Origin of the sequence: Streptomyces sp. NPDC008125 (assembly GCF_042957125.1) — a bacterium.
Taxonomy (GTDB): Bacteria; Actinomycetota; Actinomycetes; order Streptomycetales; family Streptomycetaceae; genus Streptomyces.
Genome location: NZ_JBIBHR010000010.1, coordinates 115,058 through 171,341 on the forward strand (window position 1 = coordinate 115,058; position 56,284 = coordinate 171,341).

General features: G+C 73.6%; 50 protein-coding genes and 1 riboswitch (2 of these 51 cut by a window edge). Of the genes, 20 read left to right on the plus strand and 30 right to left on the minus strand.

Annotation, left to right across the window (positions count from 1 at the left end):
- From ACFZAX_RS18695 to rsmH, 4 genes are all read right to left on the minus strand, one after another.
- Positions 1-1,032 carry the 5' portion of a UDP-N-acetylmuramoyl-L-alanyl-D-glutamate--2,6-diaminopimelate ligase gene (locus tag ACFZAX_RS18695; protein WP_390962729.1) on the minus strand. It extends 696 nt beyond the left edge of the window, so only the first 1,032 of its 1,728 coding nucleotides appear in the window; its start codon is at positions 1,030-1,032; its stop codon lies off the left edge, out of view.
- A 129-nt stretch (positions 1,033-1,161) separates the two neighbouring features.
- Positions 1,162-3,135: a penicillin-binding transpeptidase domain-containing protein gene (locus ACFZAX_RS18700; protein ID WP_390962732.1), complete on the minus strand. Its 1,974-nt coding sequence runs from the start codon at positions 3,133-3,135 to the stop codon at positions 1,162-1,164.
- A 4-nt stretch (positions 3,136-3,139) separates the two neighbouring features.
- A complete protein-coding gene (locus ACFZAX_RS18705; RefSeq protein WP_390962734.1) occupies positions 3,140-3,733 on the minus strand; it encodes a septum formation initiator family protein in 594 nt (197 codons plus the stop codon).
- Between the two features lie 55 nt (positions 3,734-3,788).
- A complete protein-coding gene (gene rsmH, locus ACFZAX_RS18710; RefSeq protein ID WP_390962736.1) occupies positions 3,789-4,754 on the minus strand; it encodes a 16S rRNA (cytosine(1402)-N(4))-methyltransferase RsmH in 966 nt (321 codons plus the stop codon).
- A 577-nt stretch (positions 4,755-5,331) separates the two neighbouring features.
- Here rsmH and ACFZAX_RS18715 point away from each other — a divergent pair.
- The 4 genes from ACFZAX_RS18715 to ACFZAX_RS18730 all read left to right on the plus strand — a co-directional run bounded on the left by ACFZAX_RS18715 (position 5,332) and on the right by ACFZAX_RS18730 (position 11,113).
- On the plus strand, positions 5,332-5,877 hold the full coding sequence (locus tag ACFZAX_RS18715) for a carbonic anhydrase (RefSeq protein ID WP_390962738.1): 546 nt from the start codon (positions 5,332-5,334) through the stop codon (positions 5,875-5,877).
- Positions 5,878-6,204: 327 nt separating this feature from the next.
- Positions 6,205-7,251: an AAA family ATPase gene (locus ACFZAX_RS18720; RefSeq protein ID WP_390962740.1), complete on the plus strand. Its 1,047-nt coding sequence runs from the start codon at positions 6,205-6,207 to the stop codon at positions 7,249-7,251.
- A complete protein-coding gene (locus ACFZAX_RS18725; protein ID WP_390962742.1) occupies positions 7,251-8,723 on the plus strand; it encodes a DUF58 domain-containing protein in 1,473 nt (490 codons plus the stop codon). Before ACFZAX_RS18720 ends, ACFZAX_RS18725 begins: the two co-directional genes overlap by 1 nt.
- Positions 8,720-11,113: a transglutaminaseTgpA domain-containing protein gene (locus ACFZAX_RS18730; protein WP_390962744.1), complete on the plus strand. Its 2,394-nt coding sequence runs from the start codon at positions 8,720-8,722 to the stop codon at positions 11,111-11,113. Before ACFZAX_RS18725 ends, ACFZAX_RS18730 begins: the two co-directional genes overlap by 4 nt.
- 496 nt (positions 11,114-11,609) lie before the next feature.
- Here the strand turns inward: ACFZAX_RS18730 and ACFZAX_RS18735 are convergent, their stop codons facing one another.
- The 3 genes from ACFZAX_RS18735 to ACFZAX_RS18745 form a co-directional block, all read right to left on the minus strand.
- On the minus strand, positions 11,610-12,002 hold the full coding sequence (locus tag ACFZAX_RS18735) for a DUF3040 domain-containing protein (protein WP_327175262.1): 393 nt from the start codon (positions 12,000-12,002) through the stop codon (positions 11,610-11,612).
- A 305-nt stretch (positions 12,003-12,307) separates the two neighbouring features.
- A complete protein-coding gene (locus ACFZAX_RS18740; RefSeq protein WP_390962746.1) occupies positions 12,308-13,066 on the minus strand; it encodes a methyltransferase in 759 nt (252 codons plus the stop codon).
- A gap of 148 nt (positions 13,067-13,214) precedes the next feature.
- The gene (locus ACFZAX_RS18745) at positions 13,215-13,742 is read right to left on the minus strand and encodes an SAV_6107 family HEPN domain-containing protein (protein ID WP_390962748.1); all 528 of its coding nucleotides are present in this window, start codon (positions 13,740-13,742) and stop codon (positions 13,215-13,217) included.
- Between the two features lie 220 nt (positions 13,743-13,962).
- Between ACFZAX_RS18745 and ACFZAX_RS18750 the strand changes: the two genes are divergently transcribed.
- From ACFZAX_RS18750 to ACFZAX_RS18770, 5 genes are all read left to right on the plus strand, one after another.
- The gene (locus tag ACFZAX_RS18750) at positions 13,963-14,808 is read left to right on the plus strand and encodes an ATP-binding cassette domain-containing protein (RefSeq protein ID WP_390962750.1); all 846 of its coding nucleotides are present in this window, start codon (positions 13,963-13,965) and stop codon (positions 14,806-14,808) included.
- On the plus strand, positions 14,780-16,903 hold the full coding sequence (locus ACFZAX_RS18755; protein ID WP_390962752.1) for a YhgE/Pip family protein: 2,124 nt from the start codon (positions 14,780-14,782) through the stop codon (positions 16,901-16,903). Before ACFZAX_RS18750 ends, ACFZAX_RS18755 begins: the two co-directional genes overlap by 29 nt.
- Before the next feature lie 55 nt (positions 16,904-16,958).
- Positions 16,959-17,570, plus strand: coding sequence for a TetR family transcriptional regulator (locus tag ACFZAX_RS18760; protein ID WP_390962754.1), 612 nt, complete (start codon positions 16,959-16,961; stop codon positions 17,568-17,570).
- A 403-nt stretch (positions 17,571-17,973) separates the two neighbouring features.
- Positions 17,974-18,591, plus strand: coding sequence for a DUF4126 family protein (locus ACFZAX_RS18765; protein WP_390962756.1), 618 nt, complete (start codon positions 17,974-17,976; stop codon positions 18,589-18,591).
- Positions 18,592-18,691: 100 nt separating this feature from the next.
- Entirely contained in the window at positions 18,692-20,203 is a 1,512-nt protein-coding gene (locus ACFZAX_RS18770) for an FAD-dependent oxidoreductase (protein WP_390962758.1), read from the plus strand.
- Positions 20,204-20,276: 73 nt separating this feature from the next.
- On the opposite strand, the gene ACFZAX_RS18775 is transcribed toward ACFZAX_RS18770, so the two are convergent.
- The 5 genes from ACFZAX_RS18775 to ACFZAX_RS18795 form a co-directional block, all read right to left on the minus strand.
- A complete protein-coding gene (locus ACFZAX_RS18775; RefSeq protein WP_390962759.1) occupies positions 20,277-21,206 on the minus strand; it encodes a hypothetical protein in 930 nt (309 codons plus the stop codon).
- Between the two features lie 51 nt (positions 21,207-21,257).
- Positions 21,258-22,175: a methylenetetrahydrofolate reductase [NAD(P)H] gene (gene metF / locus ACFZAX_RS18780; RefSeq protein WP_390962760.1), complete on the minus strand. Its 918-nt coding sequence runs from the start codon at positions 22,173-22,175 to the stop codon at positions 21,258-21,260.
- A gap of 155 nt (positions 22,176-22,330) precedes the next feature.
- Positions 22,331-22,975 carry a thiamine phosphate synthase gene (thiE, locus tag ACFZAX_RS18785; protein WP_390962761.1) on the minus strand — a complete coding sequence of 215 codons (645 nt, stop codon included), beginning with the start codon at positions 22,973-22,975 and terminating at the stop codon, positions 22,331-22,333.
- Between the two features lie 78 nt (positions 22,976-23,053).
- Positions 23,054-23,419 (minus strand): Rv2175c family DNA-binding protein, encoded by a 366-nt coding sequence (locus ACFZAX_RS18790; protein WP_327175273.1) that lies wholly within the window; start codon positions 23,417-23,419, stop codon positions 23,054-23,056.
- Positions 23,420-23,554: 135 nt separating this feature from the next.
- Positions 23,555-24,730 carry an FAD-dependent oxidoreductase gene (locus ACFZAX_RS18795; protein WP_390963012.1) on the minus strand — a complete coding sequence of 392 codons (1,176 nt, stop codon included), beginning with the start codon at positions 24,728-24,730 and terminating at the stop codon, positions 23,555-23,557.
- 164 nt (positions 24,731-24,894) lie between these two features.
- Positions 24,895-25,006: riboswitch (TPP riboswitch) on the plus strand.
- Here ACFZAX_RS18795 and thiO point away from each other — a divergent pair.
- From thiO to ACFZAX_RS18820, 5 genes are all read left to right on the plus strand, one after another.
- Positions 25,004-26,248 carry a glycine oxidase ThiO gene (gene thiO / locus ACFZAX_RS18800; RefSeq protein ID WP_390962762.1) on the plus strand — a complete coding sequence of 415 codons (1,245 nt, stop codon included), beginning with the start codon at positions 25,004-25,006 and terminating at the stop codon, positions 26,246-26,248. It overlaps the preceding riboswitch by 3 nt.
- Entirely contained in the window at positions 26,245-26,466 is a 222-nt protein-coding gene (gene thiS, locus ACFZAX_RS18805) for a sulfur carrier protein ThiS (protein WP_390962763.1), read from the plus strand. Before thiO ends, thiS begins: the two co-directional genes overlap by 4 nt.
- A 2-nt stretch (positions 26,467-26,468) precedes the next feature.
- Positions 26,469-27,263 carry a thiazole synthase gene (locus ACFZAX_RS18810; protein ID WP_390962764.1) on the plus strand — a complete coding sequence of 265 codons (795 nt, stop codon included), beginning with the start codon at positions 26,469-26,471 and terminating at the stop codon, positions 27,261-27,263.
- A gap of 133 nt (positions 27,264-27,396) precedes the next feature.
- Positions 27,397-29,343: a Stk1 family PASTA domain-containing Ser/Thr kinase gene (pknB, locus tag ACFZAX_RS18815; protein WP_390962766.1), complete on the plus strand. Its 1,947-nt coding sequence runs from the start codon at positions 27,397-27,399 to the stop codon at positions 29,341-29,343.
- 2 nt (positions 29,344-29,345) lie between these two features.
- Positions 29,346-30,209 (plus strand): deoxyribonuclease IV, encoded by an 864-nt coding sequence (locus ACFZAX_RS18820; protein WP_390962767.1) that lies wholly within the window; start codon positions 29,346-29,348, stop codon positions 30,207-30,209.
- Positions 30,210-30,237: 28 nt separating this feature from the next.
- Here ACFZAX_RS18820 and ACFZAX_RS18825 read toward each other — a convergent pair whose 3' ends face one another.
- Positions 30,238-30,870: a molybdopterin-dependent oxidoreductase gene (locus ACFZAX_RS18825; protein ID WP_390962768.1), complete on the minus strand. Its 633-nt coding sequence runs from the start codon at positions 30,868-30,870 to the stop codon at positions 30,238-30,240.
- A gap of 152 nt (positions 30,871-31,022) precedes the next feature.
- Between ACFZAX_RS18825 and bfr the strand changes: the two genes are divergently transcribed.
- A complete protein-coding gene (gene bfr, locus ACFZAX_RS18830) occupies positions 31,023-31,502 on the plus strand; it encodes a bacterioferritin (protein ID WP_390962770.1) in 480 nt (159 codons plus the stop codon).
- A 37-nt stretch (positions 31,503-31,539) separates the two neighbouring features.
- On the opposite strand, the gene ACFZAX_RS18835 is transcribed toward bfr, so the two are convergent.
- Together ACFZAX_RS18835 and ACFZAX_RS18840 are read right to left on the minus strand one after the other, a co-directional pair.
- Positions 31,540-31,788, minus strand: a complete 249-nt coding sequence (locus ACFZAX_RS18835; protein WP_390963014.1) for a (2Fe-2S)-binding protein — start codon at positions 31,786-31,788, stop codon at positions 31,540-31,542.
- A 170-nt stretch (positions 31,789-31,958) separates the two neighbouring features.
- The gene (locus tag ACFZAX_RS18840; protein WP_390963016.1) at positions 31,959-33,305 is read right to left on the minus strand and encodes a class II 3-deoxy-7-phosphoheptulonate synthase; all 1,347 of its coding nucleotides are present in this window, start codon (positions 33,303-33,305) and stop codon (positions 31,959-31,961) included.
- A 273-nt stretch (positions 33,306-33,578) separates the two neighbouring features.
- On the opposite strand from ACFZAX_RS18840, the gene ACFZAX_RS18845 reads away from it, so the two are divergent.
- Positions 33,579-35,474 carry a chorismate-binding protein gene (locus tag ACFZAX_RS18845; RefSeq protein ID WP_390962771.1) on the plus strand — a complete coding sequence of 632 codons (1,896 nt, stop codon included), beginning with the start codon at positions 33,579-33,581 and terminating at the stop codon, positions 35,472-35,474.
- 86 nt (positions 35,475-35,560) lie between these two features.
- Here ACFZAX_RS18845 and ACFZAX_RS18850 read toward each other — a convergent pair whose 3' ends face one another.
- The 4 genes from ACFZAX_RS18850 to ACFZAX_RS18865 all read right to left on the minus strand — a co-directional run bounded on the left by ACFZAX_RS18850 (position 35,561) and on the right by ACFZAX_RS18865 (position 39,664).
- On the minus strand, positions 35,561-36,562 hold the full coding sequence (locus ACFZAX_RS18850) for an NAD(P)-dependent oxidoreductase (RefSeq protein WP_390962772.1): 1,002 nt from the start codon (positions 36,560-36,562) through the stop codon (positions 35,561-35,563).
- A gap of 130 nt (positions 36,563-36,692) precedes the next feature.
- Complete coding sequence (locus ACFZAX_RS18855) at positions 36,693-37,337, minus strand: response regulator (protein ID WP_390963018.1); 645 nt, start codon at positions 37,335-37,337, stop codon at positions 36,693-36,695.
- Positions 37,338-37,462: 125 nt separating this feature from the next.
- On the minus strand, positions 37,463-38,686 hold the full coding sequence (gene macS, locus ACFZAX_RS18860; RefSeq protein ID WP_390962773.1) for a MacS family sensor histidine kinase: 1,224 nt from the start codon (positions 38,684-38,686) through the stop codon (positions 37,463-37,465).
- A 174-nt stretch (positions 38,687-38,860) separates the two neighbouring features.
- Entirely contained in the window at positions 38,861-39,664 is an 804-nt protein-coding gene (locus ACFZAX_RS18865) for a 1-acyl-sn-glycerol-3-phosphate acyltransferase (protein WP_390963020.1), read from the minus strand.
- Between the two features lie 222 nt (positions 39,665-39,886).
- On the opposite strand from ACFZAX_RS18865, the gene ACFZAX_RS18870 reads away from it, so the two are divergent.
- The gene (locus ACFZAX_RS18870; protein WP_390962774.1) at positions 39,887-40,666 is read left to right on the plus strand and encodes an alpha/beta fold hydrolase; all 780 of its coding nucleotides are present in this window, start codon (positions 39,887-39,889) and stop codon (positions 40,664-40,666) included.
- Positions 40,659-41,330 carry a hypothetical protein gene (locus tag ACFZAX_RS18875; RefSeq protein ID WP_390962776.1) on the plus strand — a complete coding sequence of 224 codons (672 nt, stop codon included), beginning with the start codon at positions 40,659-40,661 and terminating at the stop codon, positions 41,328-41,330. Before ACFZAX_RS18870 ends, ACFZAX_RS18875 begins: the two co-directional genes overlap by 8 nt.
- 4 nt (positions 41,331-41,334) lie before the next feature.
- Here the strand turns inward: ACFZAX_RS18875 and ACFZAX_RS18880 are convergent, their stop codons facing one another.
- From ACFZAX_RS18880 to ACFZAX_RS18905, 6 genes are all read right to left on the minus strand, one after another.
- Positions 41,335-42,108, minus strand: a complete 774-nt coding sequence (locus ACFZAX_RS18880) for an endonuclease/exonuclease/phosphatase family protein (protein WP_390962777.1) — start codon at positions 42,106-42,108, stop codon at positions 41,335-41,337.
- 90 nt (positions 42,109-42,198) lie between these two features.
- Positions 42,199-43,140 carry an ROK family glucokinase gene (locus ACFZAX_RS18885; protein WP_390962778.1) on the minus strand — a complete coding sequence of 314 codons (942 nt, stop codon included), beginning with the start codon at positions 43,138-43,140 and terminating at the stop codon, positions 42,199-42,201.
- Between the two features lie 74 nt (positions 43,141-43,214).
- Complete coding sequence (locus ACFZAX_RS18890; RefSeq protein WP_390962779.1) at positions 43,215-43,706, minus strand: DUF5304 family protein; 492 nt, start codon at positions 43,704-43,706, stop codon at positions 43,215-43,217.
- Between the two features lie 160 nt (positions 43,707-43,866).
- The gene (locus ACFZAX_RS18895) at positions 43,867-45,090 is read right to left on the minus strand and encodes an ArsA-related P-loop ATPase (protein ID WP_390962780.1); all 1,224 of its coding nucleotides are present in this window, start codon (positions 45,088-45,090) and stop codon (positions 43,867-43,869) included.
- Positions 45,091-45,094: 4 nt separating this feature from the next.
- Entirely contained in the window at positions 45,095-45,544 is a 450-nt protein-coding gene (locus ACFZAX_RS18900) for an SRPBCC family protein (RefSeq protein ID WP_327175292.1), read from the minus strand.
- Between the two features lie 188 nt (positions 45,545-45,732).
- Positions 45,733-46,548, minus strand: a complete 816-nt coding sequence (locus tag ACFZAX_RS18905) for a metallophosphoesterase (protein ID WP_390962781.1) — start codon at positions 46,546-46,548, stop codon at positions 45,733-45,735.
- 275 nt (positions 46,549-46,823) lie between these two features.
- Between ACFZAX_RS18905 and ACFZAX_RS18910 the strand changes: the two genes are divergently transcribed.
- Entirely contained in the window at positions 46,824-48,620 is a 1,797-nt protein-coding gene (locus ACFZAX_RS18910; RefSeq protein WP_390962783.1) for an AMP-binding protein, read from the plus strand.
- Positions 48,621-48,685: 65 nt separating this feature from the next.
- Here the strand turns inward: ACFZAX_RS18910 and ACFZAX_RS18915 are convergent, their stop codons facing one another.
- Positions 48,686-49,828: a glycosyltransferase gene (locus ACFZAX_RS18915; RefSeq protein WP_390962785.1), complete on the minus strand. Its 1,143-nt coding sequence runs from the start codon at positions 49,826-49,828 to the stop codon at positions 48,686-48,688.
- A 152-nt stretch (positions 49,829-49,980) separates the two neighbouring features.
- Between ACFZAX_RS18915 and ACFZAX_RS18920 the strand changes: the two genes are divergently transcribed.
- Entirely contained in the window at positions 49,981-51,237 is a 1,257-nt protein-coding gene (locus tag ACFZAX_RS18920; RefSeq protein WP_390962786.1) for a glycosyltransferase 87 family protein, read from the plus strand.
- On the opposite strand, the gene ACFZAX_RS18925 is transcribed toward ACFZAX_RS18920, so the two are convergent.
- From ACFZAX_RS18925 to ACFZAX_RS18940, 4 genes are all read right to left on the minus strand, one after another.
- The gene (locus ACFZAX_RS18925) at positions 51,213-52,499 is read right to left on the minus strand and encodes a hypothetical protein (protein WP_390963022.1); all 1,287 of its coding nucleotides are present in this window, start codon (positions 52,497-52,499) and stop codon (positions 51,213-51,215) included. The two genes, ACFZAX_RS18920 and ACFZAX_RS18925, sit on opposite strands and share 25 nt — an antisense overlap.
- Before the next feature lie 202 nt (positions 52,500-52,701).
- Positions 52,702-53,763, minus strand: coding sequence for an NlpC/P60 family protein (locus tag ACFZAX_RS18930; RefSeq protein ID WP_390962788.1), 1,062 nt, complete (start codon positions 53,761-53,763; stop codon positions 52,702-52,704).
- 316 nt (positions 53,764-54,079) lie between these two features.
- A complete protein-coding gene (locus ACFZAX_RS18935) occupies positions 54,080-55,105 on the minus strand; it encodes an NlpC/P60 family protein (RefSeq protein WP_390962790.1) in 1,026 nt (341 codons plus the stop codon).
- 303 nt (positions 55,106-55,408) lie between these two features.
- Positions 55,409-56,284: the 3' portion of an NYN domain-containing protein gene (locus ACFZAX_RS18940; protein WP_390963024.1), read on the minus strand. 486 nt of this gene lie beyond the right edge of the window; only the last 876 of its 1,362 coding nucleotides appear in the window; its start codon lies off the right edge, out of view; its stop codon occupies positions 55,409-55,411.

The following is a 56,284-nucleotide window of genomic DNA, read 5'->3' on the forward strand; positions in this document are numbered from 1 at the left end:
GACCACGGTGAAGGTGCTGTCCCGCGGCCCGACTTCGACGTCCTCGGCACGCCAGTCGGCGTCGGCGTGGCCCTCGGCGGAGAAGGTGGTGACGGGGACACCGGCCTCGGTGACGAGCCTGCGGCCGTAGCGGTCGTCGAAGTTGACGACCCCTCGCCTGCTGCGCTCCGGGGTGAAGAGCTGCGCCTTGGCCTGGAAGTAGTCCTCCATGCCGGAGTGGAACTCCATGTGCTCCGGGCTGAGGTTGTTGAAGACGGCGACGTCGAAGACGCAGCCGTCGACCCGGCCCAGCACCAGCGCGTGGCTGGAGACCTCCATGGCGACCGACTCGACACCGCGTTCGCGCATGACCGCGAAGAGGGCCTGGAGGTCGGTGGCCTCGGGGGTGGTGCGCTCGGACTTGATGCGCTCGTCACCGATGCGGGTCTCGACCGTGCCGATGAGCCCGGTGGCGTGGCCGGCGCCGCGCAGCCCGCCTTCGACGAGGTAGGCGGTGGTGGTCTTTCCGGAGGTCCCGGTGATGCCGATCTGGAGCAGGTCGGTGCCGGGACGGCCGTAGATCGCGGCGGCGAGGTCGCCCATGACGGCGCGCGGGTCCTCGGCGACCAGCACCGGGAGGCCGGTGGCGGCAGCGCGTTCGGCGCCCGCGGGGTCCGTGAGCACCGCGGCGGCGCCCAGTCCGGCCGCCTGGGCCGCGAAGTCGGCGCCGTGCAGCCTGGCGCCCGGCAGAGCCGCGTACACGTCTCCCGGGCGGACCGCCCGGGAGTCGTGGGTGATGCCGGTGACCTCCACCGCCACGGGCAGTTCGAGGCCGAGGCGGGCGGCCTGCTCGCCGAGGGGAGTCGGCCGGAGCCGTTCCGGTCGGGGCGCTCCCGGGTAGTTCACGGGCGCGTCCTTCGGGGTGATTCGGTACTGATCAGCGTGGGGCACGGCGGTGAGCGTACCGGGCTGACCCGGCCTCTCGCTAAGTGAGGGGCCGGGGTTGCGGAACTTCTCGTTCCGGTTCCCCGGATCGGGGGTGATGGTTGTCACGGGTGCTCCCCTGGGAACGTACGAGGTCACGGCCGGGTCCGGCGCGCGGTGCGGCCCGCCCTCGGCGCGCGCGGCCGGAACGTCTCCGTCCGCCCGGCGCGCACCTCGGCCGCGCAGAGCTCTGTCCGGTCAGCCGCCCGGCTCGAAGGAGACCGGCAGCGCGGGCGCCTTGCTGCCGCTCGGCGGGGTCTGGAGGGTCTTGAGGGCGAACTCCATGACCTTCTTGTAGATCGGCCCGCAGATCTGGCCGCCGAAGTAGTTGCCCTTGGTGGGGTTCTGGATCGCGCAGTAGACGGTGATCTGCGGATCGTCGGCCGGTGCGAAGCCGGCGAAGGAGGCGGTGTAGCCGTCGTACACGCCGCTGACCGGGTCCACCCGGTTGGCGGTACCGGTCTTGCCCGCCACGCGGTATCCGGGGATGCGCGCCTTGGTGCCGGTGCCCTCCTCGTCGCTGACGACGGACTCCAGCATGGTGGAGACCTCCTTGGCGGTCTTCTCGCTGACCACCCGGGTCTCCTCCGGCTTGGTGGCGTCGGTGTAGCGGCCGTCGGGGCCCTTGGTGCCGCGTACGAGCGTGGGGGCGATCCGTACCCCGCCGTTGGCGATCGTCGAGTAGACCGAGGCCGCTTGGACGGCGTTGAGCGAGAGGCCCTGGCCGAAGGGGATCGTGTACTGCTGGGAGGTCGACCAGTCCTGGGGCTTGGCGAGGATGCCCGGCGACTCGCCGGGGTAGCCGAGGCCGGTGGGGCTGCCGATGCCGAACTTGTGGAGGTAGGAGTAGAGGACCTTGTTCGCCTCGGGCTGGGTCTTCCCGAGCTGACCGGTCGCCAGGATGGTGCCGATGTTGCTGGACTTGGCGAGGACGCCGTTGAGCGTGAGGTACCAGGTCTTGTGGTCGATGTCGTCCTTGAAGAGCCGGTCCCCGCGGTGCAGCCGGTTGGGCACGGTGACGTGGGTGAGGGGGGTGGCGGCGCCCTCCTCCAGTACGGCTGCCATGGACATGACCTTGGCGGTGGAGCCGGGCTCGTACACGTCCTGGAGCGCCGCGTTGCCCAGCGAGCCCGCTCCGGCGGTGGAGAGGTCGTTCGGGTCGAAGCCCGGGGCATTGGCCAGGGCCAGCAGCTCGCCGGTCCGGGTGTTCTGCACGACGACGTACCCGCCGTCCGCCTTGGACGCCTCGACCTGCTCACTGATGGCCCGCTGGGCGGCCCACTGGATGTCCCGGTCGATGGTGAGCTCGACGTCCGTGCCCTCGACGGCCGGGATCTCCTTGGCGCCGGCGGTCGGCACCCGGCGGCCGCCCGACTGGGCGTACCGGATCTTCCCGTCCTGGCCGGAGAGCTCCTCGTTCAGCTGGGACTCCAGGCCGCCGCCGCCCTTGCCGTCGGCGCTGACGAAGCCCAGTATCCCGGCGGCGAGAGCGCCGTTCGGATAGACGCGCTTGGTCGTCGGCTCCTGGAAGACGCCCGCCAGTACGCCGGTGGCCTCGCCGCCGTCCTCGGCCGCCTTGTCCGCGAGGACCGACTTCAGGTCCTTGATCTGCTTCCAGACCTGCGGGGTCTGCCGCCGGGCGAGCACGGTGTAGCGGCTTCCGGCCTTCGAGAGCTGCGCGGTGAGGGTGGCCGCGTCCTTGCCGAGGATGGGGGCGAGGAGGGCCGCCGCCTGCTCGGGGGCGTCCGGGACCTTGCTCTCGGCCGGGGTGAACATCTTGGGGTCGGCCGTGATGTCGTACGCGTCGACGCTGGTGGCCAGGGCGATCCCGTTGCGGTCGGTGATCTCGCCGCGCTCGGCGGCGACGGTGTACTCGAGGTACCGGTTCTCCCTGGCCTTCGCCGAGTACGCGTGCGCGTCGACCGCCTGCACCTGCAGGAGCCGGGCCGTGAACGCCAGCATCACGAGCGTCAGCCCGAGGCTGACCAGGCGCAGCCGGGGGCGCGGGTTGCCCAGGCGCAGGGAGCGCGGCGCGGGGCGCCCCGGCCGGCCGGACGAGGGGCGTCCGGCTTCGGGGCGGGCGGCGGGCCGGGGTCGTCCCGTACCGCCGGCGGCCCCCCGGGGGCGTGCGGGGCCGGGCACACGGCGGCGCGGCGGTTCCTTGGACGGCACTGCGTCACCTGCCGGGGCTCGTCGGGGTCGTGGTCGCCGCGGTGGGCTCCGCCGGGTTCGCGGAAGCGGCCGGCGAGAAGGACGCGGCGGACGGGGCGGGGGCGGGCGGGGCGCTCTCCGCGGGGATCGCGGCCTCCTCGGACCCGGTCGCCCCGGCTGCCCGGGGTTCTTCGTCGGGTACGGTGCCGTCCGTCGCGGCCGGGGTCGGTACGGGCTCCGGGTCGGGGTCCGCGGTGACCTCGGCGGGGACGCCCCGGACCGTGCCGTCCGGGCCGAGGAAGGCGGGGCTGCCGCCGGGGACCATGCCCAGCTCCCTGGCCCGCCGCTCCAGCGCGTCGGGCTGCGAGTAACCGTCCACGTCCCGCTGAAGCGCCTGCTCCTCGTCGGTGAGGTCGGTCGTCTGCTTGCGCAGCTCGCTGAGACGGAACGAGCCCTCGTTGAGCGCGGAGTTCAGCAGCAGGAGGCTGATCAGCCCACCGCCGAGGAGGAGCACGACCAGCAGCATGAAGGGGGTGCGGGCCGCGCTGCTCGGCCCCGACGGCATCAGCCGGGCGAGGCGGGCGGCGCGTCCCTTCAGCGGCGCGGCCGGCCGGTTCACCGCGCCGTCTCCCGAACCCCGGTGCGGTCGCCGGGCGTACGCCCCCGGGACGCGGTCACCGCTCGTCCTCGCGAATGCGTTCGGCGCCGCGCAGCCGGGCCGGGGCGGCCCGCCGGTTCTCGGCGACCTCTTCCTCGGTGGGCAGTTCCGCGCCGCGGGTGAGGAGCTTGAGGCGGGGCTGGTAGCGCTCGGGGACGACGGGCAGCCCCGGCGGCGCGGTGTTCGCCGCGCCCGCCGCGAACACCTGCTTGACCAGCCGGTCCTCCAGCGAGTGGTAGGAGAGCACGGCGATCCGGCCGCCGACCGCGAGGGAGGCGACCGCGGCGGGGATGGCGTTCTCCAGGACGCTGAGCTCGCCGTTCACCTCGATGCGCAGCGCCTGGAAGGTGCGCTTGGCCGGGTTGCCGCCGGTGCGCTTGGCGGCCTGCGGCAGGGAGTCCCGGATCAGTTCGACCAGCCGGGCGCTGTTGGTGAACGGTTCCTTCTCGCGCTCGCGCACGATGGCCGAGACGATCCGCTTGGCCTGCTTCTCCTCGCCGTACGCGCGCAGGATGCGGACCAGTTCGCCCGGCGGGTAGGTGTTGAGGACCTCCGCCGCGCCGATTCCGGTGCTCTGGTCCATGCGCATGTCGAGTGGCGCGTCCTGGGCGTACGCGAATCCCCGGTCGGCCTCGTCCAGCTGCATGGAGGAGACGCCGAGGTCGAAGAGGACGCCCTGGACCTTGGGGATGCCGAGCCGGTCCAGTACCTCGGGCAGTTCGTCGTAGACCGCGTGCACCAGGGTGGCACGGTCGCCGTACGGGGCGAGGCGCTCGCCGGAGAGCCGGAGCGCCTCCTTGTCCCGGTCGAGGGCGACCAGCCGCGCCTCCGGGAAGGAGGCGAGCAGGGCCTCGCTGTGTCCGCCGAGGCCGAGGGTGCAGTCGACGACCACCGGTGGGGTGCCGCCCGCCCGCTCCAGAGCCGGGGCCAACAGGTCCAGGCATCGCTGGAGCATCACCGGGACGTGTCGGGTCTGGCTCAATGCGCCCTCTCAGGCTCAGGTCCGTGAGGCGGCACGTGCGGCCTGGTCCCCGCCCGCTCAGAAGGGGAGGCCTGCCGGCGCCGGGGAAGAGGCGCCGGCCTGCCGTGAGCGGGAGAGGGCCGGGCCGCACGTTCGCGCACATCACGGGGACATCGGAAGTGCGGAGAAATACGGGGGTGGAGAGAATGTATGGAGTTGTACGGACTTCCGCGGCGCACTGCCGGAACTGCCGCGCACCGCTGTGAACCGCCGGGACCATTGAGGACCCCGGGTGCCACCGGAAGCGCCGGAGTCGCGGAAGGGTCCGGAACATGCAGCGGGAACAGGTGGTGCGGCGGAGCGGAACCGGCCTGGCGGCCGGTCGGTAACTTCGCGTCACTTTAGTCCACCCTGCCATTCGATCGATTCCGGATCAACGAACCGCTCAGCGCGTCGCCCCGCTCCGGTGGCCCCCGGTCCTCACCCGGACGGGCGAGCCCGGGCGAGTCCTGTGGGTTGGCTCACAACAAGCCTCGTTGAGGTTCTTTGTCCTTTTCCCGAGCCGCTCCGAGCAGGTCGGGCGGCTAACGTCGTAGCCATGTCGACATCTGCGCAGTCTCCTTCCGCCGCCCCCGCCGCCGCCGGCGACTCCGTCACGGACCGCCTGGTGGCGGCGAACGCCACGTACGCGAGCGCGTTCACGGACCCCGGCATGGACGCCCGCCCGGTCCAGAAGGTGGCCGTGGTCGCCTGCATGGACGCCCGCATCGACCTGCACGCCGCGCTGGGCCTGGAGCTCGGCGACTGCCACACCATCCGCAACGCGGGCGGCGTGGTCACCGACGACGTGATCCGGTCGCTCACCATCAGCCAGCGGGCGCTGGGCACCCGCAGCGTCATACTCATCCACCACACCACCTGCGGGCTCGAATCGCTGACCGAGGGCTTCCGCCACGAGCTGGAGCTGGAGGTCGGCCAGCGGCCGGTGTGGGCGGTGGAGTCCTTCTCCGACGTCGACCAGGACGTGCGCCAGTCGATCCAGCGGGTCCGCACCTCGCCGTTCCTCCCGCACACGGACGACGTCCGGGGCTTCGTCTTCGACGTCAAGACCGGTCTACTGCGCGAGATCTCCCCGGCCTCCTGACCCCCACGCTCCCCGGCGACCCCGCGCACCGCGCCGCGGGGTCGCCGTTCTTGTCGCGGGGCACCTCCGGACCCCCTTTCACCAGCCCCTTGATCGGCCCTCGGCACGGGCCGCCCCAGCCTTTTTCCGCCTCGAACCGGCATCCGAATATCGACAACACCCGACATATCGGCCCGGGTTGTCCGGAGGCGAGTGACACGAAGCGGTAACGGCAACAAGAATGCGGTGAGCGACGCGCTCCGGGGCTTCCGGAGGGGCGTCCGCAATCGGGGTGGGCCAGGCCGTTCGGCGGTGCGGGCCCGTGCGTGAAGGGCCGAGGAGGACCGGGTGACCACCTATGACGAGCGAACGAACCTCACTGATCTGACCACCACGACGGAGCGGGTGCGCGGGTCGGTGGAGCGCGTGATCGAGGGCAAGCCCGAGGTCGTGCGGATCGCGCTGACCGTGCTGCTCGCCGAGGGTCACCTGCTGATCGAGGACGTGCCCGGAGTCGGCAAGACCATGCTGGCCAAGGCGCTGGCCCGGTCCATCGACTGCTCGGTGCGCCGCATCCAGTTCACCCCGGACCTGCTGCCCTCCGACATCACCGGCGTGTCCGTCTTCGACCAGCAGCGCAAGGACTTCGAGTTCAAGCCGGGCGCCATCTTCGCCCAGATCGTGATCGGCGACGAGATCAACCGCGCGTCGCCCAAGACGCAGTCCGCCCTCCTCGAATCGATGGAGGAGCGGCAGGTCACGACCGACGGACAGACCTACGCGCTGCCCGACCCCTTCATGGTCGTCGCGACCCAGAACCCGGTCGAGATGGAGGGCACCTACCCGCTGCCGGAGGCCCAGCGCGACCGGTTCATGGCCCGGGTGTCGATGGGCTATCCCAGCCTCGACGCCGAGTTGCGGATGCTCGACGTGCACGGCGGGGTCCCGCCGCTGGACGACCTCCGGCCGGTGGCCCACGCCCACGACATCGTGAAGCTGATCGACGCCGTCCGTTCGGTGCACGTGGCCGAGTCCGTGCGGCGGTACACCGTCGAACTGGTCCAGGCCACCCGCAGCCACCCCGACCTGCGACTCGGCGCCTCCCCCCGGGCCAGCCTCCACCTGCTGCGCGCGGCGAAGGCCTCGGCGGCCCTCGGCGGCCGGGACTACGCGCTGCCCGACGACGTCCAGGCGCTCGCGGTGCCGGTACTCGCCCACCGTCTGCTGCCCACCGCACAGGCCCAGCTGAACCGCCGCACGGCGGAGCAGGTGGTGGTGGAGATCCTGCAGCGCACGCCCGTACCCACCTCGCCGGACGATCGGGCCGCCGACCGGCGCGTACCCCCGTACCCGCAGGGCGGTCCGGCGTACGCGCCCGGCACGCGGCGGCCGTGATGGCGGACGCGCACCGGGGGCCGGGCCCCCGAGGCGGCGTGGCCGGCGACGAGGCCGACGATGGCAGAGGCACCCTGCGGGCGGCCCTGGGCGGGCTGACCACCCGGGGGCGCTCCTTCCTGGCCGCCGGCATCGCGGCCGCGATCTGCGCCTACGTACTGGGCCAGGCCGACCTGCTCCGGGTCGGCCTGCTGCTCGCCGTGCTGCCGCTCGTCTGCGTCGCCGCGCTCCACCGCACCCGCCACCGGGTCGTCGGCACGCGGCGGCTGTCGCCCTCGCGGGTACCCGCGGGTTCGGAGGCGCGGGTGCACCTTCGGGTGGACAACGCCTCCCGCCTTCCCTCCGGACTGCTGATGCTGCAGGACCGGGTTCCGTACGTGCTCGGGCCGAGGCCCCGCTTCGTACTGGACCGGGTGGAGCCGGGCGGGCGGCGGGAGGTCTCCTACCGGGTCCGCTCGGATCTGCGCGGCCGGTATCCGCTGGGGCCGCTGCAGATGCGGCTCGCCGACCCCTTCGGGATGTGCGAGCTGACCCGCTCCTTCAGGGCCCACGACACCCTGGTGGTGATACCGCGCACCCAGGCGCTCCCCCCGCTCCGGCTCACCGGGGCGGCCTCCGGCTACGGCGACGGGCGTCAGCGCTCGCTCGCCCAGGCGGGCGAGGACGACGTACTGCCACGGGGTTACCGGCACGGCGACGACCTGCGCCGGGTCCACTGGCGCTCCACCGCCCGCTACGGCGAGCTGATGGTGCGCCGGGAGGAGCAGCCCCAGCGGGCACGGGCCTCGGTGCTGCTGGACACCCGGCGGTCCGCCTTCCGGGGCTCCGGGCCGGAGTCGGCGTTCGAGTGGGCGGTGGCCGCGGCGGCCTCCGCGCTGGCGCATCTGGTGGAGCGGGGCTTCGCGGTGCGGCTGCTGACCGACGAGGGCGGTGCGACGCCCGGTGACGGCGGGGACGGCTTCCCCGGCGCTTCTCCTTTCGGTTCTTTCGGTTCCTCGGGTGCTTCCCGCGCTTCCGGCTCCGCAGGTGCATGTGGTTCCTCCGGCTCCGAGCACGCGTCCGCCGAGGCCGCGGGACTGATGCTGGACACGCTCGCGGTCGTCGAGCACTCCGACGCGAGCGGCCTGGGCGGTGCGCACGAGGTGCTGCGCGGCGGCCACGAGGGTCTGCTGCTCGCCTTCCTGGGCGACCTCGACGAGGAGCAGGTGGCGGTCGCGGCGGCCATGCGGCGGCGCAGCGGCGCGGCCGTCGCCTTCGTCCTGGACGGCGAGGAGTGGGCGCCGGGCGCGGGTCCGGTGCGGGCGACCCCTTTCACGGAGCGGCTGCGGCTGCTGCGCGAAGCGGGCTGGACCGCGGTTCCGGTGCCGCCCGGGGCGGACCTCGCCCAGGTGTGGCAGCGGGCCGGGCAGCCCGGTGACACCCAGCCCGCCGGTGGCGGCGCTGCGACAGGCTTCTCCGGAGGATGGTCATGAGCGGTCCCGTCCGGCTCGCCCTGTGCGCCTGTGCGGCGACACTGCTGGCGGCGGGGGCGCTGCTGCCCCTGGTGGACCCCTGGACATGGATCTTCGAGGCCGCGCTGCTGCTCGCCGTGCAGAGTGCGGCGGGGGCGCTGGCTCGGCGGTTCGTGCCGGCGCGCGCGGTGGCCGTCGGGGTGCAGGTGCTGGTCGCGCTGGTGCTGCTGACGGCGGCGTTCGCCGGTGACCGGGCGCTGCTCGGGGTGCTGCCCGGCCCGGGGGCCGTCCAGTGGCTGGGCGACCTGCTCGCGGCGGGCGCGGACGACGTCGGCCATTACGCGCCCCCCGCGCCCATGACGGACGGCATCAAGCTGCTGCTGGTCGGCGGGGTCCTGCTGATCGGGCTGCTGGTCGACGTCCTGGCGGTGACGCTGCGCGCCGCCGCACCGGCCGGTCTCCCGCTGCTCGCGCTGTACTCGGTGGCGGGAGGGCTCTCCGACGGCGGGGCGAGCGGGCTGTGGTTCGTCTTGGCGGCCTCGGGCTATCTGCTGCTCCTGCTGGCCGAGGGCCGGGACCGTACCGCCCAGTGGGGGCGGCTCTTCGCCGGCCCGGCGCGCGGCGGCCCGCCGTCCGCGGCCCGGGTGAAGTCCCCGGTGCGCACCGGGCGCCGGATCGGCGTGCTGGCGCTGGGCGTCGCGCTGGTGGTTCCGGCCGCGCTGCCGGCGCTCGGCGGCGGTCTGCTGGACGGCCTGGGCACCGGCAACGGGCGGGGTGGCGGCGGGGGCACCATCTCCGCGGTGAACCCGCTGGTCTCCCTCCAGGACGACCTCAACCAGTCGGAGAACCGGGAGGTGCTGAACTACCGCTCGGAGGACGGCGCCGCGCAGGGCTCCTACCTGCGCATCCTCTCCCTCGACCGGTTCACCGGGGCCGAGTGGCTGCCGTCCAAGCGGGCGCTGCGGGACGTACCGGACCGGCTCCCGCAGCCGACGGGTCTCGGGCAGGACGTCCTCGCCACCGAGGTCACCTCCCGGATCGCCGCGTCCGACGACTACCGGCAGGACTATCTGCCGATGCCGTATCCGGCGACCAGGGTCCGCGTCGACGGCCGCTGGCGGTACGAGCCCGTGGGGCGCACCCTCATCGGCGACGGCGGCCAGACGACGCGCGGAGCGCGGTACCAGGTCAGCAGCCTGGTGGTGGAGCCGACGGCGGCGCAGCTCGCGTCGGCCGGGCTGCCGCCGGCGGACCTGACCCTGGAGTACACCGAGGTGCCGGCGTCCCTGCCGGAGGTGGTGGCGGAAACCGCCGCGCAGGTCACGCGGGGCTCGGCCAACCACTACGAGCAGGCCGTGGCGCTGCAGGACTGGTTCGCGCAGAACGGCGGCTTCTCGTACGACACCTCGGTGAATTCGGGTACCGGGGCGGCGGCGATCGCACGGTTCCTCAAGGACAAGCGCGGCTTCTGCGTGCACTTCTCGTTCGCCATGGCGGCGATGGCACGGACGCTGGGCATCCCGGCCCGGGTCGCGGTGGGCTTCACGCCGGGGACGACGCAGGCGGACGGGTCGGTCTCGGTGGGGCTGCGGGACGCCCACGCCTGGCCGGAGCTGTACTTCGAGGGTGTGGGGTGGACACGCTTCGAGCCGACCCCCACGCGGGGCTCGGTGCCCTCCTACACGGTGCCCCAGGCGCCCACCGGGTCCACCGACACGTCGGCCGCTCCGACCGCTTCGGCCTCGGCGCAGCCTTCGGCCGCCCCGTCCGCCTCGGAGAGCTGCTCGGCGCTGATGCGCAAGGAGGGTGCCTGCGGGCCCTCGGCGGCTCCGGTCGCCGCGGACACGGCCGGACCGGGGTTCCCGCTCGGCACGGTGGCCCTGGTGGCACTCGGCGTGGTGCTGGTCGTGCTGGTCCCGCTGTCGCCCCTGCTGTGGCGGAGCCGGCAGCGGCGTCGCCGGCTGTACGGGTCGGGCGGGCGGACGCCCGCGGACGCGGCGGCGAGAACGCTGGCGGCATGGCGGGAGATCACGGACACGGCCTGGGACCACGGGATCGTCCCTGACGAGGCGCTGACCCCGCGCCGGGCCGCCGACCGCGTCGTGCGGCTGGGCGGGCTGGAGGGTGAGGCGGCGGCGGCCCTGCACCGGGTGGCGGGCGCCGTGGAGCAGGTGCTGTACGCGCCCCGGGCGCATCAGCCCGCCCGGCTCTCCGAGGACGCGGCGCTGGTACGGACCGGGCTGGCCGGGCGCGCAGGCCGGCTCGCCCGGCTCCGGGCGGTGCTCGCTCCCCGCTCGGCCGTCCGGGTGGTGTGGGCGGTGTCGGAACGCCGTACGGCGCTGGCGGGACGGTTCGGCGAGCGGGTGGCGACGGCCGGCCGCTTTCTCCGCCCGTCCCGGTCCCGGGGCTAGGGCGTGTGTCGAAAGTGGCGCCGTTCGCCCGGAGGGCGGGTCCGGCGACGTCCGGTGCGTGCGATCGCAAGGCGGAGGGTCGCCCCGATACTGGATGTATCGGGGTGATCCCGACAACTCGGCGAGCGTGCGTGCCGGGCGCCGCCGGACAGGCGGGACTTTCGACACACGCCCTAGGCCGAGGAGCCGGGGGCTGGTCCGGGAGTCCGGGGGCTGGACCCGGGAGTCCGGGGCTGGACCCGGGACCGTGCCCCCGCGGGTCGTGCACTCCTGCGGGGCACGGTCCGCCGGGCGTAGCCATCGCCTCGCCGGGCGTAGCCATCGCCTCGCCGGGCGTACCCGTCGCCTCACGGCGGCCCGGGGCGCACACGACGGAGGGGCGGGACGCGTTGTGCGCGTCCCGCCCCTCCGTCGTACGTTCTGACGCCGTACCGGCCCTACGTCGGCCCGGCCCTCCGTCGTACGACCCCGCCCGGCTGACCGGGCGGGGAAAGTCTCACTGGCCCTGTTCGTCGCGGCGGCGCTGCCACCGTTGCTCGATGCGGTTCATCACGGACCGGCGCTGCCTGGGCCCGCGCCCGGCGGCCGGTGCGCCGCGCTGCGGCTGCTCCCCCGGCTTCGGCGCCCTGCGCCAGCCGGTGACCGCCAGAACGGCACAGCCGAGCATGACGAGGAAGCCGACCACGCTGATCCAGATCTGCTGGGCGACCATTCCGGACATCAGGAGCGCGATACCCACCAGAAATCCAGCGACCGCCTGGTAGACCCGTCGCCGGGTGTACGTACGCAGCCCGCTTCCCTCAAGCGCTGTCGCGAACTTGGGATCTTCGGCGTACAGCGCTCGCTCCATCTGCTCGAGCATGCGCTGCTCGTGCTCCGAGAGCGGCACGGAGTCCTCCTCGTCGTCGGCCGCGGGGGCGACCGGTAAGCGGCCCTTCCAGGATAGGCAGGGATTCGCCCCCGGGAAACCCGCGCCCACCAGCCAGCAGCCAGTCCGTACCGCCATGTCGGTTCGGCCCTTGAGGCGTTGATTCCCCGAGGGCCGATCCGTTATGCCGGATCCTGTCACCCGATCATACGGGGCCCGGGCCCGGATCGGGGGCCCGGAGCCGGAGGGGATGCGACCGGTGCGCACGCCTTCGCGGTGCCGGTCGGCCGCTCCCCCGCCACCCGGTGTTCCCCGGCGGGCCGCCGTCAGGCCCGGCGCTCGCCCAGGACGTGCAGCTGGGTGGCGACCGAGTGGAAGGCCGGCAGCTCGGCGGCGGCCGCCTCCAGCTTCAGCAGGGCCTCCATCGCGCCCGGTTCGGTGTCCACCAGCACACCGGGGACCAGGTCGGCGAAGACCCGCACACCGTGCACCGAGGCGACGCCGAGTCCCGCGTCGCGGATCAGGCCGGAGAGCTGGTCGGCGGTGAACCTGTGGGGCACCGGGTCGGCGTCTCCCCAGCGGCCCGCCGGGTCGGTGAGCGCCCGGCGGGCCTCCACGAAGTGACCGGCGAGGGCGCGGGCCAGCACGGCGCCGCCCGAGCCCGCGGTGAGCAGGCTGAGGGCGCCGGACGGGCGAAGCGCCCCGACCGCGTTCCGTACGCCTTCGGCCGGGTCGTCCACGTACTCCAGGACGCCGTGGCAGAGCGCCGCGTCGAAGCTGCCGCGCTCCACCACCTCGAACAGCCCGAGGATGTCGCCCTGGACCCCCCGGACCCGGTCGGCGACGCCCGCCTCGTCGGCCCGGCGCATCAGCGCGAAGAGGGCGTCGGGGCTGGGATCGACGACGGTGACGCGGTGACCCAGCCGGGCGGCGGGCACGGCGAAGTTTCCGGTGCCGCCTCCGGTGTCCAGAACGTCCAGGGTGTCACTGCCGGTCGCCTTCGCCTGGCGGTCGAGGGCGCCTTTGAGGACCTCCCAGACCACGGCGGTACGGAGAGAGGCGCGGGGGCGCGGCTGGTCCGACACGGCAGATGACTCCTCGGCGCGATGCCGCTGCGGGCGGCGGAGCGTGAACGGTGCAGGTGGTGCGGGTGCGCTCCTACCCTATTGCCTCCCGCTTCCCACCTCCCCCTCCCGCTCCGCCACCCCCCGCGCACCGCCCACGGGAGTGCCGTCACCCCGCGCCGGGGCGGGCCCTCCTCGGCTGCGGGAGGGTGGGGTGGAGGCTGAGGAGGCGCTCCACCAGCCGCAGGAACATCGCCACGTCGCGCAGCAGGTCGTCGGCGTCGCGCCGGCTCGCCGCGCCGGGGAGACCCGCCTCGGCGCGGGCCCGGCGCCCCGCCCCGGAGGCGAAGAGGGCGCTCCATTCGGTGAGCTCCGGCGCTATCTCCGGGAGCACCTCCCACGCGCTGCGGATGCGCTCGCGGTGGCGCTTGCCGGCCTCGGGGCGACCACGGGCGGCGAGTACGGCGGCGGCGGCGCGCAGCGCGGCGAGATGCGCGGTGGCGTACCGCTCGTTGGGGACGTCGAGGACGGCGGCCTCGGTCAGGCCCGCGTGGGCCTTGGCGAGAAGATCGAGGGCGGCAGGCGGGGCCCCGGCGCGGCGCGAAACGGGGTGGACGTCGTCGGGGGGACCGGTGGGTGAGGGGGCAGGGCTGCCTGCGCGGCGCCCCGGGGCGGCAGCTGCGGACGAGCTGGCCATGACGATCCTCCTGTCGTCTGTGACGGCTCGGTGGCCGTATGTGTCCATGGTGGCGGGTACCACTGACAATCCGGTTCAAGCCCCTGATGACCTGGCCTTTTGCTTCCGGCGTACGTTCCGGCTACGTTTTTGCACTGACCAGTCAGTTCAAATCGGTCGGGCGGTGCGCCGCACGCCGGCCGGTGCGGAACAGCGCGAAGCAGTGCGAGGAGGGGGAGCGATGGCAGACGAAGAGCCGGCGGGCACGCCGCGCGGCGCCGCCGTGGAGGTGCGGGGTCTCGGGCTGCGGGGTCCGCGCGGGTGGGCGTTCCGGGGTGTGGAGTTCGACGCCGCGCCCGGCACCCTCACCGCCCTGGCCGGCCCCTCGGGCTCGGGCCGCACCTCGCTGCTGCTGGCGCTCACCGGCCGGATGCGGACGACGGAAGGCCGGGCGAGCACCGGCGGCTACCCGCTCCCGGGCAGGCTCGCGGCGGTCCGCCGGATCACCGCGCTCGGACCGGTCACCGGCGTCAGCGAGCTCGAAGGGACCCTGACTGTCGCCGAACATCTGCGGGAGCGCGCCCTGCTCCGGAGCCGGTACACCGGCCCCGTCCGGGCGCTGCTCCGTCCGCGCCGGGAGCGCGCGGCATCGGGCGAGCGGGTCGCCGAGGTGGTGGAGGCCGCCGGGCTCGACCTCGGCGCCCTGCCGAAGGCCGGGCGGACGCAGGCCCGGGACCTGGGACGGCTGGACGCCCTGCGGCTCTCCGTGGCCCTCGCCCTGCTGGACGAGCCCCGGCTGCTCGCGGTCGACGACACCGGCCTCGGCCTCGACGCGGCGGGCCGGGCGGCTGCCTGGGAGCTGCTGCGCACCGTCGCCGCCCGGGGCACCACCGTGCTCGCGGTGTGCGCCGAGGCCCCCGAGGACGTACCGGCCGTACGCACCGGGCCGTCGACGGGCACGACCGCCGCCGGGCCCACCACCGGCCCGAACGCCGGCACCGGCCCGAGCACTGCCACCACCACCGCCGACGGCGATTCCGACGAGAAGGAGGCCGGCGATGCGCGCGACGGGTCTGGCCGGGCTTGAGCTGAAGCGCTTCGGCAGGGGGAAGCTGCCGCGCGCCGCGCTGGCCGCCCTCCTGCTGCTGCCCCTGCTGTACGGGGCCCTCTACCTCTGGTCCTTCTGGGACCCGTACGGGCATCTGGACCGGATTCCCGTCGCTCTGGTCGACGAGGACGAGGGAGCGACGATCCCGGACGGAGGCGGCAAGGACCCGCGCGGCGGGGCAGCCGGGGACCGGCTCGCCGTCGGCGACGAGCTCGCCGGGAAGCTGCTGGACTCCAAGACCTTCGAGTGGCACCGGGTGGGCGCCGCCGAGGCCCGACGGGGTGTCGAGAACGGTACGTACTACCTCTCGCTCACCCTGCCCGCCGACCTCAGCCGGCGGATCGCGTCGAGCGGGGGCGGCTCCCCCGAGACGGGCGCACTCCAGGTGCGCACCAACGACGCCAACAACTACATCGTCGGCCAGATCTCCAGGACGGTGTTCTCCGAGATCCGCGCGGCGGCCTCGGCCGAGGCCTCGCGCGGCTTCCTCGACCGGATCTTCATCGGCTTCTCGGACATCCACGACGCGACGGCGAAGGCCGCCGCCGGGGCGGACGACCTGCACACCGGCATCACGAAGGCCGAGCAGGGGTCGAAGGATCTCGCCGAGGGGCTCAAGGAGAGCAAGTCCGGCAGCGAACGGCTCTCCGACGGCATCACCGCGCTCGACCGGGGCTCCGCCGATCTGCGGACCGGATCGCGTCAGGTCGCGGACGGCACCCAGCTCCTCGCCGACCAGGTCGGCCGGATCGCGGACGGCATCCGGCCGTTCCTCGACGACGACGGCAAGTCCATCGGCGACACCGCCCGGCTGGTCGCCGACGCCTCGCGGACCGTGCGGGACAACCTCGGTGAACTGGTGAAGGCGGCGCCCGCCGCGGCCACCGCCGCGCACACCGCCTCCGACGACCTCGCCGCCGTCCGGACGCAGCGGTGCGAGGACCCGCCGCTGCCGGACCCGGCCGTCTGCGACCCGCTGGCGAAGGCGGTGGCGGCGGCGGCCGGCGTCGCCGCCGTCGCCGACGACGTCAGCGCCCTGGTCGAGGACGAGGACGGTGATCTCGCCGTGCTGCGCACCCGGCTGACGGTCCTGCAGCAACGGGCGGAGGACCTCGCGGAGCACGCGCCGACGCTCGACGACGACCTGGAGTCCGCCGTGGCGAAGGTCGACGCCCTCAACGCGGGCGCGCAGCAGGTCGCCGAGGGCGCCGGAACCCTGCACTCCGGGCTGTCCACGGCGAAGTCCGGGGCCCTGGCGCTGGACACCGGTGTCGGCGCGCTGAAGACGGGGGCCCTGGGCCTGGACAGCGGGCTGCACCGCCTGAGCGACGGGTCCACCACCCTGGCGGACGGGCTGAACGACGGTGTGGGCGAGATCCCGGACTACGACGAGGACGACCGCGACGCCCGGACCGGGGTCATGGCCGACCCGGTCCGCCTCGCCTCCTCGTCGCTGCACGCGGCCCCGAACTACGGCACCGGCTTCGCCCCGTATTTCATCCCGCTCTCCCTCTGGGTCGGCGCGATGGTGGCGTACATGCTGATGCAGCCGCTGAACCGGCGGGCCCTCGCGACCGGTGCCTCCGCCCGCCGGACCGCGTTCGCGGGCTGGCTGCCGGTGGCCGCGACCGGTCTGGTGCAGGTCGCCGCGCTGATGTCCGTTCTCCACTGGGGGCTGGGTCTGGAGATGGCGCACCCGGTGGCCACGGTCGGCTTCCTCGCTCTGGTGACCTGCTGCTTCGCGGCGATCGTGCAGTGGCTGAACGCCCGCTTCGGCGCGGCGGGACGGATCCTGGTGCTGGCGCTGCTGATGCTCCAGCTGACCTCGGCCGGCGGTACCTACCCCGTGCGGACCAGCCCCGGCTTCTTCGAGGCGGTCCACCCGTGGCTGCCGATGAGCTGGGTCGTCGAGGCGCTTCGCCGGCTGATCACCGGCGGGGGGCCCGGGCCGGTCTGGCAGGCCTGCGCGGTCCTGGCCGCCTTCACGGCGGGGGCCCTCGCGCTGACCGCCGTCGCCGCCCGGCGCAGGCAGGTGTGGACCCTGGAGCGGCTGCACCCGGAGCTGAGTCTGTGAGCGGGCTCGGGGCGAAGGGGTTCGGAGCGGCGGCGGACCTGTGAGAATCGACCTCATGGAAAGCAGTGGCACCACCCGCCGCCAGGCGACCCGGCAGAAACTCTACGAGGCGGCCGTGACCCTCATCGCCGAGAAGGGCTTCTCGGCGACCACGGTGGACGAGATCGCCGAGCGGGCCGGCGTCGCCAAGGGCACGGTGTACTACAACTTCAAGAGCAAGACCGAGCTCTTCGAGGAGCTGCTGCGGCACGGCGTCGGCCTGCTGACGGCGGCGCTGCGGGCGGCGGCCGAGGAGACCGCCGCGAGCGGGGGGACCCGGGTGGCCGCGCTGGACGCGATGATCCGGGCGGGGCTGGCCTTCATCGACCGCTACCCGGCCTTCACCCAGCTGTACGTGGCCGAGCTCTGGCGCACCAACAGGGCCTGGCAGTCGACCCTCCTGGTGGTGCGCCAGGAGGCGGTCGCCGTGGTGGAGGAAGAACTGCGTGCGGGGGTGGAGAACGGCGAGCTGAGCTCGGAGATCGACATCCCGCTGACCGCCGCCGCCCTGGTCGGGATGGTGCTGGTGGCGGCGCTGGACTGGCAGGCGTTCCAGCCCGAGCGGTCGCTCGACGAGGTCCACTCGGCGCTGTCGCTGCTGCTGCACGGCCGGGTCAGCGGCCGCTGACGGACCGCGGCACCCGCACGGCCAGCGGGACGGCCACGAGGAAGGCCACCGGGACGGCCACCAGGACGGAAAAAGACGCCGGTCCGGTGGAGTTCGATCCCCCTCGAACCCCGCCGGACCGGCGTCCCGCGTACTGCCGGAGGAGCCGTCCCCCGTGGCGGGCCCCGGTCTCCCGTGGCCCCTGGCTCCTCCGTCGCGCGCCCCCGTTGCGTCGGAGGCACGGACCGTCCGCCGCCCCGTGCCGGCGGTCCGGGCACCGTGCCCCTTCCGTGCCCCCACTCTTCCGTCCGGGCAGGTGGCGGCCCATCCGCTCACCTACTCATCCCCGGCACTGGGTACGCGTACTCAGGTCTGTGTGCGAGAGCCCATCCGCCGCCGCCACGGGCTGACTACGATCGCCTCCGTGTCCGTACTCCCCTTGGTCTTCACCAGTGGCTGGGCGAGCGGGATCAACGCCTACGCGGTGGTCCTGCTCCTCGGCGTCTTCGGCGCGACCGGCCTCTCCGACGAGGTCCCCGCGCCCCTCCAGCGCACCGACGTGCTCGTGGTGGCCGCGTTGCTCTTCCTCCTGGAGGCGGTGGCGGACAAGGTCCCGTACCTGGACACCGCCTGGGACACGGTGCACACGGTGGTCAGGCCGGTCTCCGGGGCGGTCGTCGCCGCGCTGCTCGCGGGCGACTCGGGCTCGCTGCCCGAGCTGGCGGCGGCGGCGCTCGGCGGTTCGACGGCGCTGGTGAGCCACCTGGTCAAGGCCGGTACGCGGATGGCGGTCAACTCCTCCCCCGAGCCGTTCTCCAACGTCGTGGTCAGCACGGCGGAGGACCTGGGCGTGGCCGGGATCATCACCTTCGCGATATTCCATCCGGTGGCGGCGGCCTCCGTCGCGGCGGTGCTGCTGGTACTCGGCCTGCTGGCGCTCTGCCTGCTCGCCTCCCGCATCCGCCGCTTCCGCCATCGCCGGGCGCAGCGGCGCCAGGAGCGGGCGGTGGCCGGGGCCGGACGGCACTGGCCGTACGACTGAGGCCGGCGGGGGCCGACGGCCCGGGGTCGACGGGCCTTGCGGGCCGCAGGGGACGGGACGGGGTGGGACCCCTCTCGGAGGGGTCGATAAGGTCACCGTCATGGCACGAATTGCGGTGATCGGCGCCGGGACGGGCGCCATGGCGGCGGCTGCCCGGCTCGCGGTGGCGGGGCATCGGGTGACGGTGTACGAGCGGTCGGAGACGTACGGCGGCTCCCTGGGGCGGCACGAGCGGGACGGCTTCGTCTTCGACACCGGTCCGGCGCTGCTGCATCTGCCGGCCGTGCAGCGGGACCTCTTCGTCAAGACCGGCAAGGAGTCCCTGGAGCAGCGGGTGACGCTGACCCAGGTCGATCCGGCGAGCCATCACGTCTTCGCGGACGGCACCCGGGTCTCGCTGCCCAACGCGTCCCGGGCCGGGGTGGTCGCCGCCCTGGAGGGGGCGCTCGGCGGGGGCGCCGGGGCCCGGTGGGGAGCGTTCCTCGACCGGGCCCGGGACGCCTGGGACCGCTCGCGCCGGCCGCTGCTGGAGGAGCCGCTGCGGTCCGACCGGCAGGTGCTCGGCCGTGACCCTTACCCGGCCGTGCGGACCCGCCGGCTGCTGCGCGGCGCGCGGCAGGCGTCCACCCTGGCCGAGGTCGGCGCGTGGGAGCTGGCCGATCCCCGGCTCTCCGCCCTGCTGGACGGATACGCCCTGGCCTACGGCCTCGACCCGCGCGAGGCACCGGCGGGCGCGGCCCTGCTGCCGTACATGGAGGAGACCTTCGGCACCTGGTACGTGGCGGGCGGGATGCGGGCCCTGGCCGACGCGCTGTACGAGCGGTGCCTGGCGCGTCGGGTGGAGTTCGTGTTCGGCGCGGAGGCGGTCCGGGTCGTGGAGAAGGACGGCCGGGCGGCCGGGGTGGAGCTGGCGGACGGCACCCCGGCCGAGGCCGGCCACGTGGTGCTGGGCGTGCGGCCCAGGCCCGGCCTGGTGCCGGGAGGGCCGGCCGAGGGGGACGTACCCGTGCAGCCGCACCCCGGCACGGGTCCGCTGCCGGGCCGTTTCGTGGTGATGCTCTCGCTGCGCGGCGGCCGGGACGCCGGGACCCCGCACCGGACGGTGGTGCACGCCCCGGACGGTGCGGCGGAGCAGGCGGCGCTCTTCGCGGGGCGGCTCGCCGAGGTGCCCACGGTCACCGTGCTGCGGCCTGACGACCCGGCGACCCGGCCGGACGAGGACCACGAGGCGGTGACGCTGGTGGCCACGGTCGCCCCGCACGGCCCGGTGGACTGGACGGACCCCGCGCTGCGCGAGCGGTACACCGCGACGGTGGTCGCCGCCGCCGGGAAGGCGGTCCCGGGCCTGCGCGAGCGGATCCTCGACACCGAGGTGCGCACCCCCGCCGAGACGGAGGCACAGACGGGCGCGTCCGGCGGTTCGGTGCCGCCGCCCGCGCTGGCCGGTGCGGCGGGGGCCCGGCTGCACCCGGCCAACCGCACCCGGCTGCCGGGGCTCTACCTGGCGGGCGGCTGGTCGCACCCGGGCGGCGGCCTGGCGCACGCGGGGATGTCGGGCGCCCTGGTCGCCGGGCTGATCGTGGAGGGCGACGGTTTCCAGGGCTCGCGGTGAGCCGTGGAACGCAGGCGCCGACACGGGGACAGCGGCGCGCCCCCTCGCGGGAGGGGGCGCGCCGCTGTCGTCGTCAGTAGCGGTACTGCTCGTTCTGGCCGGGGTCGTAGCCGTTGCCGTATCCGTCGTCACGGGCCGGGTGGCCGCTGCCGTACGGGGCGGGCGTGGCCTGCGGGTACTGCTCGCCCTCGCGTTGCTGCGGCACCCAGACACCCCCCGGCGGGGTGTCGGCGGTGTACGGCTCGGTGTACTGCTGCTGGTTCGGATAGCCGTCGTATCCGCCCGGCCCGGGGTCGTAGCCGGTGCCGTTGCCGTAGGCGTCGTAGGACGCGTACGGCGGGGCGGCGGTGCCGCCCGTACCGATGTACGGGTCGGAGTACGCCGCATAGCCGTGCTGGTCGGTGCCGTAGGCGTACCCGCCGTTGTTCGAGGGGTTCTGTGCGGGCTCGCCGTAGCCGCTGTACGGGTCGTGGGCGGCGAACTGGGGCTGGGCGCCCGCCGGTTGCGGCTCCTGCTGGTACTGCTCCTGGTACCCCTGATCGCCGCCCGGTTGCGCGTACGCGCTCGTGCTCGGGCTGTACACGCCGTACTGGCCGGTCTCCTCCGGCATGGGCTCCGGCTCGTACACGGCGGCCTGTTGCTCCTGCGCGGGCGTGGCAGGTTCCTCGTACTCCAGGTCGGAGACCTCGAGTACGGGCTCCTCCTCGGCGGGGCGCCGCTCGCCGCGGCGACGGCGGCTGGCCCCGGGGCTGCCCCCTATGGCCCACCCGGTGGAGAAGCCCCGCCGGAAGGAGAGCGTCACGTAGGTCTGGCCCACCGCGAAGGCGATCGCGCCCGCGACGATGACCAGCACGGACGGGATCAGGACGCCGAGCACCACGCAGAGGAATCCGGAGAAGGCGAGGAGCCTCCAGCGCAGCCGTGCCTTGTACTGCAGCAGCACCTCGCCCAGCAGCCACAACGCCACCACGCCGAAAGCGATGTAGAGGACCGTCCAGCCCACGCCCGCCCCACCTTCTACGGCCGCCGCCGGATCGAGGGCGGGTACGGCCGGTCACGACTGCTTGTGCAGTCCGAGATTCTCGTAGATTTCGAGCGTTGCCGTCGAGTTGTTGAGCGTGATGAAGTGCAGTCCGGGCACACCTTCGGACAGCAGCTTCGCGCAGAACTCCGTTGCGAACTCGATGCCAATGGAGCGTACAGCGGCCGGATCGTCCCTGACGGCGTGGATGCGTTCTTCGAGCACCCGGGGCACGGCCGCGTTGCTCAGCTGGGGAAACCGTTCGAGCTGTTTGACGCTGGTGACCGGCATGACCTCGGGAATGATGGGCGTGTCGCAACCCGCGGCGACCACACGGTCACGCATCCGGAGGTAGTCCCCGGGTTCGAAGAACATCTGCGTGATGGCGTAGTCGGCACCGGCCCGGCATTTGTCCACGAAGTGGCGGGTGTCCGTTTCCCAGTCGGTCGACCTGGGGTGCATTTCGGGGAAGGCGGCGACGCCGACGCAGAAATCGCCGGATTCCTTGATGAGCCGCACCAGGTCGGCGGCGTACGTGACGCCCTCCGGGTGTTCGACCCACTCGCCCATCGGGTCGCCCGGCGGGTCTCCGCGCACGGCGAGGATGTTCCTGATCCCGGCGTCGGCGTACTGGCCGATCATGTTGCGCAGCTCCGCGACGGAGTGGTTGACCGCGGTGAGGTGCGCGACGGGGGTGAGCGTGCTGTCGGCCGCGATCCGCTGCGTCGCGCGGACCGTGCCCGCCCGGGTGGAACCTCCGGCTCCGTACGTCACGGAGACGAAGCTGGGGCCCACGGCCTCGACCCGGCGCAACGCGTTCCAGAGGTTCCGCTCGCCCTTCTCGGTCTTGGGTGCCCAGAACTCGAAGGAGTACGACGTCTTGCCGGACGCGAGCAGCTCACGCACGGTGCGTGCGCGGTCCGTCCGGGTGGAGGAGGTGCCAAGGGCCATACCGCGAGGTTAACCAGGGCGCGGCCGTCCCCCAACCAGAGCGGGACATATGTCCGTATTGCAGTGAATACTGTCCACGCCTCGGACAGCGCGCTCCCGGCAGGCGCTCCGGCCCCCGGCGCGGGTCCGCCGCACGGGTGACGACGCGCGGGCGGTCAGCGCTCGCGGACGCGCTTCGCCAGACCGGCCGCGGCTGCGGCCGGGTCGTCGGCCTCGGTGATCGCGCGGACCACCACGACGCGCCGGGCGCCGGCGTCCAGCACCTCGTCGAGATTGCCCGCGTCGATGCCGCCGATGGCGAACCACGGGCGGGGGGTGGCCAGCGAGGCGGCGTACCGGACGAGGCCGAGGCCGGGGGCGTGGCGGCCGGGCTTGGTCGGGGTGGGCCAGCAGGGGCCGGTGCAGAAGTAGTCGACGCCGGGCTGTGCGGCGGCCGCGTCCACCTCGGACTCGGCGTGCGTGGAGCGGCCGATCAGCGGGGTCCCGCCGATGATCGCGCGGGCGGCGGGGACCGGCAGGTCGCCCTGGCCGAGGTGGAGGACGTCGGCGCCGATGGCGTGGGCGACGTCCGCACGGTCGTTGACGGCGAGGAGCTTGCCGTGACGTGCGCACGCTTCCGAGAACACCTGCAGGTGTTCCAGTTCCTCGGCGGCCTCCATGCCCTTGTCCCGCAGCTGGACGATGTCCACGCCGGAGGAGAGCACGGCGTCGAGGAACGCGGGGAGGTCGCCCTGCCGCCTGCGGGCGTCCGTGCACAGGTAGAGACGGGCGTCGGCGAGCAGGTGGCGCGGCGTGGACATGAAGGAGTTCCCCCGTGGGTCACCGCGGGCGCGGGCCGTGGAGTGCACGGCCCGCGACCACGTGTGCGGTCGTCTCGGTCAGACGGCGAGCGCCTGGGCGCGGCGCTTCACCTCCGTCCCGCGATTCTCGCTCAGCGCCTGCGCGGGGGTTCCCGGCAGGGTCGGGTCGGGGGTGAAGAGCCAGTCCAGCATCTCTTCGTCGGAATAGCCGTCGTCCCTCAGGAGCGTCAGGGTCCCCGCGAGGCCCTTGACCACCTTGTCGCCGTCGATGAAGGCGGCAGGCACCTGGAGCGTCCGGTTCTCACCGCGGCGCACCGCGATCAGCTGGCCTTCCTTCACCAGCTGCCGCACGCGCGTCACCTGGACATCGAGAAGTTCCGCGATGTCGGGGAGGTGGAGCCAGGCAGGGACGAGAGCATCGATCTTTGCGTCAATCTCGGTCACGAGGACAAGCGTGCCATCTGGGACCGACAGCCGGAAGCCGGGCCGACCGTACGGACCACGTCAGGACGGCGTCCGCGCAGGTCGCACGGGGGTCGGACGGGGTCGTGAGGGAGCGCGCGAGCGACGCCCCGGAGCTCAGCGGACGGCGGACTTCAGGGGTACGGCGGGGTCGGCGGCCCGCTCGGGGTCGACGGCCCGGCCGGAGGCGACGAGCTTGCGGCCCTGGGTGAGATCGCGCGGACGGCCGACCGCCAGCAGGGCGACCAGCGCGCCGTCGCGCAGCCAGAGCACGGTCCACTCCTCGTCGGAGGGGTCGCCGCGCCACAGCAGGGTGTCGGCGTCGGCGTGGTGCCCGGCGTACTGGACGAACCGGCCGAACTGCTCGGACCAGAAGTACGGCACCGGGTCGTACGGCTCCGGGGCGCCGGGTCCGCCGGCCCCCGTGATGCCCGCCGCGACCGTGCGCGGCCCCTGGAGCGCGTTGTCCCAGTGGTGGACGAGGAGGCGTGCGCCGTAGCGCGCGGAGGGGTACGAGGCGCAGTCCCCGACGGCGTACACCCCGGGCGCCGAGGTGCGCAGGCGGGCGTCGGCGGTGACCGATCCGTCGGGGCCGAGCGCGATGCCGGAGCCGGTGAGCCAGCCGGTGGCGGGGCGGGCGCCGATGCCGACGACCACCGCGCCGGCCGGGAGCCTGCGGCCGTCGGCGAGGACCACGGCGCCGGGTTCGACGCGGTCGACCCGGGCGCCGGTGAGGAGTGTGGCGCCGCCGCGCGCGTACCAGTCGGCCATGGGGGCGGTGACCTCTGCGGGCAGCGCTCCGGCGAGCGGCCGGCCGGCGGCCTCCACGACGGTGACCGTGCAGCCGGCGGCGCGGGCGGCGGTGGCGAACTCGGCGCCGATCCAGCCCGCGCCGACCACCACCACGTCGTGGCGCTGGGCGAGAACGGGCCGCAGCCGGGCCGCGTCGTCCAGGGTGCGCAGCAGGTGGGTGCCGGGGACCCCGGCGGCGCCGGGCAGCGTCACGGGTTCGGCGCCGGTGGCGACGACCAGGACGTCGTAGGGCACCGGGCCGTCCGGGGTGTCCACCTCCCGGTCGGCGGGGCGCAGGCCGGTGACGGAGAGCCCGAGGCGCAGACGGACGTCGAGCGCCTCGAAGTCGATGCCGAAGGCGGAGTGCTCGGCGGTACCGAGGAGCACGGCCTTGGAGAGCGGCGGCCGGTCGTAGGGCTGGTGCGGCTCCGCGCCGATCAGGGTGACGGGCGCGGTGTACCCCTCGTCCCGCAGCGCGACGGCGGTCTGCACCCCCGCCATGCCCGCTCCGACGATGACGACGCCGTGCTCCGGCGCCCGCTGCCCGCTCTGTTCGCTCACGCACCCACCCTAAGCACCTGACGCCCCGTCAGTGATCGGGGTGCGCGGGCCGCCTCGACGGCTCCTTCGTACCGCGCGGACGGCGGGGTTTAGGGTGGCTGCGGAAAGACACTCGCGGGAGCCCGGACGCACCGGGCTGAGAGGGAGGCTGGCGGCCTCCGACCGTAGGAACCTGATCCGGGTCATGCCGGCGAAGGGAGGGGCTGGACACCCATGCATGCTTCACAGGAACCGTCTTCCGCCGCGGGCGGGGGCACGGCGGGCGGGGGCACGAGCGGCGCGGACCGCCGGGGCCCCTCGTACGACGTGCTCGTCGTCGGGGGCGGCATCATCGGCCTGGTGACCGCCTGGCGGGCGGCGCAGGCGGGGCTGCGGACGGCCGTCGCCGATCCGGAACCGGGCGGCGGGGCCGCCCGGGTGGCGGCCGGGATGCTGGCCGCCGTCACCGAACTCCACTACGGCGAGCAGCTGCTGCTCGGGCTCAACCTCGCCTCCGCCGCCCGCTACCCGGAGTTCGTGGCGGAGCTGGAGGCGGTGAGCGGCCGGGAGACCGGCTTCCGCGCCTGCGGCACCCTCGCGGTGGCACTGGACTCGGACGACCGGGCGCACCTGCGCGAACTGCACGCCCTCCAGGAGCGGTCCGGCCTGGATGCGCAATGGCTGTCGGGGCGCGAGTGCCGGCGTCTTGAGCCGATGCTGGCGCCGGGCGTCCGGGGCGGGCTTCGGGTGGACGGCGACCATCAGGTCGACCCGCGCCGGCTGGCGGCCGCACTGCTGACGGCCTGCGAGCGGGCCGGGGTGGTCTTCCACCGCAGCCCCTGCGAGCGCCTGGAGACCGCGCGCGGCCGGGCGTCCGGGGCGCTGCTCGCGGACGGCACGGCGGTCTCGGCCGGCCAGGTGGTGCTGGCCGCCGGAAGCCTCAGCGGCCGGCTCCCCGGCCTGCCGGAGGGCGTCGCCCCGCCGGTGCGCCCGGTGAAGGGCCAGGTGCTGCGGCTGACCGTGCCGCGCGCGTACGCCCCCTTCCTCAGCCGGACCGTGCGCGCGGTGGTGCGGGGCCAGGACCTGTACCTCGTACCGCGCGAGAACGGCGAGCTGGTCGTCGGCGCGACGAGCGAGGAGATGGGCTGGGACACCACCGTGACGGCGGGAGGGGTGTACGAGCTGCTGCGCGACGCCCACGAGCTGGTGCCGGGCATCACCGAGCTGCCGCTCACCGAGACCCTGGCCGGGCTGCGCCCCGCCACCCCGGACAACGCACCGGTGCTCGGCCCGACCGCGCTGCCGGGGCTGCTCGTCGCCACCGGCCACGGCCGCAACGGGGTGCTGCTCACCCCCGTCACCGGCGACGCCATGGCGCACGCGCTGACCACCGGCACGCTGCCGGAGGTGGCCCGCCCGTTCGCGCCGGGCCGCTTCGCCACCCCTGTCGTCCCCGCGCGCGAGGAGCAGTACGCATGACCGACCCGACCGCCACCGTGAGCGTCTCCGTCAACGGTGACCCGCGCGAGGTCCGCGCCGGCACCACCCTGGGCGCCCTGGTGGCGACCCTCACCCGGGCGCCCTCCGGGGTCGCCGCCGCCGTCAACGAGAGCGTGGTGCCGCGCTCGGCCTGGGACTCCACCGCCCTCGGCGGGGGCGACCGGATCGAGGTCCTCACCGCGGTGCAGGGAGGCTGACCATGGCCGACGACCTCTTCCGGCTGGGCGGGCGCACGTTCTCGTCCCGGCTGATCATGGGCACCGGCGGCGCCCCCAGCCTGGACGTGCTGGAGCGGGCGCTCGTCGCCTCCGGCACCGGGCTGACCACCGTCGCGATGCGCAGGCTCGACCCGACCGTGCAGGGTTCGGTCCTCTCCGTCCTGGAGCGCCTCTCCATCCAGGTGCTGCCGAACACCGCGGGCTGCTTCACCGCCGGCGAGGCGGTGCTGACCGCCCGGCTGGCCCGGGAGGCCCTCGGCACCGACTGGGTGAAGCTGGAGGTGGTGGCCGACGAGCGGACCCTGCTGCCGGACCCGGTCGAGCTGCTGGACGCGGCGGAGGTCCTGGTCGACGACGGGTTCACCGTGCTGCCCTACACCAACGACGACCCGGTGCTCGCGCGGAAGCTGGAGGACGTGGGCTGCGCGGCGGTCATGCCGCTCGGCTCCCCCATCGGCTCCGGCCTGGGCATCCGCAACCCGCACAACTTCGAGCTGATCGTGGAGCGGGCCGGGGTCCCGGTGATCCTGGACGCAGGTGCGGGCACCGCCTCGGACGCGGCGCTGGCGATGGAGCTGGGATGCGCGGCGGTGATGCTCGCCTCGGCGGTGACCCGGGCGCAGGAGCCGGAGCTGATGGCGTCGGCGATGCGGCACGCGGTGGACGGCGGCCGTCTCGCCCGCCGGGCGGGCCGCATCCCCCGCCGGCACTTCGCCGAGGCGTCCTCCCCGGTGGAGGGCCGGGCGGTGCTGGACCCGGAGCGCCCGGCGTTCTGAGCCCGGCCCTGCCGGCCCTCCCGGCCCTCCGGGCGAGGGGCGCGGGCCGGTGTTGTCACGGCTCCGCTGCGATACGGCCCCGGGCCCGCTCCGGGGCGCCCGGGGTGTCCGCGGCGGCTCGTAGACTCGTCGGGTGGACACGACCCTCCAGGACCCGCTGCTCGGACGGCTGCTCGACGGCCGCTACCGCGTCGACGCGCGCATCGCCGTGGGCGGGATGGCCACGGTCTACCGGGCCGTGGACATCCGGCTCGACCGGGTGCTCGCCCTCAAGGTGATGCACCCCGCGCTCGCGGCCGACGCCTCGTTCGTCGAGCGCTTCATCCGCGAGGCGAAGTCGGTGGCGCGCCTCGCGCACCCCAACGTGGTGTCCGTCTTCGACCAGGGCGCCGAGGGCGCGTACGTCTACCTCGCCATGGAGTACGTCGCGGGGTGCACGCTCCGCGAGGTGCTGCGGGACCGGGGGGCGCTCCAGCCGCGCGCCGCGCTCGACATCCTGGAACCTGTGCTGGCGGCGCTCGGCGCCGCGCACCGGGCGGGGTTCGTGCACCGCGACATGAAGCCGGAGAACGTCCTGATAGGGGACGACGGCTGGGTGAAGGTCGCCGACTTCGGGCTGGTCCGCGCGGTGGGCACCGCCACCGACACCACCGGCTCCCTGCTGGGCACGGTCTCCTATCTCGCCCCGGAGCAGATCGAGCACGGCACCGCCGACACCCGCTCCGACGTGTACGCCTGCGGTGTCGTGCTGTACGAGATGCTGACCGGCACCAAGCCGCACACCGGCGAGAACGCCGCCCAGGTCATCTACCAGCACCTCAACCAGGACGTCCCGCCGCCCTCCGCCGCCGTCCCCGGGCTCTCCCCGGCGCTGGACGCGCTGGTGGCGGGGGCCACCGCGCGTGACGCCCGGGCCCGCGCGCAGGACGCGGTGGTGCTGCTCTCCGAGACCCTGGAGGCCCGCGCCCTGCTGAGCGACGCGGAGCTGGACGCCGTACCGCCGAAGGCGCTCGCCCCGGCCCGCTCCGGCGCCTCGGGCGCGGAGGACCGTACGAGCGTGCTGCCACGCGCCGTGGCCGAGGACCGGGGGACCACGCACCGGACGAGCCGGCTGGAGATGCCCGCCGCCACCGCCTCGGTCGCGCCCGGCCGGCCCCGGCGGTCCGCGCGGGCGGGCGGGGCCGGGGGCCACCCCCGCCGCGGGGTCTACGCCGCGATCACGGCGCTGCTGGTGGTGCTGCTGGTCGGGGGTGGCGTCTGGTACATCAACTCGGGCCAGTTCACCCAGGTCCCCTCACTCCTCAACCAGACCCAGGAGACCGCGGAGAAGCGGCTCACGGACGCCGGGCTCGACGTGAAGTCCGTCGACAAGGCGTACAGCGACACGGTCGACCGGGGCTCGGTGATCAGCAGCGACCCCGCCCCCGGCGACCGGGTCCGGGGCAACGAGTCGGTGAAGCTGGTCGTCTCGCGCGGGCCGGAGATCGTCGAGGTCCCCGACGTGGCGGGGACTCCCCTGTCCGACGCGCGCCGGACCCTGAAGGAGGCCGGCCTGGCGCCGGGCATGGTGACCCGGGAGTTCAGCGAGGACGTCGGGCGCGGCGAGGTGGTCCGTACGGACCCCGGGGCGGGCACCGGGCGTCACCCCGACTCCGCCGTGGCACTGGTCGTGAGCAAGGGCGCCCCGGTCGACGTGCCCGACGTCTCCGGGCTCTCCGTCGAGGACGCCACAGCCGCCCTGGAGGAGGAGGGGCTCAAGGCCGAGGCGAAGCCCGGCCGGGTCGACTCCCCCGAGGAGGCCGGCGACGTCGCCGAGCAGACCCCGGCCCCCGGCGCCGAGGCGGCCGAGGGGGACACCGTGCAGCTGACCGTCTCCAAGGGTCCCCGCATGATCGAGGTGCCGGACGTCACCGGCAAGGACGTCGACGAGGCGCGGGGCCTCCTGGAGGACGCCGGGTTCGAGGTCAAGGTCGACCGGCCGTTCCTCTCCTTCAGCGACACGGTCGGGAGCCAGTCCGTCGACGGCGGCGGGCGGGCGGCCGAGGGATCGACCATCACCATCAGGACCAAGGGACTGTGAACATGCGCAACCCAGTGGGCGGACATGTCCCGGTGGCCGGCGGGCTGGTGAAGACCGGCCTCGGCTACGCCGACGAACTGGCGGCCGAGACCGTCCAGGTCTTCGTCGCGAACCCGCGCGGCTGGGCCACTCCGGCGGGCAGGCCCGAGCAGGACGAGCTCTTCCGCAAGGAGTGCGAGGCCCGGCACATGCCGGTGTACGTGCACGCCCCGTACCTGATCAACTTCGGCTCGCACACCGAGGCGACGGTGGAGAAGTCCGTGGAGTCCCTGCGGCACTCGCTGCGCCGGGCGCGCGAGATCGGCGCACTGGGCGTCGTCGTCCACACCGGTTCGGCGACGGGTGGGCGGCCCCGCGAGGAGGCGCTGGCGCAGGTGCGTGACCACATGCTCCCGCTGCTGGACGAGCTGACCCACGACGACGATCCCGATCTCCTGCTGGAGTCCACCGCCGGCCAGGGGTCCTCGCTCTGTTCACGGACCTGGGACTTCGGCCCGTACTTCGAGGCGCTGGACTCCCACCCCAAGCTGGGCGTCTGCCTGGACACCTGCCACATCTACGCGGCTGGCCACGACCTGGCCGGTCCGTCCGGGATGCGGCAGACCCTGGACCTGCTGGTGGAGACGGTCGGCGAGGGGCGGTTGAAGCTGATCCACGCCAACGACTCCAAGGACATCGTCGGCGCGCACAAGGACCGGCACGAGAACATCGGCTCGGGCCACATCGGCGCGGAGCCGTTCCGGGAGCTGTTCGCGCACCCGGCGACGGCCGGGGTGCCGCTGGTCATCGAGACGCCGGGCGGCAGAGAGGGGCATGCGGCGGACGTGGCGCGGCTGAAGGAGCTGCGGGACTCGGTGGGTACCTGAGGTCCCGGGCGGGCGGGCTCCTGCGGGCTCAGAGTTCCGGGCCGTCCCCGGGCTTCTCCTGGTAGGAGTAGCGCTGCTCGCTCCACGGGTCGCCGATGTTGTGGTAGCCGCGCTCCTCCCAGAAACCGCGGCGGTCGGCCGTCATGTACTCGATGCCGCGGACCCACTTCGGGCCCTTCCAGGCGTACAGGTGCGGGACGACCAGGCGCAGCGGGAAGCCGTGCTCGGCGGTGAGCAGGTCGCCGTCCTTGTGGGTGGCGAAGAGGGTGCGCTCCGACGCGAAGTCGGCGAGCCGGAGGTTCGAGGAGAAGCCGTATTCGGCCCACACCATCACATGGGTGACGTCGTCGGCGGGCGGTGCGAGACCGAGGACGACGGAGGCGGGTACTCCGCCCCACTCGGACCCCAGCATGGAGAACTTGGTCACGCAGTGGAGGTCGGCGACGACCGAGGAGAACGGGAGCTCCGAGAACTCCTCGTGGTTCCAGCAGTGCTTCTCGCCGTCGGCGGTCGCTCCGAAGACCCGGAATTCCCAGCGTTCGGGGCGGAACTTGGGCACCGGCCCGTAGTGGGTCACCGGCCACCCGCGTTGCAGACGCTGGCCCGGCGGAAGCTCGGACTGTCCCGATACGCGGTGTTCCTCGCTCTCCGGCTGACCCATGCCTCCATGGTGACAGACAGGCAAGGGTGGTGGTGACCAGGCAGGGAACAACCGGGCAATACCTACTAAGTATGCACTTACTGGACGGTCGGCGGGTGCGGTGCGAGGATGCGCCCAACTGTCCGGTACACCGGTTGGAAGGAGCCTCTGCGATGCAGGGCGACCCCGAGGTCATCGAGTTCTTGAACGAACAGCTGACCGCCGAGCTGACTGCCATCAACCAGTACTTCCTGCACGCGAAGATGCAGGACCACCTCGGCTGGACGAAGCTCGCCAAGTACACCCGCGCCGAGTCGTTCGACGAGATGAAGCACGCGGAGATCCTGACCGACCGGATCCTCTTCCTCGACGGCCTCCCGAACTACCAGCGACTTTTCCACGTGCGTGTCGGCCAGACGGTGACGGAGATGTTCCAGGCCGACCGTCAGGTGGAGGTGGAGGCGATCGACCGCCTCAAGCGCGGGATCGACATCATGCGGGCCAAGGGTGACATCACCTCGGCCAACATCTTCGAGTCGATCCTGGAGGACGAGGAACACCACATCGACTACCTGGACACCCAGCTGGAGCTGGTGGAGAAGCTGGGCGAGCCGCTCTACATCGCCCAGCAGATCGAGCAGCCGGAGGGCTGACACACACCGGCCGACGGCGGAGAGCCTACGGCTCCGGTCAGGCGGCTTCGGGGAACGCGTCGGCCGGCGGGCTCGCCGACGTGGCCGACGGGTCGGCGCGGCGCTCCAGCGGCTCGCGGCGCGGGCACTCGCCCCGGCCCAGCAGCGCCTGGATGCGGCGGACACAGCCACCGCAGTCGGTGCCGGCCTTGCAGGCGGAAGCGATCTGCCGGGGGGTGCAGGCCCCGGCCTCCGCATGCTGCTTCACCTGCTGTTCGGTGACGCCGAAGCAGGAGCAGACGTACATGCGGTTCACCTCCCGGGAGTGTGCGAGCACCCCTCCGACGCGGTGAGGCAAACCTAACCTTACCCATCGGACCGGGTGGGCAAAAGCCCCGGAACGCCCGTGGGGCACGGATCACATGGATCCGTGCCCCACGGGCGCGTTGGCGCGGGCCCGCTCCCGGGCCTCACGGCCTACTGGTCGCGGTACATCTCCGCCACGAGGAAGGCGAGGTCGAGGGACTGGCTGCGGTTGAGCCGCGGGTCGCAGGCGGTCTCGTAGCGCTGGTGCAGGTCGTCCACGAGGATCTCGTGGCCGCCGCCGACGCACTCGGTGACGTCCTCGCCGGTGAGTTCGACGTGGATGCCGCCCGGGTGGGTGCCCAGGCCCTTGTGCACCTCGAAGAAGCCCTTGACCTCGTCCAGGACGTCGTCGAAGCGGCGCGTCTTGTGGCCGGAGGCGGCCTCGAAGGTGTTGCCGTGCATCGGGTCGGTGACCCAGGCGACGACCGCGCCGGAGGCGGTGACCTTCTCGACCAGCTCGGGGAGCTTGTCGCGGACCTTGCCGGCGCCCATGCGGACGACGAACGTCAGCCGGCCGGGCTCGCGCTCGGGGTCCAGGCGGTCGATGTAGCTGAGCGCCTCGTCGACGGTGGTCGTCGGACCGAGCTTGATGCCGATCGGGTTGCGGATCTTCGACGCGAACTCGATGTGCGCGCCGTCCATCTGGCGGGTGCGCTCACCGATCCAGACCATGTGCCCGGAAGTGTCGTACAGCTCGCCGGTGCGCGAGTCGGTGCGGGTCAGCGCCGTCTCGTAGTCCAGCAGCAGCGCCTCGTGCGAGGCGTAGAACTCGACCGCCTTGAACTCGGCCGGGTCGGTGCCGCAGGCCTTCATGAAGTTCATGGCGTTGTCGATCTCGCGGGCCAGCGCCTCGTAGCGCTGCCCCGAGGGGGACGAACGCACGAAGTCCTGGTTCCACGCGTGCACCTGGCGCAGGTCGGCGTAGCCGCCGGTGGTGAAGGCGCGGACGAGGTTCAGCGTCGAAGCGGACGCGTGGTACATCCGCTTCAGGCGCTCGGGGTCCGGGATGCGGGCGGCCTCGGTGAAGGCGAAGCCGTTGACGGAGTCGCCGCGGTACGTCGGCAGGGTCACGCCGTCGCGGGTCTCGGTCGGCTTGGAGCGCGGCTTGGAGTACTGCCCGGCGATCCGGCCCACCTTGACGACCGGGACGGCCGCCGCGTAGGTCAGGACGGCGCTCATCTGGAGCAGCGTCTTCAGCTTGGCACGGATGTGGTCGGCGGACACGGCGTCGAAGGCCTCGGCACAGTCACCGCCCTGCAGCAGGAACGCCTCGCCCTTGGCGACGGCTCCCAAGCGGGCGCGCAGCTGGTCGCACTCGCCCGCGAAGACGAGCGGCGGATACGACGCGAGGTCCGCGAGTACATCGCGCAGCGCCTCGGAGTCGGGGTACTCAGGCTGCTGCGCCGCGGGAAGGTCTCGCCAGGTGTTGCCACCGGCGACGGAGGTATTGGCGTTCACGGTCACGGGCACCAGCGTACGGGGTCACGGGCTGCGTCCATCCGGTCGCTCGACAGTTGAGACGATTGCTCGCATGATCGTGCGCTGTGACGCTATTATCGCCGCATGTTCACGCACACGAACCAGAACTGGTGGTGGCCCGCTCGACGGCGGCCCCCTGACAGTTCGCGCTGAACATTTCGCGAAGGCCGCCCCGAGGGGCGGCCTTTTCTGCTTTCGCGGAGCGGTTCCTCCCCTGGGAAATCCCTTGGAAACCCCTTGGAAGGAACGCTCATGCCGCACCGCGCCGCCTCACTCGTCCACCGTCTCCTCCGGGACGACGCCCCGCCCTTCGCCCTGCTGCGCCGCCGCACGCCCGGCCGCGACCACGACACCGTCGAGGTGCTGACGGGCGAGGTCCGGGAGGTGGCGCGCCTCGCCGACCTGCCGGTGGGTGACCTGCCCTCGCTGGCCCTGGTGCCCTACCGGCAGATCGCCGAGCGGGGCTTCGAGGCGACCGACGACGGGACGCCGCTCGCGGTGCTGGTCGCCGACGAGTCGTACGAGCTGCCGCTCACCGACGTGCTGGCGGCGCTGCCCCCGCACGAGGTACGGGTGACGGGCGGCGCGTTCGACGTGCCGGACGAGGAGTACGCGGGAATCGTCCGGCGGGTGATCGAGGACGAGATCGGGCAGGGCGAGGGCGCGAACTTCGTGATCCGGCGCACGTTCCGGGGCGAGATCCCCGGCTACGGCCGGGCGGACGCGCTGGCGCTCTTCCGCAGACTGCTGGAGGGCGAGCGCGGCGCGTACTGGACGTTCGTGGTGCACACGGGCGGCCCCCGGGGGCGCACCCTGGTCGGCGCCAGCCCGGAGGTCCACGTCCGGATGTCCGGCGGCACGGTGGTGATGAACCCGATCAGCGGGACCTACCGCTACCCGGAACAGGGCCCGACCGTCGAGAGCCTGCTGGACTTCCTCGCCGACCGCAAGGAGACCGAAGAGCTCTCCATGGTGGTCGACGAGGAACTGAAGATGATGTGCACGGTGGGCGACATGGGCGGGGTGGTGATCGGGCCCCGGCTGAAGGAGATGGCCCATCTCGCGCACACCGAGTACGAGCTGCGCGGGAAGTCGACGCTGGACGTGCGGGAGGTGCTGAGGGAGACCATGTTCGCGGCGACCGTCACCGGCTCGCCGGTGCAGAACGCGTGCCGCGTGATCCGGCGGTACGAGCCCGCCGGGCGCGGCTACTACAGCGGCGCGCTGGCGCTGCTGCGCCAGGACGCGAACGGTGCCCAGACCCTCGACTCGCCGATCCTGATCCGTACGGCCGACATCGCGGCCGACGGCGGGCTCGCGGTGGCGGTGGGCGCCACCCTCGTACGCCACTCGGACCCGGCCGGCGAGGTCGCCGAGACCCACGCCAAGGCGGCCGGCGTGCTGGCCGCTCTCGGGGTGCGGCCGGCGCGACGTCCGCAGGAGCGGACCGGGCCGCAGCTGGCCACCGATCCCCGGGTGCAGTCGGCGCTGGACGACCGGCGGGGCGGGCTGGCGCCGTTCTGGCTGCGGATGCAGGAGCCGGCCCGGGCGATGTCGGGCCACGCGCTGGTGGTGGACGGCGAGGACACCTTCACCTCGATGCTGGCGCATCTGCTGCGCGCCTCGGGCCTCGACGTGTCGGTCGTCCGGTTCGACGCCCCGCAGTTGCGGGAGACCGTCCGGGCGCACCGGGGGCCGGTGGTGCTGGGCCCCGGGCCGGGCAACCCGGGCGATCCCGCCGACGCCAGGATGGTGCTGCTCCGCTCGGTCGCCGCGGAGCTGGTGCGCGACCACCGGGACGGGCTGCTGGGGGTGTGCCTGGGCCATGAGCTGATCGCGGCGGAGCTGGGCCTGGAGGTGGTGCGCAAGGCGGTGCCCCATCAGGGGGCGCAGACGCGGATCGAGCTGTTCGGCCGGCCGGAGACGGTGGGGTTCTACAACAGCTTCGCGGCGCGGTGCGACGACGCCGCCACCGCCGAGCTGGGCGCGCACGGCATCGAGGTGAGCCGGGACGCGGCCACCGGTGAGCTGTACGCACTGCGCGGCGACGGGTTCGCCTCGGTGCAGTTCCACCCGGAGTCGGTGCTGACCCTGCGGGGTTCGGCGATCGTCACCGAACTGCTGGCGGGGCTGCCGGTTCGCGGCTGAACGCGCGGTCCACGGCCGAACGCACGGCTCGCGGCCGAACGCACGGGAGCCGGTGCCTCGCCCGAGGCACCGGCTTCCGCGCCCGCTCACTTCTCCGGGGCCGGCACCAGGACGTTGTCGCTGCGGCGTCCGGAGAGGTAGTCGTCGACGTTGGCGGCGGTGGCGTCGATGATCTGGCCGACCGCGTCCTCGGTGTAGTACGCCTGGTGGGAGGTGACCAGGACGTTCGGGAAGGTCAGCAGGCGGGCAAGGGTGTCGTCGTCGATGCCTTCCAGCGACTTGTCCAGGAAGAAGAGCCCGGCCTCCTCCTCGTACACGTCGAGGCCGACGCCGAGGAAGTGGCCCGAGCGGAGTTCGGTGACCAGGGCCCGGGTGTCGACCAGTCCGCCCCGGCTGGAGTTGACGAGGATCGCGTCGCGCTTCATCAGCGCCATGGCCCGCTGGTCGACGAGGTGGTGGGTGGCGGGCAGCAGGGGGACGTGCAGGCTGATGAGGTCGGCCTCGGCGAAGAGCTGGTCCTTCTCGACGTACCGCATGCCCAGCTCCACGCAGGCGGGGTTCTCGGCGACGTCCCAGCCGAGCAGGTTCATGCCGAAACCGTGGGCGATCCGGGTGAACGCCTCACCGATCTTGCCGGTGCCGATCACCCCGGCCGTCCGGCCGTGCATGTCGCGGCCGAGGAGGCCGGCGAGACGGAAGTCGAAGTCGCGGGTCCGGGTCGCGGCGCGGATGACCTTGCGGTTCACGGCCATCGCCAGGGTCCACGCGAACTCGGCGACGGAGTGGGGCGAGTAGTACGAGACCCGGGCGACACGCAGGCCGAGCGACGCGGCGACCTCCAGGTCGATGTTGTTGAAGCCGGTGGACCGCTGGGCGATCATCCGGGTGCCGCCGGCCGCCAGGGTCCGGAGCACCGGGGCGCCGAGGTCAGCGTTGACGCTGGTGGAGATCACCTCGTACCCCGCGGCGAGGGCCGCCGTGTCCGGGGTGAGGAACACCTCCAGGCACCGGACCTCGTGCTTCCCGGCGAACGCCTTCTCGATCAGGGGCTTCTCGTCGGCCTGCACACCGAAGGCCAGGATTTCCACGACGTCTCCCGTTGGTGCTGCGGTACGGCACATGACCCGGTCACCGCGAATATACGGCCGGGTGACCGGGTGCGCCGCCCGGCGGACCGGTCGGGGAGCGGCCCGCCCCGGCCGGTCCGCCGGACTCCGCTCACACGTCGTCGAGGCCGCGCTCGATGGCGTACCGGACCAGCTCGACCCGGTTGTGCAGCTGGAGCTTGCCGAGGGTGTTCTGGACGTGGTTCTGGACCGTGCGGTGGGAGATCACCAGACGCTCGGCGATCTGTTTGTACGACAGTCCCTTGGCTACCAGCCGGAGCACCTCGGTCTCGCGGTCGGTCAGGCGCGGCGCCTTCGGATCGTGGGGGGCCGCCGGGGCCGGGTCGGAGGCGAGCCTGCGGTACTCGCCGAGCACGAGTCCGGCCAGCCCCGGGGTGAAGACCGGGTCGCCGACCGCGGTCGAGCGGACCGCCTCGATCAGCTCCCGGGTGCTGGCGGACTTCAGCAGATAGCCGGTGGCCCCGGACTTCACCGCCTCCAGCACGTCGGCGTGCTCCCCGCTGGCGGAGAGCACCAGCACCCGCAGGCCGGGGTGGTGCGCCACGAGCTCCTTGCAGACCTGGGCCCCGGGCAGGCCCGGCAGGTTCAGGTCGAGTACGAGGACGTCGGGCCGGACCGCATGGGCGCGGCGGACGGCCCCCGGGCCGTCGCCGGCGGTCGCGACGACGTCGAAGCCGGACTCGGCCAGGTCGCGGGCGACGGCGTCGCGCCACATCGGGTGGTCGTCCACCACCATGACCTTGACGACCGTGCCGTCGGCGCGGGTCTGCGGCCGGGGCCCGGGGGCGCCCGCCCCGCTCGGTGCGCCCGGCGCCGCCGGTGCGCCCGTTCTGTCCGGTGTGCCCGGTGCTGTCGGTGTACTCATCGGATCGATCCTGCCTTCCCCCGTGGGACCTTCGGAACCTTCAACTCGACTTCGGTGCCCTGGCCCGGCACCGAGATCACCTCGGCCGTGCCGCCCAGGTCGCGCAGCCGTCCGCGGATGGAGAGGGCCACGCCGAGCCGGCCCTCGCCCTCGGCCTCGGCCAACCGCCCTTCCGGGATGCCCGGTCCGTCGTCCCGGACCGTGACGACCACCTCGCCGGGCTCGTCCTCGACCAGAATCCATGTCTGGGCGTCCTGCCCGGCGTGGGCCCGCACGTTGTCCAGGGCGGCTCCGGTGGCGGCGGCGAGCTCCCGCGCCGAGGCGGCCGGCATCAGGACGGGGGCGCCGGGCTCCGCGAAGCTGACCCGGGAGCCCGCGTGCGGGGCGAGCAGGGTCCGCAGATCGATGTCGGGGGCGTCGGCGGGCGGCTCCTCCGCCGTGACCGTGACGACGACGGCGCCCAGCGCGGCGTCCTCGGAGACCCGGGTGGTGGGCACCAGACCGCTGGAGACGAGGGTGCGCAGGGCGATCTCCTGCTCCCCGGCCATCCGGCCCAGCTCGGCGGCCTCACCGCCGAGGGCGGTGCCCCGGCGCTGGACCATGGCGAGCACCTGGAGCACGCTGTCGTGGATGTCCCGGGCCAGCCGCTCCCGCTCGCGGGTCGCGGCCTCGATCTCCAGGGCGCGGGCGAGGGTGCGTTCACTGGCGCGGGCGACCTCGACGACGTACCCGATCGCTATCGACGCGACCCAGACCAGCAGGACGTTGTGGAGGGTGTCCCGGCTGGGCTCGGCGCGCTCGACGAGGTTGGCGGCCGCCACGAGCGTGGACGCGAAGGCGGCCCACCGCCAGCCGCCCTTCAGCGCGAAGGCCAGCACCGCCCCGGCGGTCCAGATCGACGGCAGGGTCGACCCGTCGACATGGTGGGCGTCGAGATCGGCGACCGGGGTGAGCAGGATGCCGACGAGCGCCATCACCAGGTCCGCGCCGAGGAACGACCGTGTGCAACTGGCCGCGTTGGCGACCCGGGGCAGGGTGAGCAGCGTCCACACCGCCATCACGGCGAGGAACCCGAAGGCCACCGCGGGCCGTTCGAAATCCGCACGCCCCAGGACGGCCAGCGCCAAGGCGTAGACCGTCGTCAGCACCCGGTATCCGGTCAGCGCGCGCCACAGCGGCTGCTCGACCGACATCCGTACGACCTGCTCGCGCTCGGCCATCTCCCCCACCCCCGTGGTCCGCGCCCCCGTCGGCCGGACCTTCTCTCTCCACCGCTGCCGCGGACACCCGCTGCCCGGCGGCGCCCGCCGCCGCGAACAGCCGCCGGCACTGGCCCGCCGCCGCGAACACCCGCCGCCGCCCGCCGCCTTCGCCGGTCGTCCCGGCGACGCCCGCTACCGCGCGGGCGGTTCCGGGGTCGAGCGCTTCTCGTCCTTCGCCGCCTGCTTCTGCTCCAGCGCCGCCTGTTTCTGTTCGTGTGCGGCCTGTTTCTGTTCCTGCGCGGCTGCCTTGGCCTCGTCCGCGATCCGGCGCTTCGCGGCCGTCGCGTAAACGTCCACGTACTCCTGTCCGGAGAGCTTCATGATTTCGTACATGACCTCGTCCGTCAGTGAACGGAGGATGAACCGGTCGCCCTGCATGCCCTGGTAGCGGGAGAAGTCCAGTGGCTTGCCGATCCGGATCCCGGGCCGCAGGAGTTTGGGGATCACCTGGCCGGGCGGCTGGATCTTCTCCGTGTCGATCATCGCGACCGGGATGACGGGCGCGCCGGTGGCCAGCGCCACCCGGGCGAGGCCGCCGGGCTTGCCCCGGTAGAGGCGGCCGTCCGGCGAGCGGGTGCCCTCGGGGTAGATGCCGAAGAGCCCGCCGTCCTCGACGACCTTGATGCCGGCGCGGATCGCGGCCTCGCCCGCGCCCCTGGCCCCGGAGCGGTCGACGGGCAGCTGGCCGACGCCCTTGAAGAAGGCCGCGGTGAGCTTGCCCTTCACTCCGGGCGCGGTGAAGTACTCGGCCTTGGCGATGAAGGTGACCTTGCGGTCCAGGACGGCCGGCAGGAAGAAGGAGTCGGAGAAGGACAGATGGTTGCTCGCGAGGATCGCCGGTCCGGTGGGGGGGATGTTCTCCAGGCCCTCGACCCACGGCCTGAAGACGAGCTTCAGGGACCCCCCGAGGGAGAAGTGCATCGCGCCGTAGATCAACTCGGGTGCCTCCTGTGTCCTGTGCCACGACTTTACCCGCGCGTGGGCCGCCGTTGCCGCACGGTGCGCGGGCTGCCCCGCGCCGGTGGCGCGACGGCCCTGGTCGGTGTCGGCCCGGTCGCGTACGGTGAAGTCATTCTTCTCGCGGGTGCCCCGTACGCCCCCTCGCAAGCCCCCACGCACTTCCCCGCCCGAGCCCAGCCTCACGAACAGGAGTCACCGGTGCCGGTCCTCCCTGGAGCCGAGCCGTTCCGCCACGAGGGCGGAGAGGTCGGCGTCCTCCTCTGTCATGGCTTCACCGGATCGCCCCAGTCGCTGCGCCCGTGGGCCGACTACCTCGCCGCGCGCGGGTACACCGTGTCGCTGCCGCTGCTGCCGGGGCACGGTACCCGGTGGGAGGACATGGCGGTCACCGGCTGGCAGGACTGGTACGCCGAGGTGGACCGGGAGTTGCGGGTGCTGCGGGAGAGGTGCGCGCGGGTCTTCGTCTTCGGGCTCTCCATGGGCGGGGCGCTGGCGCTGCGGCTGGCCGCGCGGCACGGCGACGCGGTCGGCGGGCTGGTGCTGGTCAACCCGGCGAACAAGGTGCACGGCCTGTCCGCGTACGCCCTGCCGGTCGCCCGCCACCTCGTCCGTACGACGGAGGGCCTGGCCGGGGACATCGCGCTGGAGGGCGCGCACGAGGTGGGTTACGACCGGGTGCCGCTGCACTCCGCCCACTCGCTGCGCCGGTTCCTGCGGATCGTCGACGCCGAACTCCCGCAGGTGACGCAGCCGGTGCTGCTGCTGCACAGCTCGCAGGACCACGTGGTGCCGCCCGCCGACACGGCCCGCATCCTCGGCAGGGTGTCCTCGCGGGACGTCGAGGAGGTGCTGCTGGAACAGAGTTACCACGTCGCGACGTTGGACCATGACGCGGAGCGGATCTTCGACGAGAGCCACCGGTTCCTCGCCCGTCTCGCATCCGCAGTCGCGGAGAAGGGGGGTACGTCCGGTGGCTGAGCAGGACGCGGACCGCACGGGCAGTGACGAGGAGCGCGAACCGCCGCAGGCGGAGGGGCAGACGGCCGCGCCCGGGAGTACGGACGAGGGGCGCCCCGCCGACGCGCCCCGGGACGAGGTGAGCCCGCTGGACGAGGAGGCCGCCTGGGCCGCGATCGTCGCGGGGTACGGCGAGGAGCCCCCGGACCCGCCGGGCGCCAAGCCCTTCAAGCCGGTGGAGGACCTCGCCCTGCCGGACGAGGACCTGATCAACGTCACGGACGACAAGGACCGGCCCGAGGCCCCGGCGGACAAGGGCAACGACAAGAGCGGGCTGGGCAGTTCGGTGGTCTTCGCCCCCGGCGTCGGCGGTCCCCGCGACCACGTGCTGCCGGACGCGGATTCGGACAGCGGCGCCGGCGACGACGACCCCGAGGGGCACTTCGTGCCGCCGGAGCCGCCGCCGCTCCCGGAGGCGGACGCCACGTCGAAGTTCGCCTGGCTCGGGGTGGTCGGCGGTCCGGTGCTGATGCTCCTCGCGGTGCTGCTGGGCTGGGAGATGACCTGGTGGCTGACGACCGTCTGCATCGGCGGGTTCCTCGGCGGCTGCGCGACCCTGGTGGCGCGGATGCCGCACGACGACGACGAGGACCTGGGCGACCCGGGGCACGGCGCCGTCGTCTGAGCCGTCAGGCCCCGTCGCCCTCGTGAGTGGCGGCGGGCACCCGGAGGGCGGCCAGGACCGGCAGATGGTCCGTGGCCGCGCGCAGATCGGCGTCGCCGATGCCGGGGAGCCCGGCCGGGACCCCGCAGCCGAGGACCTCGATGCCGTCCGTGGTGAGGACGGCGTCGATGCGGCGCACCGGCCCGTCGGCCGGGAAGGTGTGTTCCCCTCCCCAGGGCCGTACCGCCCAGCCGTCGTGGAGCCGCCCGGCGATCAGCCGGAACGCGTCCCCGGCCGGTACCTCGTTGAGGTCACCGCCCACCACCGCGTGCCCGACGCCCATCGCCTCCACCCGGTCCAGCAGCGCCCGTGCCTGGGCGAGGCGTTCGTCCGCCCGCAGGCCCAGATGGCAGCTGACCACGCCGAGCCGGGTTCCGGCGATCTTGACCACCGCTGTCGCGAAGCCCCTGCGGTGCAACCCGGGGGTGCGCGGCAGCAGGACGTCCTCGGTGCGTTCGACGGTGGCGCGCAGGGAGCAGAGCAGCAGGGGGCCGGCAGCGGTGGCACCGCCGGAGAGGAGGACCAGGTCGGTCGCGGCGGCGAGCCGGGCGGCGGCCTTGCGCCAGCGGAAGAAGCGCGGCGCCTCCTGGACGAACACGAGGTCGGGGGCGCAGGCGCGGATGACGCGGGCCAGGGCGGCGGGGTCGTCGCGCAGCGAGCGGACGTTGTAACTGAGGACGCGGACGACGGCCGAACCGTCGTCCTCGGTACGGGAGTCGGGCAGCGGCGTCAGAACCATGCGGGTCACGATACGACGGACGCCCGCCGTGCCCCTGGGGGCGCGGCGGGCGTCCATTCGGATCGCACGTGGTGCGGTCGGGTGCCGGGGTCAGCCCTGGCGGGCCAGGTCGGCGGCGCCGACCAGTCCGGCCTTGCCGCCCAGCTGGGCGGCGAGGACCTGGGCGTGCGGACGCCACTCGCCGCCGATCAGCCAGCGGCGGAACGACTTGCGGATCGGGTCCAGGACCAGTTCGCCCTCGTCGGAGACGCCGCCGCCGACGATGAAGGCGGACGGGTCGAAGAGGGAGGCCAGGTCGGCCAGGCCCGCGCCGGCCCAGCGGGCCAGCTCGCGGAAGGAGTCGATGGCCACCGCGTCGCCCTGACGGGCCGCCTCGCTGATGTGCTTGCCCTCGATGCCCTCGACCGTGCCGTCGCCGAGCGACAGCAGGACGGCGGCGTTCTCCGGGGTCGCGTTGGCGCGCTGCCTGGCGTACCGGACCAAGGCGCGGCCGGAGGCGTACTGCTCCCAGCAGCCCTGGCTGCCGCAGCCGCAGAGCAGGCCGTCCGGTACGACCCGGATGTGGCCGAACTCGGCCGCCACGCCGAAGCGTCCGCGCCGCAGCTTGTTGCCGATGATGATGCCGCCGCCGAGACCGGTGCCGAGCGTGATGCAGATGACGTCGTCGTGGCCCTTGCCCGCGCCGAAGCGGTACTCGCCCCAGGCCGCCGCGTTCGCGTCGTTCTCGACGACGACAGGGAGGCCGACACGCTGTTCGACCTCGTCCTTGAGCGGCTCGTGGCGCCAGTCGATGTTCGGTGCGAAGAGCACGGTCGCACGCTTGTCGTCGACGTATCCGGCCGCGCCGATGCCGACCGCTTCGATGGTGTGGCCCTCGCGCGCACCGTCCACGGCCGAGCAGATGGCGTCGACGATGCCCGAGGCCGTCGGCGGGGTCGGTACTTTGAACATCGAGAGGATCTGGCCCTCTTCGTCGACCACTCCAGCCGCGATCTTCGTGCCGCCGATATCGACGCCGATGGTGAGTCCCATGAATCCCTCAGTTCCGGTCGAGCCCCGCTGGGTCAACCGTACCCGAGAAGGCGGCCGGAATTTCCGGCCAGGGCTCAGTCCAGGTCGATGTGTTCGCTCGCCGACGGCCCGTCCGAGGGCCGGTCGCGGGGGTCGGAGGGGTCGTCGGCGGCCCGGCCGGGCGTGTCGGCGGGGCGGCGGGCTCCGCCGGAGGCGCCTTCGGTGGTCCGCGTCCAGCGGCCCTCCTGGCCCTCGACGGCAGAACGGTACGCGGCCAGCAGCTCGTTGCCCGCGGCGGCGAGGTGGTCGAAGATCTCCGGATTGCGCTCGATGACCGGTTCGACCGCCGACCTGGCCTGCTGGATGACCTGCTGCACCGCGCCCTGGGCGGCGGTGCCGAGCAACGGCGAGGAGAACGAGCCGAGCTTCCCGGCCACCGCGTCGACCAGCTTGCGCAGCTCCTCGGCGGCGGAGGCGGGCGGCGGCCCGTAGGTGGCACGGCGGCGGGCCTTCTCGGCCTCCAGGTCCTCGGCGCAGGCGTCGGCCCACGCGTCGTCGTCGGCGGGACGATCGGTGGCTTCACTCATGGCGGGCTCCTGCGACGCGGATGACGTACTACCGACGGTACCCGAACCGAGCTCTTCCGTTCAGGGGCAGCGCGGGCGCTCGGCCGGAGACGGGGCCGCCGTCAGGGCATGCGCGGCCGCCCGGCCGAGAGGATCGCAGAGGGCGGGAGGGCGGGGACCGTCACGGCGTACGCGGCCAGAGCGACGGGTCCGGGGTGAAGCGGACGCGCAGCACCCCGTCGCGGAGGGCGGCTCCGGAGACGGTGCAGCGGCGGAGCGCGGACTCCAGGCGCACGCTGCGGCGGTAAGGGCCGACGGCGAGGAGGATCTCGTCCCCGCGGCGGACGAGCCGCAGACCCGACTTGACCGCTCCCGGCAGCGGCAGGCACCAGACGTAACCCTCGGCGGCATCGGCGCCGTCGGGGCCGTCGTGCGGTACCTGTTCGGTCCACCAGGGGTCGTCGGCGCGGCCGGCCGGGCGGTCGTCGGGGGCGGGAATCCCGAGCAGGTCCAGGTCCTCGGCGGTGCGGGGGTCGTGGCCGAGGTGGGGGGCCTCGTACAGCTCCTCGGCAGCGGGGGCCCCGGGCCGGGGCGCCCGGTCCTCGTACCAGCGGGTGAGGGTCTTCTCCTGCTGGGCGGCGAGGCCGGCGAACCAGGGGTCGGCGGAGTGGCGCGGCAGCAGGCGGTTGGCGACCAGCAGGTCGGTGCGCAGGCCGTGCAGCGCGAACCCGGTACGGGCGGCGCGCAGGGCGTCCTCGGCGGCGGGTCCGGGCTCGGCGACCAGCCGGAGGGTGGTGGAGCGGTCCTCGATCAGCGCCTCGACCTCGGCGAGTTCGGCGTCCTTGCGGGCGGCGGCCGCGTACAGCCACTGCGCGGGCATCGGGACCCCGGCGAGCTGGGCGAGCACCGGGCGCAGCGCGCGGGCGGCCTGCCGTTCCTCGGGCAGCAGCCGACGCAGGTAGCGGCGGAGCTGGCCGGGGAGGGCGAGCAGGGCGACGGCTTCGGTAAGGGGCGGCAGGGCCACGACGAGGGTGTCGTATCCGGCCTCCGACCAGTCGCCGGAGGCGGCCCGGTGCAGGGTGTTCAGGAGGGCGAGTTCGGTGCTGCCGGGGAGTTCGGTGAGTTCCTCGGCGTCCATGCGTCCGGCGCCGAGGAGGTCGAAGACGGCGGAGGCGCGGTCCTGGAGGGCGAGGAGTTCGGCGCGGAAGTGCGCTCCGGAGTCGGTGCGCGCGTGGTCCAGGAGCTCGTCGGCGGCGACGGGCCCGGGGTCGTCCGGGAAGCCGGGCACACGGTCGGGGGTGACCAGCAGGGTACGGCGGCCGGCCCGGGCCGAGGCCCGTGCGGTGGCCGCCGCGACGGTGGTGGTGCCGGCGCCACCGGGCCCGGTGACCAGGACCGTGCGCACCGGGTCAGCCCTGCGGGGCGGACTCGACGCGCTTCTTCAGACCGGCGAGCGCGCGGTCGATGATGACCTTCTCCGCCTTGCGCTTGATCATGCCGAGGAGCGGGATCTTGACGTCGACGGCGAGGCGGTAGGTGACCTCGGTGCGCTCGCCGCCGGCGAGGGGCGCCAGCGCGTAGGTGCCGTCGAGGGACCGCAGCATCTGGGACTTGACGAGGCTCCAGCTGACCTCGTCGTCGCCCTTCCAGGTGTAGGCGAGGACGTGGTCGTCCTTGATGGCTCCGGCGTCGAGGACCAGGCGGACCTGTTCGGCGCGGCCCCGGTCGTCGGTGGCCAGCACCTCGGCCTCCTTCACCTCGCCGGTCCACTCCGGGTAGCGGGCGAAGTCGGCGATCACGCTCATCACGTCGGCCGGTGCCGCCTCGATCGTGATGCTCGAGCTGGTGTGTTCAGCCATCGCCGTGGCCCTCCATGCGCTGTGCCGGTCCGTTCTCGGCAGGAGCCTGCCGGGTGCAGGCTATCGCGTGTACGCGAGGGGGTGTCCGGCGGCTCTCACCGGGCGGGCGGCTCTCACCACTGGCCGGGCGGGCGGCTCTCACCACTGGCCGGTCCGGCGGTTCTCACCACTGGCCGGTCCGGCGGCTCTCACCACTGGAGCGCCCACGGCCGGCCGGTGGAGGCGAAGTGGCCGACGTTGACGCACTCGGTCGCGCCGATCCGCATCCGGCGGGCCAGGGGCTGGTGGACGTGGCCGAAGAGGGCGTACCGGGGGCGGGTGCGGCGGATGGCGTCCAGCAGGGCGCGGCTGCCGCGTTCGAAGCGGCGGGCGACGGTGTCGTAGACGAGTTCCGGCACCTCGGGCGGGATGTGGGTGCAGAGGACGTCGACCTCGCCGACCGCCTCCACCTTGGCGGCGTACTCCTCGTCGCTGATTTCGAACGGGGTGTTCATCGGGGTCCTGAGACCGCCGCCGACGAATCCGAAGACGCGGCCGCCGATCTCGACGCGCTGACCGTCCAGAACGGTGGTGCCGGGGCCGGCGTACTCGGGCCAGAGGGTGGGTACGTCGACGTTGCCGTAGGTCGCGTACGTCGGGGTCGGCATGGCCGCGAACATCTCGGCGTACTGCTTGCGGACCGCGCCGAGGATGGCGGCGTTGCGGTCCATGCCCGCCCAGAGCTCGCGGCCGAAGTCGCGGGCCTCCTCGTAACGGCGGGCGGTGCGCAGGGCCACGATGCGGTCGGCGTTCTCCACGCCGAAGAGGTCGGGAAAGATGCCGCGCGAGTGGTCGGCGTAGTCGAGGAAGAGCACCAGGTCGCCGAGGCAGATGAGGGCGTCGGCGCCGTCGCCCGCGCGGGCCAGTGCTTCGGTGTTGCCGTGCACGTCGCTCACCACGTGGACGCGGGTGGTGCCGCGAGCGGTCACCGGGGTGCCCGCCGCTCCCTTTTCTCCTGCACACATGAGCTCACCCTAGTCAGCCCCTTCTGGCCTGAACAGGGCGTCGGACCTGCGGTTACTTCCGAGTCCGGAGACGGGTGGTCTAGGGTTCCCGGAACGACGGCCTCTGCATGTGATGCATAAGACATCTGTCCAGCTCCTCTATCCGGAAGCACTACCGGTGGGTAACGTCCGGGCAGTCCAGTCGTGCTCACCCCACTGAGCACCTGCCAATCGTGGACCGCTTCCGGTGCGTCACACAGAGCCGTGGCACCGGAGCCCGATGAGGAGCAGCAGTCTTGCGCGAGTTCAGCCTTCCGGCCCTGTACGAGGTCCCCACGGACGGCAACCTGACCGATCTCATCCGCCGCAACGCCGCTCAGCATCCCGCCACCGCGGTGATGAGCCGCAAGGTGGCCGGTGCGTGGACCGACGTCACCGCGACCCAGTTCCTGGCCGAGGTCAGATCCGCCGCCAAGGGCCTCGTCGCTGCCGGGGTGCAGCCCGGCGACCGGGTCGCCCTGATGTCGCGCACCCGCTTCGAGTGGGTCCTCCTCGATTTCGCCATCTGGACCGCGGGCGCGGTGACCGTACCGGTGTACGAGACCAGCTCGCCCGAGCAGATCCAGTGGATCCTCGGCGACTCCGGCGCGGTCGCGGTGATCGTCGAGAGCGACGCGCACGCCGCCTCGGTCGCCTCGGTCCGGGGGCGGCTGCCGGAGCTCAAGCAGGTCTGGCAGATCGACCGGGGCGCGGTGGAGGAGCTGAACGCCGCCGGCGCGGAGGTCTCCGAGGAGACCGTGGACGTCAGGACGACCACCGCGAAGGCCGACGACCCGGCCACCATCGTCTACACCTCCGGGACCACCGGCCGCCCCAAGGGCTGTGTGCTCACCCACCGCAGCTTCTTCGCCGAGTGCGGCAACGTCGTGGAGCGGCTGAAGCCCCTCTTCCGTACCGGGGAGTGCTCGGTGCTGCTCTTCCTCCCCGCCGCGCACGTCTTCGGCCGGCTGGTGGAGGTGGCGGCCGTGATGGCGCCGATCAAGCTCGGCTGCGTACCGGACATCAAGAACCTCACCGACGAGCTGGCCGCGTTCCGGCCGACGCTGATCCTCGGCGTGCCGCGCGTCTTCGAGAAGGTCTACAACGCGGCCCGCGCCAAGGCGCAGGGCGACGGCAAGGGCCGGATCTTCGACCGTGCCGCGTCGACGGCCATCGCCTACAGCCAGGCGCTGAGCGCCCCGAAGGGCGCCTCCCTCGGCCTGCGCGTGAAGCACAGGCTCTTCGACAAGCTCGTCTACGGCAAGCTCCGCGCGGTCCTCGGCGGGCGCGGCGAGTACGCGATCTCCGGCGGCGCCCCGCTCGGCGAGCGCCTCGGCCACTTCTACCGGGGCATCGGCTTCACCGTCCTGGAGGGCTACGGCCTCACCGAGAGCTGCGCGGCCACCGCCTTCAACCCGTGGGACCGGCCGAAGATCGGTACGGTCGGCCAGCCGCTGCCCGGCTCCGTGGTGCGGATCGCCGACGACGGCGAGGTACTGCTCCACGGCGAGCACCTGTTCGCCGGGTACTGGGGGAACGAGGCGGCGACCGCCGAGGCGCTGGCGGACGGCTGGTTCCACACCGGTGACATCGGCACCCTCGACGAGGACGGCTACCTCGCGATCACCGGCCGCAAGAAGGAGATCATCGTGACGGCGGGCGGCAAGAACGTCGCCCCCGCCGTGATCGAGGACCGTATCCGCGCCCACGCGCTGGTGGGTGAGTGCATGGTGGTGGGCGACGGGCGGCCGTTCGTCGGCGCGCTGGTCACCCTGGACGAGGAGTTCCTCGCCCGCTGGGCCCAGGAGCACGGCAAACCCGCCGGTTCGACGGCCCGCTCGCTGCGCGAGGACGCCGAGCTGCTGGCGGAGATCCAGCGGGCGGTGGACGACGGGAACGCCGCGGTCTCCAAGGCCGAGTCGGTGCGCAGGTTCCGTGTCCTGGAAGCCCAGTTCACCGAGGAGGCGGGGCACATCACGCCCTCGCTGAAACTGAAGCGGAACGTCGTCGCCAAGGACTTCGCCCACGAGATCGAGTCGATCTACGGCGGCTGATCCGGACCGTACGACGAGGAGGGGCCCGCACGCGCGTGCGGGCCCCTCCTCGTCGTACCGCGAGCTCAGAGCAGCCTGCGGAGCTCCTCGGCGAGCAGGTCCCAGCGCCACTTCTCCTCGACCCACTCCCGTCCCCGCTCCCCCATGCGGCGGCGCAGTTCCGCGTCGCCGAGCAGCGTGACGATCCGGTCGGCGGTGTCCTCGGCGTCACCGCCGCGCACCACCCAGCCGGTCTCGCCGTCCAGGACGGCGTCGGGCGCCCCGCCGGAGTCGCCCGCCACCACGGGCAGCCCGGTCGCCGAGGCTTCCAGGTAGACGATGCCGAGGCCCTCCACGTCCAGGCCGCCGCGCCGGGTCCGGCAGGGCATGGCGAAGACGTCGCCGGCGCCGTAGTGCGCGGGGAGCTCCTCCCACGGCACGGAGCCGGTGAAGCGCACGGAGCGGCTCACCCCGGTTTCGGCGGCGAGCTTCTCCAGGTCCTTGGCGTACGGGCCGCCGCCGACGATCAGGAGCACGGTGTCGGGGTGGCGGGCAAGGATCGCCGGCATGGCGAGGATCAGCGTGTCCTGGCCCTTGCGCGGCACCAGCCGGGAGACGCAGACGACGACGGGCCGGTCGGTGAGACCCAGCCGGGCCCTGACCCGGTCGCCGCCGGACGCCGGGTGGAAGGTCTTCTCGTCGACGCCGGGCGGGAGTTGCACCATGCGGCCGGCCGCCTCGGGGGTGAGCGCGGCGGCGATCCGGGACCGGGTGTACTCACCGAGGTACGTGATCGTGTCGGTGCCCTCCCCGATACGGCGCAGCAGTTGCCGGGAGGCGGGCAGCTGGGCCCAGCCGGCCTCGTGGCCGTGGGTGGTGGCGACGAGCCGACGGGCCCCGGCCCGGCGCAGCGCGGGGGCCATCAGGCCGAGCGGGGCGGCGGCCCCGAACCAGACGGAGGTGCAGCCGTGCTCCCGCAGCAGCCCGGCCGCGCGCCGGGTGACCCGGGGGGTGGGCAGCAGCATCGTCGTGCGGTCGCGGACGACGGTGAAGGGCTGCTCGGCGTCGAAGTCGGCGGTGGCCCGCACGCCCTCCTCGCTCCGCTTCCAGGTGGAGGCGTAGACGACGAGCTGTCCGGGGTCCAGCCGCAGCGCCATGTTGTGCAGGAAGGCCTGGATGCCACCGGGGCGGGGCGGGAAGTCGTTGGTCACGATCAAGGTCTTGTCCATCGCCGCCGACAGTAACGGACCCGCCCCGCGCGACGGACCTCCCCGTGCCATGTCAGCCCCGGCGGCCGGCCTCCGGCCGCGCCTCGCTCCCGCGCACAGCGGGGCCCGGCATCATGGCTGACCGGACGTACGGCACGAGGAGCGGAAGAGCCATGACGGGACGGGCCGGCGCGCGCGGGGTCCTCGCGGTCTGGACGGTGACCAGGGCGGCGCTGCTGCTCTGCGTGCTGAAGGTGGTGACGGTCCCGGGTCCCGACGTCACCGTGGACGTCTCGGTGATCTACCACGGCTGGTACGAGGTGCTGCGCACCGGCGCCTTCCCCGCGGGTGACGTCACCTGGCAGTACCCTCCGGCGGCGGCGCTGCCGGTGCTGGCCCCCGCGCTGCTGCCGTTCCTGGAGTACCCGACCGCGTTCTACGTGCTCGTGCTGATCTGCGACGCGCTGGTGCTCGGGCTGCTGCTGCGGGCGGGCTCGCGGCCCGGTGCGCGGCGCGCGGGCGCCTGGGTGTGGGTGGCGGGCGTACCGCTGCTGGGCCCGACGGTCTACGCCCGGTACGACCTGATGGTGACGGCCCTCGCGGTAGCGGGGCTGCTGGCCGGGGTGCGCCGGCCGAGGGTGCTGGGGGCGCTGGCGGCCTTCGGGGCGCTGCTGAAGGTGTGGCCGGCGCTGGTGCTGGTGGGGACGGCGCCCGGGCGGGCGACCCGCCGCGCGTGGTGGGCGGCGGCGGCGGTGGCCGGGGCGCTGGCGGCGGGGTTCTGGTCGGCGATGCCGGGGGCGTTCGCCTTCCTCGCGTACCAGCGGGACCGGGGCACCGAGATCGAGTCGCTGGGCGGGGTGGTGCTCCATCTGGCGCGGTGGTCCGGCTGGCCGGGATGGATCGAACTGCACTACGGCTCGATGGAGTTCCTCGGCCCGCGGGTGGAGCTGGTGTCGGCGGTGGCGCTGGGGCTGGGCGCGGCGGCGTTCGGCTGGCTGCTGGTGTGGCGGCTGCGCGCGCGTACCTTCGCGGCGCACACCGCGGCGGACGCGGCGTTCACGGCGGTGCTGCTGTTCACGACGACGAGCCGGGTGATCAGCCCGCAGTACCTGGTCTGGCTGGTGGGTCTCGCGGCGGTCTGCCTGGTCCTCCCGGGGAGCCGGTCGGGCCCGCCCGCGTGCCTGGTCCTGCTGGCCTGCCCGGTGACCTTCCTGGAGTTCCCGCTGGGCTTCGGACATGTGGTGGCGAGCGACGGCACGGGCGTGGCGCTGCTCCTCGTACGGAACGGCCTGCTGGTCGCGGCGACGGTGATCGCTTCGGCGCGGCTGTGGCGCGGGACCCGACCGGTGTCCGCGCCGCTCAAGGCCCCGGAGAAGACCGGTACGGAGGCCGGGGCGCCGGAGCCTCAGCCGAGCCGCTCGGTGAGGTAGTCGCGCCAGCGGGTGGTGAACTCCCGCTCGCCGACGCCGAGGACCTTCTCCATCGCGGTGTCCACCGCCCCCTCGCGCCCGTCGTGCGCCCCCACCGCCCGGTACAGGTCGGTGAGCGCGTCCTCGCCCCATTCCTCGGCGACGAGCGCGCAGGCGAGCCAGCCGCCCTCGTACGCCCGCGCCAGCGCGTCCGCGTCCCGGTCGAAGGCGAAGTCGTCGTCCCCGGGGAGCGCGGCGGGCAGGTCCCGGGCGCGGACGGCGGTGGCGAGTTCGGGCGCGATCTCGTCGGCCGTACGGTCCTCCTGCCGGTACGCGGCCCAGTCGGCGAACCCCTCGGAGAGCCAGAGCGGGGTGGCGGCGGTGGTGGACGTCCGGGTCGCCACGTGCGTGGTCTCGTGGGTGAGCACGACCCGGCGGCCGAAGGCGCCGAGGCCGGCGTAGGCCTCCGGGTTGACGACGACCCGGTCGGCGAGGCCCGGCCGCCCGTTCCCGTCGGCGACCGCGCCGGTGGTGACGGCCGCTATCCCCCGGTAGCTCCCGTCCGGCGAGCCGAGGAGTTCCGCCATGGCCCCGGTGGAGGCGGGGACGAGGTAGACCACCCGCGCCGCCCAGGAGTCCGGCCAGGCGGCGGAGACCGCCGGGACCGCGTGGTCGCCGGTCTCCGCGATCTCGCGCAGCTCCTTCGCCGGGCGGCCGACGCCGAGGACGAGGCTGTGGGTGCCGTGCACCGCGGTCACCGGGCCCTGGTCCCAGAGCGGTACGGCCGCGCCCTCCGCGGGCCGGTCGGCCGTGAGGTACCAGGACCCGCCGGAGCCGTCCCGGGCGAGCTCCAGGGTGCGGCGGGCGGTCGCGGGGGCGGTGTCGAAGCCCGCGACGCGGTAGTCCAGCTCGACGTCGGCGCTGACCCGTCCGGTGCCCCGGGGGGTCACCGACTTCACCGTGTACGTCCAGGACCGCAGCGGTACCTGCGCCAGGTCGGCCAGTGAGGTGCGCTGGGCGCTGCGCAGCGCGGTGGCGTCGGGGTCGACCACGGCCAGGTAGGCGGTGGTGTCGTGGTGCAGCACGGCGGCGGCCCGCCGGTCGAGGACCGCGGTGATCTCCCCGGCGGTGGCGGAGTGGGCCGAGCGGTCGGGAGCGGCGCACCCCCCGGCGGCCGGCAGACCGGCCAGCAGAAGCGCGACGAGCGGGACGCCCGCCGCGCGCCCGGTCCAGGGACGGGCGCGTGGGCGGTCCCGCCGCGCGCCGGGCCGGGGTGCCGCCAGGGCGTGCGGGGAAAGTCCCGCCTGTCCGTCGGTGTCCGGCACGCACGCTCGCCCCGTTGTCGGGATCACCCCGTTGCGTCGAGTATCGGGGTGCCCCTCCGCCGTGTGATCGCACGCACCGGAGACCGCCCGACCCGCCCTCCGGGCGGACGGCGCCACGTTCACAGCACGCCCTGGTTCTCCCATTCGGCCGATCGTACGGTCAGACCCGGGTGACGGAGGAGACGGGCATCATGCCGACGGGGTCGTAGCGGACCGCGGCGCCGGGGTAGGGGGCGTGGATGACCTGGCCGTTCCCGGCGTACATGGCGATGTGGCTGGCGTCGGCCCGGTAGGCGACGAGGTCACCGGGGAGCGCCTGGGAGAGCGGCACCATGCGGCCCGCGTACCGCTGGGCCTGGGAGGTGCGCGGCAGGCTGACGCCCGCGCGGGCGTAGGCCCACTGCATGAGCCCGGAGCAGTCGAAGCCACTGGGGCCGTTGGCCCCCCAGACGTACGGGCGGCCGAGCGCCTGCTGGGCGGCGGCCAGGGCGGCGAGGGCCCTCGCCGAGCCGGGGAGGCCGGCGGTGGCCGCGCGGAGGGCGGCCAGGTCCCCGGCGCCGCCCGGGTCGGAGGGGCGGCCGGAGCGGGACGCGCGGCCGTCCTGGGCGGCGCGCTGCTCGGGAGGAAGGGCGGCCAGCAGCCGACGGGCCTCGGCGAGCTTGGACTCGACGGTGCGCTTGTGGCGGGCCACGGCGGCGCGGCTGTGCTCCAGGTCCCGCAGGTCGTCCGCGGCCTCGGCGCGGATCTGGTCGAGCCTCTGGCGGGTGCGGCGGAGTTTGTCGAGCACGAGCGCCTGGCGGGCCCCGAGCCGGTCGAGGGCGGCGGCCCGGTCGAGGAAGGTGTCCGGGTCCGAGGAGAAGAGCAGCGCCAGGGTGGGATCGAGGGCGCCCTCGCGGTACTGCGCCCCGGCGATGGCTCCGAGGCCCCCGCGCATCCCGTTGAGGACGTCCCGGGTGCGGGCGGCGGCCTCCTGGGCCCTGGCGACCTCGTCGCGGAGCCGGTCGGTCTCCTCGCCGGCCCGGTTGAACCCTTCGGTGGCCTGCTCCGCCTCGCGGTACAGCTGGTCGACACGGGCCTTGGTGGCATCCCGGTCCTGCGGGGCCGCCGCGCTCGCCGGGGCCCCGGTGAGGCCGGCGGCGGCGCTCGCCGCGGCCGCCGTGAGGACCGTGGCGCGGACACCCCGGTTGAGGCCGGACTGGGTGGGACGGCGATGGGACACCACGGGAGCCGTACTCCTTCCGCTGCGCGCGTACGCACGCGGCCCCCTGCCACCCGGGAGGGGTGGGACGACGGACGGGAGCCGCACAGCAGACAGACAGTAATCGCCCGGTTACGCGACGGCCAAGGACCGGCCGGGGGGCGCGAGGGGCGAAACGGCTCCGCCCCGGCGGTGACCTGGGTCTCCGTCGGGGCGGGGCGTCGTACGGGGGCGGACCGATTCGCCCGTTCGGGCGTCGGGCACCGGGTGCCCGGGGTCAGGTACTGGCTTCGGGCGCCGGGCACCGGACTTCGGGCAGCCGGACGCCGGGTACCGGGCGTCAGATGCGGACGCCGACCTGGAAGCTGCCGATGGTGTTCATCGACTCGTAGCGGACGTACGCGCCGGGGTGCGGGGCGTGCAGCACCGTGTTGTCGCCCGCGTAGAGGGCCACGTGCTCGGTGTTGTTGAAGAACACCAGGTCGCCCGGCTTCAGCTGGCTGCGGCCGATCTGCGTGCCCTGGTTGATCTGGGTGTACGTGGTGCGGGTGATCGCGACACCGGCCTGCGCGTAGGCCCACTGCGTGAGGCCCGAGCAGTCGAACGAGCCGGGGCCGGTACCGCCGGAGACGTACGGCTTGCCGATCTGCGTCGCGGCGTTGGCGAGGGCGGCGGCGCCGAGGGCGGAGGCGGGGACCTCGCTGCCCAGGTCGACGCGGGTGCCCGCGGACCGGCTGGCACGCGCGTCCTCGTCGGCCATCCTCTGGCGCTCGGCGGCGGTGAGGGTGTTCAGCAGCGCCTGCGCGTCGGAGAGCTTCTTCTGGTACTTCTTCTTGTTCGCGCCGAGGGCGTCGCGGACCTCGGAGAGCTCGGAGAGCTTCGCCTGGGCCTCCTTGCGCTCCTGGGCGAGGGTGCGCTGCTTGGCCTGGATCTTCTCCAGCGACGCGGCCTGCTTCGCGGTGAGACTGTCCAGCGCGGAGGCCTGATCGAGGAAGCTGTCCGGGTCCGAGGAGAAGAACAGCTGCACGGAGGGGTCGATGCCACCGGAGCGGTACTGCGCGGTGGCGAGCGAACCGAGTTCGCCGCGGAGGCTGTTGAGGTCGGCCTGCTCACGGGCGACCTTGTCCTGGAGGGCGTCGACCTCCTTCTCCAGCTTCTGCTGCTGCTCCTTGGCCCCGTTGTACTTCTCGGTGGCGGCCTCGGCCTCACCGTAGAGCTTGTCGACCTTCGCCTTGACCTCAGTCTTGGTCGGCTTGGGATCGGCGTGCGCGGCCTGGGCGGAGAGGGCGACGGCGGCTGCGGCGGTCGCGGTGAGCACGGTCACACGGGTGCGGCTCGGCTGCTTGGGTCGACGGTGGGACGCCACGAAGGCGAGCTCCTTCTTCCTCAGAGCCGCCTACCAGGACGGAGGGCAGAACACCCGGTACGACCCGGCTCCGCGCACATCACGGACTCGGCGGTTCCTTCGCCGCCACCCCGAATGAGTGATCTACCGTGCGAAGGTTCGAGCCCTGACCATAGTGACCTGGTTGTGATCAGTTCAAATCCTCCCTGGAAAAAGTTCGTCACACCCGGCGTTTCCGAGCTCCCCGACGCACGGCGCGTAGCCGGGAATTGACGATACGTTTCCCTGAAAGGGGCACAACCTCTCACACCACCCCGCACGGCCCTAAACGCGCGAAAGCCGCTTCAGGAGCAAGGCGGACGCCACGGGCCGGGCGCCGGCCTTGGCCACCCCGTCCGCCACCTCCCGGTCGGTGGAGACCACCACGACGGGCCGCCCCGGCGGTTCGGCACGGGCCAGTTGGCGGATCAGCTCGTCGGCGGTCACCCCCGCCTTGCTGAAGAGCACCCGCACCCCGCGCGGCGGCGCGAGCAGTACCGGCACGGCCAGCTCCGCCCCGTCGAACACACAGGTCATCTCGGCGCCGGTCTGCGCGGCGAGCATCGACAGCCCGCCCAGCAGTCTCAATCGCTGCTTCTCCAGCGGCATCTGGGGATACCCGGTCTTGGTGACGTTGTACCCGTCGATGATCAGATGTGCCTGCGGCAGTGCCAACAGCTGGTCGAGGAGTGCCGGATCGGTCTCCGAAAGCGCCCTCGCGGCGATGTCCTTGGGCGACATCCGGCCCGGCTCGACCGCGTCCACCCCGTCCGCCGGACGGGAGGTCGACGGCGGCAGCGCGAGCTCGCGGCGCAGCCCCGCGGCGGCGTCGAGCACGGTGTCCAGCAGCAGCCGCAGCCGCATGTCTTCCACCGAACGCCCCTCGCGGGCAGCCCTGCGACTCGCCTCCACGGCCGTCTCGGCCTCCGCCAGGCGGGTCTTGAGCCGGCGGGTCTCGCTCTCCGCCTGGGAGACCTGCGCCGCCGCCTCGGCGCGTACCGCGTCCGCCTCGACGGCGGCCCGGCGCAGCGCGGCCTCGCTGCGCTTGACCTCGCTCAGCGCGCTGCGCAGCTTGCGGTGGAGCGACTCGGACTCCTTGCGGGCGGCGTCCAGTTCGACGCGGAGCCGCTCGGTGTCGGTCTTCGTCTGGCCGCGCGCGTG

Excerpts from the sequence above, each read along its gene's own strand:
- ACFZAX_RS18715 (WP_390962738.1), top strand. The coding sequence starts at position 5,332 with ATGTCGACATCTGCGCAGTCTCCTTCCGCCGCCCCCGCCGCCGCCGGC.
- ACFZAX_RS18725 (WP_390962742.1), top strand. The coding sequence starts at position 7,251 with ATGGCGGACGCGCACCGGGGGCCGGGCCCCCGAGGCGGCGTGGCCGGC.
- ACFZAX_RS18730 (WP_390962744.1), top strand. The coding sequence starts at position 8,720 with ATGAGCGGTCCCGTCCGGCTCGCCCTGTGCGCCTGTGCGGCGACACTG.
- ACFZAX_RS18745 (WP_390962748.1), bottom strand. The coding sequence starts at position 13,742 with ATGGCCAGCTCGTCCGCAGCTGCCGCCCCGGGGCGCCGCGCAGGCAGC.
- ACFZAX_RS18750 (WP_390962750.1), top strand. The coding sequence starts at position 13,963 with ATGGCAGACGAAGAGCCGGCGGGCACGCCGCGCGGCGCCGCCGTGGAG.
- ACFZAX_RS18755 (WP_390962752.1), top strand. The coding sequence starts at position 14,780 with ATGCGCGCGACGGGTCTGGCCGGGCTTGAGCTGAAGCGCTTCGGCAGG.
- ACFZAX_RS18760 (WP_390962754.1), top strand. The coding sequence starts at position 16,959 with ATGGAAAGCAGTGGCACCACCCGCCGCCAGGCGACCCGGCAGAAACTC.
- ACFZAX_RS18770 (WP_390962758.1), top strand. The coding sequence starts at position 18,692 with ATGGCACGAATTGCGGTGATCGGCGCCGGGACGGGCGCCATGGCGGCG.
- metF (WP_390962760.1), bottom strand. The coding sequence starts at position 22,175 with ATGGCCCTTGGCACCTCCTCCACCCGGACGGACCGCGCACGCACCGTG.
- thiE (WP_390962761.1), bottom strand. The coding sequence starts at position 22,975 with ATGTCCACGCCGCGCCACCTGCTCGCCGACGCCCGTCTCTACCTGTGC.
- ACFZAX_RS18795 (WP_390963012.1), bottom strand. The coding sequence starts at position 24,730 with ATGGCGGGGGTGCAGACCGCCGTCGCGCTGCGGGACGAGGGGTACACC.
- thiO (WP_390962762.1), top strand. The coding sequence starts at position 25,004 with ATGCATGCTTCACAGGAACCGTCTTCCGCCGCGGGCGGGGGCACGGCG.
- thiS (WP_390962763.1), top strand. The coding sequence starts at position 26,245 with ATGACCGACCCGACCGCCACCGTGAGCGTCTCCGTCAACGGTGACCCG.
- ACFZAX_RS18810 (WP_390962764.1), top strand. The coding sequence starts at position 26,469 with ATGGCCGACGACCTCTTCCGGCTGGGCGGGCGCACGTTCTCGTCCCGG.
- ACFZAX_RS18820 (WP_390962767.1), top strand. The coding sequence starts at position 29,346 with ATGCGCAACCCAGTGGGCGGACATGTCCCGGTGGCCGGCGGGCTGGTG.
- ACFZAX_RS18825 (WP_390962768.1), bottom strand. The coding sequence starts at position 30,870 with ATGGGTCAGCCGGAGAGCGAGGAACACCGCGTATCGGGACAGTCCGAG.
- bfr (WP_390962770.1), top strand. The coding sequence starts at position 31,023 with ATGCAGGGCGACCCCGAGGTCATCGAGTTCTTGAACGAACAGCTGACC.
- ACFZAX_RS18835 (WP_390963014.1), bottom strand. The coding sequence starts at position 31,788 with ATGTACGTCTGCTCCTGCTTCGGCGTCACCGAACAGCAGGTGAAGCAG.
- ACFZAX_RS18845 (WP_390962771.1), top strand. The coding sequence starts at position 33,579 with ATGCCGCACCGCGCCGCCTCACTCGTCCACCGTCTCCTCCGGGACGAC.
- ACFZAX_RS18855 (WP_390963018.1), bottom strand. The coding sequence starts at position 37,337 with ATGGTGGTGGACGACCACCCGATGTGGCGCGACGCCGTCGCCCGCGAC.
- macS (WP_390962773.1), bottom strand. The coding sequence starts at position 38,686 with ATGGCCGAGCGCGAGCAGGTCGTACGGATGTCGGTCGAGCAGCCGCTG.
- ACFZAX_RS18880 (WP_390962777.1), bottom strand. The coding sequence starts at position 42,108 with ATGGTTCTGACGCCGCTGCCCGACTCCCGTACCGAGGACGACGGTTCG.
- ACFZAX_RS18885 (WP_390962778.1), bottom strand. The coding sequence starts at position 43,140 with ATGGGACTCACCATCGGCGTCGATATCGGCGGCACGAAGATCGCGGCT.
- ACFZAX_RS18890 (WP_390962779.1), bottom strand. The coding sequence starts at position 43,706 with ATGAGTGAAGCCACCGATCGTCCCGCCGACGACGACGCGTGGGCCGAC.
- ACFZAX_RS18900 (WP_327175292.1), bottom strand. The coding sequence starts at position 45,544 with ATGGCTGAACACACCAGCTCGAGCATCACGATCGAGGCGGCACCGGCC.
- ACFZAX_RS18905 (WP_390962781.1), bottom strand. The coding sequence starts at position 46,548 with ATGTGTGCAGGAGAAAAGGGAGCGGCGGGCACCCCGGTGACCGCTCGC.
- ACFZAX_RS18915 (WP_390962785.1), bottom strand. The coding sequence starts at position 49,828 with ATGGACAAGACCTTGATCGTGACCAACGACTTCCCGCCCCGCCCCGGT.
- ACFZAX_RS18920 (WP_390962786.1), top strand. The coding sequence starts at position 49,981 with ATGACGGGACGGGCCGGCGCGCGCGGGGTCCTCGCGGTCTGGACGGTG.